Genomic DNA, 57,213 nt, shown 5'->3' with positions numbered 1-57,213 from the left:
CGCGACCGTGACGTAGACCGAGCGCAGGGTCGGCGAGGTCCAGAAGGCGAACCAGTACTTGCCCGGCCCCCGCCCGGCCAGCGCCGCCAGCAGGAGCACGCTGCGCAGCAGCGCGACACCGCCGATGACGGCCCACAGGTGGAACGGGTCGCGGCGGCCGACCACCAGGCGGGCCACGGCCGCGAACAGCAGCCACCCGCCCAGCGTCACCAGCAGGTGCGCCGGGGCGGCGAACCAGGTGTACACGGCCCGGCTCGCCACCAGCACGACCGCGGGCACCAGCCAGACCAGCACCCGGTCCAGCCGCGACGGCGGCGAATCCAGCCGGGCGACCCGCCACGGGCGCACCGCGCCGAGCAGCAGGGCCCGCGCGGCCCGGCCGCCTCGGCCGCGTCCTCGCAGCCCGAGCAGGAACACGAGCAGGATCAGCGCCAGCAAGGCACGGGCGGCCCAGGCCATCGCCGGGTCGCGGTCGGCCCGCACCGCGCCGAGGTCCGCGGCGGTGAAGTTGTACGCGGGCACGTCCAGGTCCCCGCCGTAACGCTGCGCGTGCACGTCGCGCGCGCCGCGGTACACGGTCTCGGCCTGCCGCCAGCCGTCGTAGGCGGCCTGCGCCCCGGTGTCCAGCCACTGCGCGTGGCGCAGCACCATGGTCCGGTACGCGCCCAGCGTCTCGAACAGGTTCACCTGGTAGTCCAGCGTGCTGGTGAAGTGCTCGCGCAACCGCGGATCGCGCCAGGACGCCGGGTCGGTCGCGGCGACCAGGTCGCGCATGCGCCGGGCCAGCACGACGGCCTGCTCGCCCTCGGCGATCGCCTGGTCGACGCGGCCGCCGGTGACGGCGTAGATGCTGTCCAGCGCCGCCGAGTCCCCGGTGGCGATGTCCCACTCGAAGATCCACATCATCGGCGGCGGCTCCAGGCCCAGCGCCTTGACCGTCCGGTCCGCGTACGGCCCGAGGTACAGCCCCTTGGTCAGCGCCTCCCGGGACAGCGCCATGGCCCGCCCGATCGCCGCGACCGTGGCCGGGTCGCCGGAGAAGGTGCGGTACGCCCAGTCCGCGGTGAACTGCGCCGGGTCGGCGTCCGGATCCCAGGCCAGCCGCGCCACGGCGTACGTGTTGAGGTCGTACAGCTGCCAGAAGCCCTCGCGCAGGTAGAGCGACATCGGCCCGGCGCGCAGCGGTCCGCCGTCCTGGGTCCAGTTCCAGACGCCCTCGACCATCGGGTTCGCGGCCAGGAACTCGCGCAGCGCCTGCCGGTGCAGCACACCGAGGTCGTTGGGCAGCGACCCGAAGCCCTCGAACTCCCGCCGCGCCTGGAACTCCACGATCCTGCGGTGCTCGCCCGCCAGCAGCGTCGCGTTGAGCGGCAGGTGGCTGTAGAAGTCGCCGAGGGTGTACTTGGTGGACACGATCAGGTGCGGGTCGTCGAACCCGCCCAGCACCTGCCGGTAGGACTCGGGATTGGTGTGCAGGTCGCCGACCGCGCCGACGCCGACGGTCCAGGTCCGGAAGATGACCTCCCGGTCGGCCTGGCCCGCCGTGTCGAGCAGCGCCCGCAGCATCGCACGCACCGCGGCGTCGGTGGTGACCGCCAGGCGCGACGAGTAGTCCCAGCCGTTCTGCGCGTACACCTCGCCGCCCTCGCCGATGCGCACCATCAGCCCGTCCACGAACGGCAGACTCTCGAACAGCTCGGCCAGGCCCGCCTGGTAGACGGCCCACAGCCGGGGGTCGGCGACGTCGAGGCCACCGACGGTGCGCTGCAGGTACGCCTCCAGCGGCGGCGACACCGCGAGCATGTCGGTGAGCAGGAAGACCTTCATGCCCATGTCCTCGGCGTACCGGAAGACCGGCCCGAACGCGGCGACCATCGCCCTGGCCCGGTCGACGTGGGTGTCCCCGGCCGGGTAGACGGCGCGGCCGTCGCCGACCTTGGCGAACGTGACGTACTCCAGGAAGCCCGGCACGACCACGCCGTTGTAGCCCTGCGCCGCCGAGTGGTCCACGAACTGCCGGAACTGCGAGTCGATGCGCGCCACCGCGGCCGGGTCTACCCACGGCGCCCGCGGCAGCAGGGCCTCGCCGACCACGTCGGTGTTGAGGTTGTAGTCGTCGCCCGCGCCGAACACGGCCGCGTCCGGCTCGCGCCCGACCGACCCGGCGTCGGTCAGCCGCAGCCCCAGGCGCGGCGTGACGACCCGTCCGTCGTCCCCGGCGGGGACGACCGCGACGCCCGACCGGATCCGGTCGGCGATCCGGTACAGCCCGTCGGCGGTCCCGGCGACGTCGGCGCCCTCCACGGCCAGTTCCGCGCCGCGCGTGGTGATCCGGTAGGAGTCCGGCGCGGCGGCCAGCGTCGCCAGCACGCCCACGCGCAGCGTGGTCACGCCGGCGGGCGGGGGCGCGGCGGGAGTCGCGGGCGTGGTGGCGGCGGGCACGGCAGCACCGGGCTGGGTGGGCGTCGTGACCGGCCCGGCGGCGGTGGTGATCACCGGGCGCGGCAGGCCGCGGGCAGCGAGCGCGTCGGCGACCGCGGCAGCCGCCTTGGTCAGGCGCAGGTCAGCGGGCACGGAGATGGCGGTGACCGGCGGCGCGGGCGCGACCTCGCGCTGCGGGGCGGCGACCGGGTCCTCGCGCGGCACGGCGGCCGGGGTGTGGCTCAGGCCGAGCGCGTCGCCGACGCCCCCGGCCACACCCGCGCCGAGCAGCAGCAGGACGATGGCTGCGGCGAGCAGCGGGTACGGCTTTCGGGCGCGGGGAACGTGAAACACGCTCGCATCGTAGTGCCGTCCGGGTCCCCGCTTTGATCACGTTTTCCCAACGGAAACGGCCGCCGGGTTCACCGCTGCGCCGGCTGCGGTGGCCGGGGCGGCCCGCTGACCCGGTCCCGCCCGGCGCGCTTGGCCCGATAGAGCGCGTCGTCGGCGCGTCCGAGCAGCTCGTCTGCGGTTCGACCGTGCCCGGGCCAGCAGACCACGCCGAAGCTCGCGGTCACCTGGATGGTGACTCCCGCGTGCACCACCGGGCAACGGGCGATCGCGACCCGCAGCCGCTCGGCGACCGCGACCGCGTCCCGGTGGCCGATGCCGGGCAGCAGCACCCCGAACTCCTCGCCGCCGAGCCGCGCCGCCACGTCCACCCCCCGCAACTCCCGCACCAGCAGCGCCGCCACCGTACGCAGCACCTGGTCGCCCGCCGGGTGGCCGTGCCGGTCGTTGACCGCCTTGAAGTGGTCCAGGTCCAGCATGAGCAGCGACACCGCGGACTCGGCGCGCCCGGCCTGGGACAGCGCGGCGTTCAGCCGGTCCTCGAAGGAGCGCCGGTTGTGCAGGCCGGTGAGCGGGTCGCGTACCGCCAGCTCGGTGAGCGTGGCCCGCTGCACGGCGAGGCGGTCGGCCATGCTGTTGAAGGCCGCAGCCAGGTCCCCCAGTTCGCCTCGGCCGCCGACCGCGGCTCGCGCGCTGCCGTCCCCGGCGGCCAGCAGGTCCGCGGCTCGGGTGAGGCGGCGCAGGTCCCGGACCAGGCCGTGGGACAGCAGATAGCCCAGCGCCAGCGCGGCGCCCATCCCGGCCAGGCACGCGCCCACGATGATCTGGCGGGTCTCGCCGCCGCCCGCCAGCAGCTGGCGGTAGAGCGGGGTGTACTCCAGCAGCACCGCCCCGACGATCTTGTCCTGGGCGGCGCGCATCGGCACCGCCATCAGCTCGATCCCGGCCGGGTAGTCGACGCTGAGCTCGCGGAACGCGCGCGGTCGCCCGTCGCGCATGGTGGCGGCGACCTCACCGCCACGGTCGTCGGCGAACAACCGGCCCCGGTTGGCCGGGATCGCGTCGGCCAGCACGCGCCGGTTCAGGCCGACTATCTCCAGATCACGGTTGCCGTCGCGGTTGACCCGGCTGACGTACCGCTGCAGACCCGCCGGCTGCTGGTAGAGCAGCGGCCGCCCCGGCGCGGCGGGCTGGGTGACCAGGTGCGCGACCTGCTCGGCGACGTTCTGGGCCTCGATCCGGGCCGCCCGCAGGCTGGACGCGTGCTGTTCCCGAATGGCGACCAGGCCGACCAGTGGCAGCAGCAGCGCGACCCCCAGGAACGCCACGGTCAGGCGCGGACCGACCCGGGCCAGCGGCGCACGCAGCACTGCGGGCAGCGACGACCGGAGCGCCACCACCCGCCCGCGCGTCGGGCGAAACCGTTTGGTCATCTTCGGCCGCTCGAGCGGCCTATCCCGGCGGATTCGGCACGCATCTCAGCTCCCATGACGGGACCCCCAGCTCAGCGGCCTTCCACTCTAGCTCTGGTGACTATCCGTCAAAAGGGCATCTCATTCAGTGATAACAGCGGGTCTGGAGCCGCTCCGCCGCCGTCAGGACTGCTCGGTGAGGCGCTGGGCGATGAGCGCCGCGGGGCGATCGGTCATCAGGATCGTGTAGTGGTTGGTGTCGGCGACCAGCTCCGGACGCAGCGACGGAGCCTGCGCCGCCCAGTGGCCCACCACCGGCTGCGGCAGCATGCCGGGCTCCTGCCCGAACATGCCGCGCGGGGCGTACAGCAGGGTCGCGGGCAGGGTCAGTTTCACCAGGTCGTCGCCGAACGCGGAGCCGTTGACCAGTAGGTCCCGGCCGTCCGCGTAGACGGCCTCGGAGCGGGTGCGGGAGCGGATCGCGCCGGGCTCGCCGACCGCGTCGTAGCGCACGTACCCGGCCATGTCGTCGTTCCAGTCCCCGGCCAGCGCCGGGTGCGCCTGGAAGAAGGCGACGTAGGCGTCCACCGACGGGTAGGTCTCGCGCAGGCGGGCCACGGCGGGGCCGATGGTCAGCTCCAGCAGCTGGTCCGGGTCGAACTCGGCCGGCACCGGCAGCGGCAGCCCCCCGTCGACCAGCACCAGCCGGTCGAACAGCTCGGGCTGCCGCACGGCGGCACGCAGCGCGGCGTACGCCCCCATCGACTGCCCGGTCAGCGCGACCGGCGCGCCCAGGTGCTCGGCGACCGCGGCGAGATCGGCGGCGTGCGCGTCCATGCCGTACGGGCCGGGCAGGCCGGCGCTGCCGCCGCGGCCGCGCAGGTCCACCGCGACCAGGCTCCAGTCCGCCGGAAGATGCCGGGCCACGGTGCGAAACGACATGGCCGAGGCGGTGATGCCGTGCGCGGCGAGCGCAATCTTCGCGCCGTCGCCGAAGCGCAGCGCGTGCAGCGAACCACCGGAAACCGGGATCTCGATCGAGCGCATGGTCAGCCTTCCTTCACGGGGGCGGGGCGGGCGGTCTTACTCGCGGGAACTTCCGCCGGGCGGGCGGCCGTCGTGGGGACGTGCTCGGCCGCTCCGGCGAGCTGGAGGGCGTACCCGGCATAGGTGTCGGCGACCTGGTCTCGGGTGTAGGGCTGGTCGGGGCCGAACCAGTGCGCGACCTGCATGCCCATCGAGCCGATCGCGGTCGCGGCCAGCAGCGGGTCGGCGACGCGGAACACGCCCTGCGCGACGCCCAGCCGCAGCACCCGCAGGCCGAGTTCGCGGGACTGCTCGCGCAGCGCCAGCGCGGGTGCGGCCCGTTCCGGGGACAGCGCGTGCAGCTCGGCGTTGGCGACCAGGGCCAGCAGCGGGAAGTCGGCATGCGCGGCGACCTGCGCCCGCACCAGCGCGGCGAGCTGCGCGGCGGGCCCCGGCGGGGCCTCCACGAGCGCCTGCTGCAGGCGGCGGTGCAGTTCGGTGTGCCCGAGCAGGACCAGTTCGGCGAGCACGTGCTCCTTGGCTGGGAAGTGCGCGTACAGCGTGGCGGAGTTGATCCCGGCCGCCCCGGCGAGGTCGCGGATGGACGTGCCGTGGAAGCCGTACTCGGCGAACAGCCGCAGCGCCGACAGCAGAATGCGCCCGCGGGTGCCCGGCGGGGTGACCCCCTCGGGCAGCTCGACGGCGACGGCGCTCAGCCGCCGCGGCTCCCACCGGGGCGTCGTCACATGCACTCCTCTACCCATCGAACGATTGGTTGACACCGTAACCGACTGAGCGCATAGTCGCTAGCAATCCTGCTACCCAATCAATCGATTGGTTGGCACCGGAATCGAGAGGAGAGCGCGCCATGTCTGTCCCGTCCCCGGACCGCACCGCCGTTCCACCGCTCCGCCGCCTCGCCACCGCACTCGCGCTGCTCCTGGCGCAGCTCGCGGTGGTGCCCGCCCCGGCACACGCCGCGGGCGGGTTCTTCCACGGCGTCTACGCCAGCATCTACGGCACCCGCGACTACCACGGCTACGTGCCGTCGTCGTACCGTCCCGGCACGCCCATGCCCCTGCTGGTCGCCCTGCACGGCTGCACCGAGAACGACGTGGGCTTCGACCTGCTCTCCGGCTGGAGCGCCGAGGCCGAAGCGCGCGGTTTCATCGTCGTCTTCCCCGACCAGAGCAACGTGGTCAACCCCGCCACCTGCTGGAACTGGTTCCTGGAGACCAACCAGCACCGCGGCTTCGGCGAGCCCGCCATCATCGCCGGCATCACCAACCGGATGCGCTCGCAGTACACCGTCGACGCCAGGCGCATTCACGCCACCGGCGTCTCCGCGGGCGGCGTCATGGCCAACATCATGGCGGTGACCTATCCGGACCTGTTCGCGTCCGTCTCCGTGATGGCCGGCTGCGAGTACGACTGCGACGTGCTGCAACTGCAGACCGCGCGGGAGTCCGGCCGCAGGGCGCTGCAGGAGATGGGCAGCCGGGCGCGCCCCGTGCCCGCGATCATCTTCCAGGGCACCGCCGACCTCGTCGTGCCGCCGTCCACGGCATACCGCATCGCCGAGCAGTGGACGACCGTCGCCGGCGCCGACCCGGTCGCCGACACCATGCTGACCGGCCAGGTCCCCGGCGGCCGCACCTTCACCCGCCTGATCTACCGCACCACGTCCGGGCAGCCCCTCGTCGAGCAGTACATGATCGACGGTGCCGGGCACGCCTACCCCGGCGGCTGCCCCTGCAGCCTATACGGCGACCCTGCCGGCCCCGACGCCACCGCCCTCACCTGGGACTTCTTCCTGGCCCACCCCAAACCCTGAGAGAGGAAGGGCACCTTCACAACGCTCTGCGTTGCAGAAGGTGCCCTTCCCATCCAAACCGTTCGGGTATGCGGCCCCGACCTGCCGCGACGCGCTAGCGGCCCTGGCCCGCGAGCGCCGGCTCGGCGGCGGGCACGACCTGGTCCGGCACGGACGGCGCGGACCACAGCTCGTCGACGCGCACCAGCACCACGCCGCCGATGATCAGTGCGCCGCCGAGCAGCTGCACGGGCACCGGCAGCTCGCCCAGGAACAGCCAGGCGATCAGAACCGCGAACAGCACCTCGGTCAGCCCGACGAACGACGACAGCCGCGCACCCAGGATCCGCGCCGCGCCGATGCCGGAGACGTACGCGATCACCGCGGCCACCAGAGACAGCCCGACGATCGGCACCAGCCAGCTCATCCGCTCCCCCGCGAACGTGACGTCGCCGAAGGTGGCCCGCAGCGGCAGCGCGCCGAACGCGCCCAGCGCCAGCAGGACCACCGCGCCGATCGCCATGCCGCTGCTGGCCATGGCCACCGACGGCAGCCGCTCGTCGACCCGCGCGCTGAGCACGAAGTAGGCCGCCAGGCCCACTGCCGCGCCCAGGCCCCACAGCACGCCCACCGGGTCGATGCTGCCGCCGCCGGTCACGTCGAGCACGAAGAACAGCCCCAGCATCGCCGCCGCCGACCCGGCCAGGGTCAGCCGGCGCGGTCGCTGGCCGTGCCGGGCCCACATCCAGAACACGACGAGGATGATGCCCAGGTACTCCAGGAGCAGGGCGATGCCGATGGGCAGGTAGCGGACGGCGTTGAAGAAACCGACCTGCGCGCCGACGACGGCGAGCAGCCCGAAGACACCGATCGAACCCAGGTTGCTGCGCAGCACGTGCCACTTGCCGCGCAGCGCGAGGACGGTCGGCACGGCCAGCATCAGGGCGGCGGCGCCCACTCGTGCGGCCACCGCGGCCTCGGCCGACCAGCCCGCCTCGATCAGGGATCGGGCGAAGGTGCCCGACGTGCCGAACGTTGCGGCCGACAGCAGGGCCAGACCGAGGCCGACACCGGCGGAGCGTTGGGTCTGCATGGAACTCACCTCGGAGACTGCAAGAAGCGTAATGAGCAAAACACCGCTATGCTGATGACATTAGCCCGATGGGTGACAGGAGTCAAGATGCTTTTTGCCCATGACACTGAAGTAGCGCTGGTGGCCGCCGCAGCACTGGTCAACACCACCGGCTCGGACGGCGAGAAGCTGCCCGACCTGGCCGCGCTCGACGACTTCGTCCAGACGTACGAGTGGACCGGCGCCCGCGAGCACACCACCGCCGAGCTGCGCGCGGTGCAGGACCTGCGCCCACGGCTGCGCCGGGTGTGGGAGGCCGACGAGGACGAGGTCGTGCAGATCGTGAACGCGCTGCTACGCGAGTCGAACGCGCTCCCCCAGCTCGTCAAGCACGACCAGTGGGACTACCACCTGCACGCGACACCCTCCGACGCGCCGCTGGCCACCCGCCTGGCGGTCGAGGCCGCGATGGCGCTCGTCGACGTGGTCCGCAGCGGCGAGCTCAGCCGCCTGCGCGTCTGCGAATACCCCGACTGCGGCAACGTGGTCGTCGATCTGTCCAAGAACCGCTCGAAGCGCTTCTGCGACGCCGGCTGCGGCAACCGCGCCGCCGTCACCGCCTACCGCGCCCGCAAAGCCGCCGCCCGCGCCTGACCTCAGGTAAGCAGCTGGATCATGGCGGCTAGGCCGATGACGACGATGAGGATGCGCAGAACGGTCGGGGGTAGGCGGCGACCCCAGCGGCCGCCGACGAGGCCGCCGACGACCGAACCCGCGGCGATCAGCAGCGCGGGCTGCCAGGCGACCATGCCCAGGGCGATGAACAGCACCGCGGCGACCCCGTTCACCAGCGCCGCCAGCAGGTTCTTGATGCCGTTGACCCACTGCAGGTCGGTGGAGAGCAGCACCCCGAGCAGCCCCAGCAGCAGCACGCCTTGGGCCGCGCCGAAGTAGCCGCCGTACACACCCGCGCCGAACACGCCGAGCAGCAGCAACGGCCCCACACGCCGCTCGTTGTCGGGGCGCCGCTGAGCCAGTGACCGGGCCAGCCGGGGCTGCAGGATCACCAGCACCAGAGCCAGGCCGATCAGCACCGGCACGATGGCGTTGAACGCGCCCGGCGGCAGCCACAGCAGCAGCACCGCGCCGAGCAGCGCACCCAGCACCGAGGCGGTGCCCAGGCGCAACAGCAGCGGGCCGTGCCCGGCCAGGCCCTTGCGATAGGCGTACGCCCCCGACAGCGAGCCGGGCACCAGGCCGACAGTATTGGAGACGTTCGCGACGACCGGCGGGTAGCCCAGGGCCAGCAGCACCGGGAAGGTCACCAGCGTGCCCGAGCCCACCACCGCGTTGATCCCGCCCGCGGCCATCCCGGCCAGCAGCACCACCACGGCCTCGCCGACGGTCAGCGTCGTCTGCATCCTTGTCGCGCCTTCCCCGGGCCGGTCGACGCCGACAGGTCGCCGCCACCCGGATCCTCATGATCCGATGACGCGAGCCTAGGCGGCCGCATGCCGGGGTCCGCCACGATGCGGCGAAGGTCACCGCGCCGGGGATCAGCCATCGTGCGCGGCTAGGACAGCTCCACCAGGTCGTCCGGGTCCACCGCATCGCCGAAGTCGCCGGGTCGGTCGGTGGCCAGCAGGCACCCGTAGCGACGAGCCTCCACCACGGCGTGCGCGACGCCCTGGCCGCCCTTCACGAGCGGCATCGTGCGATGCAGGTCGAGCAGCGCGTCTCCGGTCAGCGGCAGCACCACGATGCCGCTGTCGTCCCACGAGAGCATCCGCTCCACGCGCGCCAGGTCGTCGCCGTCCAGGTCCGGCCATACGACCACCACGGCGAGGGCAGGCACGCCGACCAGCTGGTCGGCGTCGATGACCTCGCTGATCAGCTCGCCGATCGACACGCGCTCCAGCCGCAGATGGAGCAGCAGGGCAGAAGGATCCAGGATCAGGCCGATGCTCACGCGGCTCGCTGTCCGGGACCGCCGGGCATCCGCTTGCGCTCCCGGTGCGCCTCCAGGACGGCGCGAGCACGCGCCCGGCCCTCCTCGAGGGTATCCCAGTGTTATCGCCTAGGCCCAATGCGTTCTCGTCAGCGGAAGCCGAACATCTGGGTCCAGTAGTAGCGGTAGGAGCCGCCGGTCGCCCGGCCCACGCCCATCGCCTTGTAGGAGCAGTTCAGGATGTTCGCCTTGTGGCCGGGCGAGTTCATCCACTGGGTCATGGTCGCCTTCGCGGTGGCGTTGCCCGCGGCGATGTTCTCCGCCGACGGCTGGTCGTAGCCGGCCGCCTTGGCCCGGTCCCACGGGCTGACCCCGTCCGGGGTGGTGTGCGAGAAGTAGTTGCGCTTGGCCATGTCTGCGCTGTGCAGCCGGGCGGCATTGTCCAGCTTCGGCTCGGCGCGCAGCGCGCCGCAGCCCGCGCTCTTGCGGGCCTGGTTGACCAGTGCCAGCATCTGCGCCTCCAGCGTCACCGGGGCGGCCTTGGTAGGGCTGGGCCGCGCCGACGCGACGGCGGACGGCGAGGCCGACGGGCTCACCGGAGCAGCCGAGGGCGAGCCCGCCGCCGAGATCGAGGCCGACGGCGACGCGGCCCCCGGGGCGACACCCGCCGCGACGGCGGCCGCGGCGCTACCGGCCCGGTCGACGTCCGGGCCCTCGCCGACCACCGGGACCAGCGCGTACACGCCGGTCGCGGCCAGCACGGTGGCCGCCGAGCCGAGCGCCAGCTTGCCGGGCAGGCGCATCCCGCGCGCGCCCGCGGCGGCGATCGCGGCCGCCGGGCTGGTCTGCGCCGAGCCGCCCGGCACCGGCCCGTCGGTGAGCGCCAGCAGCGCGGCGAGCACGGCGTACGCGCCGTTGCGGGCGGACAGGCGGCGGCACCGGTCGCAGCCGCGCACGTGCCGGTCGACCTGGGAACGTTCCCGGGAGGTCAACCGCCTGCTGCCGTGCACGATGGCGTCGAGCCCGGCGCAGCGGCCGTGCCGGCGGGCGATGAGCACGGTGCGCACCGCGCTGCCCAGCGCCGCGCGCGAGCGGTGCACCAGCACCGCGGCGTGCGCGGTGCCGACACCGAGCACCTCGCCGATCTCGCGGCTGGACAGCTCCCACCGCACGTTCAGCTCCAGCACCGCGCGCTGGCGTGGTTCGAGCCCGTGCGCGGCGGCCCAGACCAGCTCGTACGCCTCCCGCTGCTCGGCGGCCTGCTCAGGGTGGCGGCCGGGGCTGTCGTCGACCAGCAGCGCCGGATCGGGCAGCGGCGCGGGCGCGACCCGGGCCGCCACCGACCTCGCCCGCCGGTACGCGATGGAGAACAGCCAGGTCCGGAACACGTCGGGGTCGCGCAGCTTGGCCAGGTCGCGCCAGGCGACCAGGAACGCCTCCTGCACCACGTCCTCGGCGGTGTGCCGGTCACCGACCTGCCGGAACACGAAGCCGAGCAGGCCCGGCCGGTACAGGCGGTAGAGCCGGTCGAACGCCTCGCGGTCGCCTGCCGCGGCGGCCCTGGCGAGGGACGTGTCTGACCGCATGACTGCCTCCCGAGGTAGCGGTGTCTCGCTGATAAGTCCCGCTACCGGTCGCGCCATTACACCCAACGCGAGAAAATCTGTCCACGCGAGAGCCGTGCCCGCTCGCCTGGCGGAGATCAGCGCCCGCGTCAGTACACCGACAGGTGCACGTGGTCGGTGTGGTCGGCGGACGGCGAGTCACCGCAGCTCGACCCGGTCGGCGAGTATCTGTGCCAGCCGCCGCCGGTGGCGGTCCACACCTGGCAGAACCAGATGACGTACATGACCCCGAGCGCGCTGGCGTTCTTGACGAAGTACGCGGCGAGCTTGTTGCCGTAGGTCCGGTCGGCGCCGCCGGCCGTGCCACCGAAGCCGCCCGCCGCCGCCGAGAAGTCGCAGGCACGTCCCTTGGGGTGCTCATACATGTCGCCGGGGCGCCAGCACGAGGTGTACCGCTTGAACCCGTCCTTCTGGGCCTGCTGGTATGCGTGCAGCGTGCGCGGCGTGATGCAGGCGCCCGCCACCGTCTTGCGGGTGGGGTCGTCGATGCTGCACACCTCCTTGGGCCAGGTGCCGTCCGAGTTGCGCTTGGCCGGAATGGCCAGCGGCGAGTTCGGGTCGACCCAGCCGCGGGTGGCCTCGCCGCCGAGCGCGCTGAGCGCCTTGTCGGCGGCCTTGCGCAGCTTCGCCATCTCGGCGAAGTGCTTGGCCTGCTCCTGCACGGAGGCGTCGACGGCGGCCTTGGCGGCGGAGATCTCCTTCTTGACCTGGACCAGCTCGCTGATGCGGGCCTCGTCGCGGGCGGTCAACTTCTCCAGCGCCGCGGAGCGGGCCAGGAACTCGTCGGACGTGTTCGCGTTCAGCATCACGCCGATGACGCCGAGCCGTCCGGCCTTGTACGCATCGGCGGCGTACTTGGCCACGCTCGCCCGGACCCGCGTGTACCGGTTCTCCGCCGCCAGCAGCGTCTGGTTCATGGTGGTCTGTTCTTTTTTGGCCTTGAGCATCGCCGCCTCGGCCTCTATGTACTGCCCCGCAGCGCTCTCCAGGTTCTGGCGCGCCTGGGCGACCTTGGTCGACGGGATCTCGTTGGGCTCGGCGTTGGCGGGCGTCCCGAAGCCGGCGACCAGCAACACGGCGGCCACGAGCAGGGCGAGCAGGGACGCAGGGCGGGGGCGGCGCACCGGGGCAGGCACGTACAGGATCCTTCCGTCGTCCGCCGCGCAACAGCCGGGCACGCGGCGGCGGCCGCCAGGGGTGAGGGGGAACTCTGCACGGGCGCGGCCGCCTGGCAGATTACCGCGCCGCGGCGGCGCGGGAAAGTCTTCGAGGTCGCCGTGGGTGACCACGGACCCGTCGCGGAGTCTCAGCCGGCTGAGATCAGCAGGTCACGGACGTACCGCATGCCCGGACGGTCACCGAGAGTGATCGGTTCATCGACGATGAAGCCGTTGCGGCGAAGCACCGCGGCGGAGGCGGCATTGTCGAAGGTCGTCACCGCGGTCAGGCCGGTCAGCCCGTACTCGCCCGCGGCCAGCGCGCAGACCTGCGCCACCATCGCCGTGGCCAGACCCGCGCCCGACGCGCTCTCGGCGATCCGGTAGCCGAGCTCGGCGCGGCCGCCGGCGACGTCGACGAGGTTGACCCGGCCCACGATCGTCGCGGCCGGGTCGGTCACGACGTGGAAATGGTGCAGCCCCGCCGCCTGCTCGGCGAGGATCGCCGCGTGCCGCAGGGGGAATTGCGCGAAGTAGTCGTCGCCCCGGTCGGCGATGGTACGCGCGAACCAGGCCCGGTTGGCGGTCTCGAACGCCAGCAGCGCCGGGGCGTGCGCGGGGGTCAGCCGCTGCAGCTCGTACATGCGCCGGGACGCTACCCGACCGGCCCGCCGTGCCGCGCCGCATTGTCGTGGTCCGGATCGGGGAACACGAATGCCGACGCCGGTCCAGGAGACCGGCGCCGGCATCGGCGGTATCGGGGGGTCAGCGACCGCGCTTGGTGCGCACCTCGGCCAGGCGCTCGTTCAGGATCTCCTCGAGCTCCTCGATCGAGCGGCGCTCCAGCAGCATGTCCCAGTGCGTACGCGGGGGCTTGACCTTCTTCTGCTCCGGCTCCGTGCCGTCGACCAGCCGCGCCACTGCGCCGTCGAACTTGCACTCCCACGTCGAGGGCACCTCGGCGTCCACGGCGAACGGCACCTCGAACCGGTGCCCGTTGACGCACGAGAACTCACGGGTCTGCCGGGGCGCGAACTCGGTGTTGCGGTCAGACTCGTAACTGACGGCGCCAAGTCGGCTTCCCCGCAGCACGCGCTCGCCCATACCAGCTCCTCACAGTTGAATTGGCCTCTGGTGACGCAACGACGCGCACACCCGCCGTGTTTCCCCAGCGGCAGACGACAGTACGCGTCCGGCGCCAGCCACGACAACCCGACACGTCATGCCCCGGCGGCATCCAGGCGCGCGACCTGCTCGTCGGAGAGCACGACGTCGAGCGCGGCATGCGCCGTCTCATACTGCTCCAGCGTGCGCGGACCCACCAGTGGAATCATCGTCGGCGACTGGCGCAGCAGCCAGGCCAGCACCACCTGATTCGGCGTGACGCCGATCTCGGCGGCCACCTGCGCGACCGCGGCCAGCCGCACCTGGGCATCGGGGCCTTCGTAGTTCTCCATGGCCCAGTGCCCAGCCCGCTTGGCCGCAGAATCGTAGACCCCCTTGAGGATCGGCGAGTACGCCACCAGCGACAGGTCATCGTGTTCGCGCAGGTAGTCGAACTGCTCGTCGTCCACGATGGAGGCGGAGTCCAGGCCCGCCTTCGGGCGCAGGTAGGTGTGCTGCTGCTGCAGGGCGACCGGGGCGGGCCAGCCGTTGGCCGCGCACAGCTGCCGGATCCGCTCCAGCCGCCAGGTGCGCACGTTCGACCAGCCGATGTGCCGCGCCTTGCCCGCGGCCACGATGCCGGCGAGCGCTTCCAGCGTCTCCTCCAGCGGGGTGGCCCGGTCGTCGACGTGCACGTAGTAGAGGTCGACGTGGTCGGTGCGCAGCCGCCGCAGGCTGTCGTCGATGGCCTTGGTCAGCGTCACCGCGCCGGCGCCCTCGAACCGGGTGCGGGCCAGCGGCCAGTCCGGCTGCCCGTCGTGCCACAGCCCCTGCTGGTCCCCGACCATGGCGCTGCCCTTGGTGGCTAGGAAGACCCGGTCCCGGCGGCCGGTGAGCCAGCGGCCGAGCAGTTCCTCGCTCTCCCCGCCGAGGCTGCCCTCGCGCGACCACCAGCAGTAGCAGTTGGCGGTGTCGACGAAGTTGCCGCCGGCGTCGAGATACCGGTCGAGCATCTCGACGGAGGTGGGCTCGTCGGTGCTGGTACCCATGATCATGGCACCGAGCGCCAGTTGGCTGACCTGCTCGCCGGTGCGCCCGAGTTCTACGGTTTTCATGTCCTGCCTCCTCGATCGCGTACTCCGACCACGTTAGAAGCTGGAGTGCGCTCCAGGTCAACCCTGACAACACGGCGCGGCCCCCTCGCCGGGCACGAGGTGGCCGCGCCGCTGATCGGGGCATGAGCGAGCGCGGCGAGCGAATCGACAGGCTCGGACGTGCCGTTGACGAGCGCAGCGAGGAGACGGTCAGCTGGTCGGGAAGTTGTCCGGGGTGCGGATGCGGCTGCGCATGAAGTTGCCGGACTCGGTCAGCACCGCGGTGCCCGCGTACTGGCCGCCGTTGCAGGTGCCGGGCTTGAACGCGGCACTGCCCTCATCGGCGTCGGAGTAGGTCCAGTTCGCGTAGCCGATCTTCAGCCGGTCGAGCATGTCCAGCCAGGCGGTGCTGCTGGACGTGTCGACCGCGCCGCCGCCGGTGTAGGTGACCGTGCCGAACTCGGTGACGAAGATCGGCAGCGCGGCGGCCGCCCGCTCCACCTCGGCGCGGTAGTTGTCCTTGTGCGAGGCGGCGTAGAAGTGGAACGCGTACATGACGTTGGTCGCGTTGACCTTGTTGTTGATGATCTCGGTGGAGTTGCCGCCCTCCGAGACGCCCAGCGACGACCAGCCGCGGGTGCCGACGATGACCACGGCGTCCGGGTCGTTGGCACGGATCACCGGGATGACCTGCTCGGCGTAGTTCTTGATGGTCGACCAGCTCACGCCGTTCGGCTCATTGGTGATCTCGTAGATCACGTTGTTCTTGGCCGCGTGGCGGGCCGACACCGCGGCGAAGAACGTCTTCGCCCGGTCCAGGTTGTACATCGGGTCGCCGGGGGTCAGCGTGTGGAAGTCGATCAGCGCGTACAGGCCGCGCTCGGTGGCCTCCTCGACGAGGTTGTTCACCTGGTTGGTGAACCCCGTCGGGTTGGTCTCGTAACCCTGCTCCTGCACGTACATCGACACCCGCAGCAGGTCGGCCTGCCAGTCGCTCGCGAGCGCGTTGAGCGAGTTGTCGTTGTAGCAGTTGGCGAACCACTGGATGCCGTGCGTGCTCATACCGCGTAGCTGGATCGGGCGGTTGAACCGGTTGCACAGGTTCACGCCGCACACGCGCAGCTGCCCGTTGATCGCGACGGGCGTCTGCCCGACCGGCTGCGACGGGCTCGGCGAGGCCGACGGCGAGGTGGACGGCCGGGGCGACGCCGACGGCGAGCTGCTCGGCGCGGGCGAGCTCGGCGCGGGCGAGCTGGGCGTCGTCGCGCCGGTGCACACGACGCCATTGAGCGTGAACGTCGTCGGCAGCGGGTTGGCGGTGGTCCAGCTGCCGTTGAAGCCGATGCCGGTGGAGGCGTTGGTGGCCAGCGAACCGTTGTAGCTCATGCTCGCCGCGGTGACGTTCGCACCGCTCTGGGCATAGGTGGCCGACCAGCCCTGGGTCACCTTCTGACCGGAGTTCGGGAAGGTGAAGCCCAGCGTCCAGCCGTTGATCGGGTCGCCGAGGTTCTTGATGGTGATGTTGGCGGTGAAGCCGCCCTGCCACTGGTTGGTGGTGTAGGTGACGGCGCAGCCGCTGGCGGCCATGGCGTTGACCACGGGCAGCGCGACCGTCACACCCATGGCGAGCGCGCCGACCGCGCCGGCCGCGATCAGGGCGCGCCGGGACGCGCGCGGGAGGAGTCTCATGACGAGCCTTTCGTCGGGATCGGGCGTGGGCGCGCGCCGGTGCGACCCTTGTCGGGCAACAAGGGGGCAGCAAACGCCCTGGCCAGAGACCGGGAGCGCTCCCATCGACCAGAGCTTAAGGCTCCGGTAATCCCTTCGCAACATATGCATTCATCGAAGCCCCATATCGCCTCAGAGCCACTGAAACTTTCAGAAATGCGCTCGGTCGTGATCGGATGTACGGTCCCGGCACGACGCGGGGCAACGCCGCACCACGGGAGGAAACGCATGGGCAGGGTGCTGTGGCACATCACGATGTCGCTGGACGGCTTCGTCACCGGACCGGGCGGCGACATGTCGTGGATGGCCGGATACTCCGGTCCCAACCCCGCCGTCGACGAGGTGTTGTCGCGCATCGGCGCGGTCCTGATCGGCCACCGCACCTATTTCGGCCCGAACGGCGACGGACCCGCCGAGCAGGGCCGGGTGTACGGCGGAGCCTGGACCGGACCGCAACTGGTCTACACCCGCGACATCCCCGAGGACCCCGACCCGGCCTACATCTTCGTCGACGACCTGGCCGAGGCCGTCGCCACCGCGAAGGCCGCCGCGGGCGACGGATACGCGGTGCTGATCGGCGCGGCCATCGCCCGCGCCTGCCTGGACGCGGGCCTGCTGGACGAGGTCCTGATCCACGTGGTGCCGATCCTGCTCGGCGACGGCACGCGCCTGTTCGACCGCCCCGGCGGCGACGGCACCCGCCTGGAACAGGTCAGCGTGACCCACACCCCGGTGTGCACCAACATCTGGCTGCGCGTGCCCCGCTGACCCGGCCACGTCGGCCCGACCCGTCCTTGATCATCGGACTTGCCAGGCACATGTGCGTATCTTGAGCACGCATTCGCCCATGTGCCCGGCAAGTCGAGTGATCTAGGTGCGGCCCGCGCCCTGCTCGACCGCATCGCGGGCCGCTTCGGGTGCGGCGTGGCGGGCGGGACGAGGTTGGCGATCTCGCCTCCACGCAGGGCGAACGAGCGCTACATTACGCAAACCAGGGCAATAGGGTGTTCCACCTGAAAGGCCGGCGCTGCGGCGTGATGGGACGGCGAGCAAGATGAGTGAGGTTCCCGGAAGGTTCTCCCGCCGCACGGCGCTGCGGGCACTGGCAGCAGGTTCGTTCGTCGCCCTGCCCGGCCTGGCCGCGTGCAGCCGGTCCGCGCCCACCGCCCCGCCCGCCGACGGCCCCACGCTCAACCGCTACGGCACCAGCCCGAACGACTACGCGCGCCTCAACCTCAAGCCTGACACGTTCTACGCCTGGGAGGACGGCTTCCGCACGGCCGCCGCCAACGAGGACCCTCGGGTGTACGAGTGGTGGCACACCGAACTGACCGGCGACGACGGCATCGTGGTCTCGTTCACGCTGAAGACCCGGCCCGGCGACGGGCTGACCGCCGAGTCCGACCGGCGGCCCGCGGTGAACCTGCTGATCACCACCCCGTGGGGCAACGAGTTCAGCGTGTTCCAGACATACGACTGGCGCGAGTTCGCCAGTGCCACGGACCGCTGCAACGTCAAGGTGGGCCCGTTCACGCTCACCGGCGACCTGAAGAACTACCAGCTGCGCGGCACCGCCAACGACATCACCCTCAACCTGAACCTGACCAGCACCGCCGCGCCGTTCCGGCCGGGCACGGGCTACGTGTACCTGGGCGGGCCCGACCAGTACCAGGCCTGGTTCGCCGCCGTCCCGTCGGGCAAGGCCGAGGGCCACATCGTCTTCTACAACGAGAAGCGCGATTTCATCGGCACCGGCTACCACGACCACACGTGGGGCAACCTGCCGCTGCCGCAGTTCGTCGACCGGTGGCGCACCGGCATGGGCGTGGCCGACCGCTACTCGGTGATCGCCCGGGACATCCACCTGCGCGGCAAGTACGACTCGACGGACCTGACCGTGCTGCTCATCGACGACATCGAGGCGGGCAAGCGCCTGGTGGCGGCGTACAACGACGAGACGCTGAACGCCACCGAGATGCAGACCGGCGAGGACGACGAATTCGCCGAGGTGCAGTGGAACTACACCGGCGACAACTCCGCGATCGTCACCATGTCGGCGACCGAGCGCATGGTGCCCGGACGCCCGTACGTCAACGGGACCGGCTCGATCCTGCCCGCCTCCCGCGGTGAGGCCCCGCGCAAGCGCTGGTACATCCGCAACGAGGCCGAGATCGCGCTCAGCCTGGGCACGATGGGCCCTGGCTACCGGGTCACCGGCAAGGGCACCCTCGACAACGCCCAGTTCGAGCTGCTGTCGGGACAGCCGACCCCGAAGCCCAAGCCCTCCTGAGCGACGGGCTGGGTCGCCACCCGGTTGACCGCCACCTCGGCCATGCTGCCCGGCGCACGTGGAACTTGCGGTGCGGCCAGGGCGGTAAGTAGACACTGTCTACCCACTCTGGTAGACAGTGTCTATGCCGGATCAGGACACCACCCTGCGCGCCCGCCTGATCGAGGTGGGCGTGGACCTGCTCACCCGCGAAGGTCCCGGATCCCTCACGCTGCGCGAGATCGCCCGGCGGGCCGGGGTGTCGCACGGCGCGCCACGCCGCTACTTCCCCAGCCACCTGTCCCTGCTGTCCGCCATCGCCCAGGTCGGCTACCAGGACCTCGGCGGGCGCATCGCCGGGCTGCGCGACGAGGCCGACCCGCGCGCCGGGCTGCTCGCGCTGGGCCGCGGCTACCTCGACTTCGCCCGCACCCAGCGCGGCATGTTCGAGCTGATGTTCCGCCACGAGCTACTGCGCGGCAACCAGATCGGCCTGCGCGACGCCAGCCGTCAGCTGTTCGGCGTGCTCGTCGACCTGGTCACCCGCGCCCGGCACGGGGTCACCGCCCCCGATCCTGTCGTCGTCGCCGGGGCGCTGTGGGCCAACCTGCACGGCATCGCCCAGCTCTGGCTCTGGGGCAGCCTGCAGATGACCGTGCAGACCGACGACGTCGACCCGCTGTTGCGCGCCGCGCTGGACGCCCACCTGGGCCCGGCTTGATCACCGGAGGACACGTGTCGATCCAGTCCATCACCCGGATGCTGCTCACCCCGCTGTCACGGGTGGCGTTCCGGCCGATCGTCGAAGGCCGCGAGCACATCCCGCTGGACGGACCGCTCATCCTGGCCGCGAACCATCTGTCGTTCCTGGACAGCTTCATCATCCCGCTGATGACACCCCGGCCGGTCGCGTTCATGGCCAAGGCGGAGTACTTCACCGGCACCGGCCTGCGGGGCCGGCTGGTCCGTGACCTGATGACCGGCCTCGAAGCGATCCCGGTGCAGCGCGGCGGCCACCGGGCCGCCCAGGAGTCCCTGGAACTGGCACTCGGCGTGCTCGAACGCGGCGGCGCGTTCGGCATCCACCCCGAGGGCAGCCGGTCGCGCGACGGCCGCCTCTATCGCGGCCGCACCGGCGTGGCCTGGCTCGCCCTGGCCTCCGGCGCGCCGGTCGTGCCGGTGGCGGTGCTCGGCACCGACCGCATCCAGCCCGTCGGCGCGAAACTCCCCCGCCCCGGCCGCGTAACCATCCGCTTCGGCACCCCCCTGCGCTTCACCCAGCAGCCCGGCATCAGCGTTGCCCGAGCCCGCCGCCAGGCCACCGACGACATCATGTGCGCCATCCAGACCCTCTCCGGCCAACCCCCCGCCGACACCTTCAACGACCTCTCCGCGACGGCCTGACCCCGACCGCCGCCGTTGCTTGATCACTGCTTGGTGCCATGATCTGCGGTCCGACCACACCTTCGACACGAGACAGCGATCTTCGCCTGGTCGCGGACCGGGGGGCGACGCGGAAACCGGGTCGCGTGGGCGGAGTCGGGCAGGGCATGCTCGGCGGTGTGGTGGTGATTCAGCGGATCAGGGTGCGGTGGTCGACGGACGCGCGCAGGGCGGGCGACGCCGACCTGCGGCGCGGGTTGTCCGATGCGCGCCGCCTGCCCGAGTCGCTGCCCGACGCGCCGGTTGTCGTGCACGACGTGCTCGCCGACCACGCGGACGGGTACCGGATCACCGAGCAGGTCCGGTCCGGCGGCGACGCCGCAACTTCGACATCGCTGCAGTTCAGCGTGACTGACCACGGCGTGACGGTGCACGCTTGCGCCCGTGGGGCGGTCTACCCGCTGCAGGATCGGCCGACCCGGCTGTTCACCCTGGCCCCTGGCAAGGTCGGGCTGTACCGGGCGAACTTCCGGTTCCGTGGACAGTGTTGCTGCTCGGCGTCGTGGTGGTACGAGGACTGGACGGTACGCGTCGCGAACGCCCCCGGCCGGCCCGAGCTGTTCCTGCACCGGGCACCGCAGCACGTGACCGACCGCCGGGTGCAGCTCTACGGCGGCCGTGCCCGCCTCAGCGCCGCCTGACCACGCGGCTCAGCCTTCCTCACACCAGAGGATCGCGCCAGGGCACCCCTTGTACGAGTGGGCGATGAACTTGCGCGCATTGGTGTCGACGACGGCCGCGGTGCGGAACGGCCGGCCGTGGTCGTCGATGACCAGCGTGTCGCTGCGCCCGGCGCTCGTCCACCGCAGGCGCAGCCGCCAGCTGCAGTCACAGCGACCGGGCTCGGCGGTGATGGTGAAGATCTCCGGGTCGGACGCGGAGACACTGAACGGGAAAGCCACCGCCGGGATCGCGTTGCCCGCCAGGTCCACGCCCGCCTCGGGAACCGGCCGCGGGTTGGCGGCGTCCAGGCCCACCCTGAACAACCGCGGCGATTCACCGGCCCCGCATCCGGCATCGGGATAGAACAGTGTGGCCGCCTCGATCGGCGGCCCTTTCGGTTCGACGACCTCCACGGTCAGGTCCTGCAGCACCACGGTCTTGTCGCCGGTCCCCTGCACCGTGAGCAGCAGGAGCCCCTCGGAGGGGACCGCGTCGACCCGCTGCATCCATTCGGCGACCTCGTCGTCGGCGGGCCGCACCCGCGAGTCCGGGTCGACGACGCGGTGCGGGCTGGACAGCTCACCCGGAGCGGCGTTCACCACGTACGGATCGCAGAAGTTCCCGCGGTACAGCACGTCCACGCTGAACGGCAGGTCGTCGGCGGCGGCCGAGGTCGGCGTGCCGCCTCCGGGGGTGTCCCCACCCGGGGTGAGGTACGCGAGCGCGACACCGCTGATCACCGACACGACCACGGCCGAGGCGACGCCGCCGAGCCAGTTACGCAGCACCCGGTGCCGCCGCCACCAGCCCATGGGCGGGCGCACGACCGGACTCGGCGGCCCCGGCACGGGACGCCGTTCGTAGGGATCGATCGGCAGCGTCACGGCGCTCCCCTGTCCGGTGTGGAGGCAGTACCGGACGATGACCCTACTGAGGGTCAGGGGTCGGTCGCAGCGCCGCCATGGCCAGAGTTGCCCGGCCGATCGACCAACTCCGACCGGGTGACGGCCTGAGCGGCGTGACCCATCGGGGCCACGCCGCTCGTGCCGTACGCCGGTCAGCTCAGTGCCGTGTCCCTGGCGGACAGGCCCTACGGAACCGGCGGGGACGTGAACGGGTTCGGCGGCAGCTCGGGTCGCGGCGGCCGCTGCATGTCGCTGTCGACGATCGCCACCTCGATGCGGGCCTGCCCCTGACCGACCAGCCAGCCGAGGTAACCGGCCACCACGTACGCGGCAGCGAGCAGTGCCGCCACCGCCGCCAGCTGAACGGCCAGTCTCCAGCCGCGCTGCCACTCCCACCATGCCGAGATCGTCTTCACAGCTGCGAGAGCACCTCCTGCCCGATCGCGACGAGCACCTGCCGCCGGGCCTCGGGTGCGACGGTTGCCTCCGGGGCGTACTCGATCCACACCAGGTAGGAGCCGTGACGGATCTGCAGGAGCTGATCGTCTACCAGCAGGGCGTCGTCACCGAGCCGCACCTGACGCAACTCGCCGATCCACCCGCGCCGCAGCTCCAGGATCTCCCACGGACTGTCGCCGCCGGCCCGGCCCACCCGTGTCACGCCGATCCACAACTCCCCGGAGGCTCCCCGCACGGTGCAGGTCGCGCCCAGGAAGCCGGACTCGGTGCGCTCGCTGCCATCCCTGGCCGGGTCGCGATCGGGCAGGGCAACGTCCAGCAGTTCCGGGCGCAGCATGGGGCAGACGGCCTTCGGGCCGGGCTCCGGGGTGTAGGTCACGTGCAGCGCCGTCCAGCCGCCCTGCCCCAGCAGGACGGCGCCGAGCAGCAGGAACAGATATCTGCGACCGTTGCGGCGACGGCGGGCGACGGCTCCCGGGTGCTCGGCGAACGGATCGTCGTCGAGCACGGGGACCGCCGGTGCGAGGGGCCCCAGACCGAGATTCACGCGGGCCAAGGTAGCAGCCCGCCACCCCTACCCTGCACCGCTGGCCGTGCAGCTCGGAGGGTGCGCGGACGCAGCTGCGCCCACACTGCCGGAACAGCGTGGGCGCAGTCTCGAGGCGAGTGATGGGAAGGGCACCTTCCACAACGCATAGCGATGTGAAGGTGCCCTTCCTTCGCTCAGACGCCGAACGTCTCGCAGCGGGTGCCGGAGTTGACGTTGTTGCCGCGTCCGGCGTGGGCGGTGTCCGTGCCCGCGCCGCAGTCGACGACGTCGTTGCCGCTGCCCGTGATGACGGTGTCGTCGCCCGCGGCGGTGTTGACGGTGTTGTTGCCGTCGCCCGCCTCGACCCGGTCGTTGCCACCGGTGGTGGTGACGACGTCGTTGCCGGAGCCGGTGCGTACGAGGTCGTCGCCCTCACCCGTGTTGACCACGTTGTTGCCGTTGCCGGCGTCGACCCGGTCGTCGCCGCCCGTGGTGGTGACGACGTCATTGCCCGCGCCGGTGACGACGCAGTCGCCGCCGCCGTTGCCGGTCACGACGTCGTTGCCGCCCTTGCCGAGGATGAGGTCCGCACCCGTGGTCCCGGCGATCGTCTCGTTGCGGGTGGAGCCGATGAGCACGTTCTGCACAGCGGCGCAGAAGTCCTGCGGCACACCTGCCGCGCCGACCGTGACACCGCCGCTCGACCGGATGCCGAGCAGGCTCGCCAGCGTGTCCTTGACGGTCGCCTCGGGGTAGCTGGCCCAGCCGCCCGCGGTGACGGTGACCGTGACCGCGCTGCCCTGCACGGTGACCGTGGCGACCGCGGGCACGCCGGTGAGGACCGTGACGGAGCCGGTGCCACCGAGCTCGTACACACCCTCGCCGAGGGTGATCACGGCGGCGCCGCCGTCGAGCTGGACCCGGGCCGGGGCGGTGCCCGCGCCGACAGTCACCAGTACGCCACCTGCGGTGTCGGCGATCGACACGGCCCGCGCAGCCCGGTCGATGATCCGGCCGGAGGTGCCGTCGTCGTCGGAGAACGTCTCGTTGGCCGGGTCGGCGGGCAGCGGGTCGGCGTCGTCGGCGATGCCGTCGTCGTCGGCGTCGAGGTCGGTGCAGGGCAGCGTGCCGCCGCGCAGCGCGTGACCGGCGTCGTTGCTGTCGTCGGACCAGTACACCGGCTTGCGTCCGGCGACACATGCCGACTGCGGGGCGATGGCGAAGCCCTCGTTGTTGAAGTTGGGCATACCGGCGGGGCGCTCGTACACCGCGCCGACCGCGAAGCGGCCCGACGCGTCGACGCCAAGGGTCGCGGTGCGGCCCTGGCAGGTGTCGTCGCAGACCGCCCACAGGTGGCCGGTCTCCGGCTCGAACACCAGGTCCATCACCGCCGGGAAGCCACTGGCGAAGGCCGCGACCCGCGTGTACGCGCTGCTGCCCTGGTCCAGGGCGTACGCGTACACCTGGCCGTTGGCCTCCAGGCCCACCAGGAACAGACCGTCACCGTGGCCCGGGTAGGCGGCCGGGTCGTAGGCCGCGCCGGTGCGCTCGTCGGCGAACCCGTGCGCGGTGAGGTAGGAGTCCGGGATCCAGGTGATGCCCTCGATACCGCTGTTCGCGGCCACCGCGGGCAGGTCTGCCGTGAGATCCCACGCCATCGTGGCGTTGAGGGCCGTCCCGGCGGCGGCCGGGTCGAACCGGACGATGCGCGGGCGGCTGACGCCGCTGTCGGCGTTGTCGCGCTCGGTCGACACGAACACGCCGCCGGACGGCCCGGCCGCGGTCAGTGTGACGCCCTCGGCGTCGAGGTCGCCGGTGCCGTCGGCGTAGTGCAGCGCCTTGCCCGCGGCCCAGCCGCCGGCCGGATCCGGAGTCCAGGCCGCGCCGTCACGCACCAGGCGGTAGAGCGTGCCCGGCCCGTTCTTGACCGCCCACAGCACACCCGAGTTCTGGTACGCCAACCCGCTCATGTTGCCGCCGAACAGGTTCGCCGCGTCGGCCGCGGCCACCTCGGCCCCGCCCGGCCACACGGCCGCGGGAACCTGCCCCGGGCAGGCGTTGCGCGCACCCTTGCTCGGCGCGGTCGTCGCCGCGAAGTCACCGGTGCCGTCCGGGCAGCGCCCGTACGTGTTCGCCGCGTGCGCGGTCCAGCTGTAGGTGTCGACGAGCGTCGTCCCGTCGGCCTGGAACAGCCGCGCCGAGTCCGCGCCGCCCAGCCCGAACGCCGTCTCGACATCGAGTGCCAGGAACGCGCCCGAGGCCACGGTCGTGCCGGCCGGGACCGCGTACACGTGGGTGTCGTCGTTGTCCTTCACGATCCAGTCCGACACGTCGACCGTGCTCGCGCCGTTGTTGACGATCTCCACCCAGTCGCCGGGCGTGCCGCCGTTGGACTCGACCTCGTTGATCCGCACCGGCGCGCCGCAGTCGTTGGCCGCGCCGCGCGTCGAGGACGTGGTCGTGACGAACGCCCCGGTCCCGTTCGGGCACCGCCCGTATGTGGTGGCCGCGTGCGCGGTCCAGCTGTAGGTGTCGACCAGCGTGGTGCCGTCGGCGAGGTACAGGCGCGCCGAGTCGGCGCTGCCCAGCCCGAACGCGGGCTCGGTGTCCAGGGCCAGGAACGCGCCCGGGGCGAGGGTGCTGCCCGCCGCGACGGTGACCAGGTGGGTGTCGTCGTTGTCCCGGAAGACCCAGCCGGACACGTCCACCGCCGTCGCGCCGGTGTTCACCAGCTCCACCCAGTCGCCCGGGGTGCCGCCGTTGGACTCGACCTCGTTGACCCGCACCGCGGCCGCGGCGCTCCCGCAGTCGTTGGCCGCGGCCCGCGTCGCGGCGTTGGTCGCGACGAACGCGCCACTGCCGTCGGGGCAGCGCCCGTACGTCGTGGCGGCGTGCGCGGTCCAGCTGTAGGTGTCGACCAGGGTCGTCCCGTCGGCCTGGAACAGCCGCGCCGAGTCCGCGCCACCGAGGCCGAAGGACACCTCGACGTCGACGGCGACGAACGCGTGACCGGCGATGACGGTGCCGGCCGGGATCGCGTACACATGCGTGTCGTCGTTGTCCTTCACCACCCAGCCGGAGACGTCCACGGCCGCGGAACCGGTGTTGACCAGCTCCATCCAGTCACCGGGCGAGCCGCCGTTCGACTCCACCTCGTTGATCTTCACGACGGCCGCGTTCGGGGCCGTGCAGTCGTTGGCCGCGCCCCGCGTCGAGGACGTCGTGGTCACGAACGCCCCGCTGCCGTCCGGGCACCGGCCGTAGGTCGTGCTCGCGTGGCTCGTCCAGGAATGGGTGTCGACCAGTGTCGACCCGTCGGCCGCGAACAGCCTGGCCGAGTCCGCCGCGCCGAGGCCGAACGCCGGATCGACGTCGAGGGCCAGGTAGGCGCCCGCCGCGAGCACCGTGCCCGCGGGCACGATGAAGGCGTGCGTGTCGTCATTGTCCTTGACGGTCCAGCCGGACACGTCGACGTCTGCGGAACCGGTGTTGACCAGCTCCACCCAGTCTCCGGGCGAGCCGCCGTTGGACTCGATCTCGTTGATCCGCACCGTCGCCGGCTCCTGCGCCGACACCGGCGAGCCGGGGATCAGGAGGGCGGCGGCGCAGAGCGCGGCCAGCACCAGCCGCGTTCTTGTTTGCCGAGGTGTACGCACGATGGGTCCTTGTCGCGGGAGGCGGTCAGGGGACGCGGAGCGGGGCTCCTGGCCGCAGCCTCCGGCACACCGGCGACCGGCAGTTGAACACGCGGCGAACACCAGCAGCGGCCACCCGAGGACTGACCCTCCGGTTGATGCTCGGCCACGTTCAGCTGATCGTCCGCGATGCACTTGTGGATTCGTGGGTCATACTCGTAAGTGCCGGGCTCGAATCGAGGGACAGGAGCCTGCCGTGACCGTCGCCGCCGACCGCGAGAAGATAGCCGCCCTGCTCTCCTCCGTCGAGGAGCTGGAGGACATCGCCCGCACCCTCGACGACGAGCGCCGGGCGCGACTGCTGCGCGTCGCCCGGCAGTGGCTGGCCACCTGCGAACCCATCCGGCCGGTGATCGCGGCCGAGCTGCTCGACCTCAGCGAACCGACGATCCGGGAATGGGCCCGCACGGGCATCTTCGTGATCGTGCAGGTCAACGGGCAGCCCCGGCTCGAACCTCGCCGCTTCCACGAGGTCTGGCACCTGGTCCGGGAACTGCGCCAGGCCGGGCAGACCCGTGGGCTGCTCGACGCCGTCTGGCGCTACCTGGAGGACACCGCGCTGCTGGAACGCGACGACGTCCGGGAAAGCCTTGCCCAGATGCGGCGCGGCGAAGGCAAAGCCATCGACACCGGCGAGCTGCTCGCGCGTACGCGGCAGAGCGGTTCCTAGGTAGGCTGCCGACGTGCCCGTCGCCCTCGACTGGACCCCCCGCGCCGAGCAGCAGTTCGACGGCCTGCGCAGCCGCCAGCAGCAGCAGGTCGCCCAGTTCCTGCGCCACCTCGAAGCCGAGGGTTGCGCGGCTCTCGGCTACCGCCTCACCGGCGGGGCCCCGCTCGACCGGCTGTGCGTGAAGCACGTCGGCGACCTGCGCATCGTCGTCGCGTTCCGGTCCGGCAGCCGCGCCTGCGTGGTCCTGGTCGGACGCCACGACGAGGTCGACCCGGGCCTCGACGTGTACTCGGCGCTGTATGAACTGGCCGGGGTCAAGCCGCCGACGGATCCGCGCACCAAGCCGCCGTGCTGCGACGACGGAGGCCTGCCGCCGGAGATCGGCGCGGCCGTCGACGAGCTCGCCGACCGGGCGGTCCGGATCCGCCGGACCCGGCGCGGCGAGGGCCGCGAGTCGCCCCGCGGTTAGGTTCGGTCTCGCGGACCGGGCCGGCCCGCCGCGGCGACACCGTGCCCATCCGCATGATCGGATCGGTCCGCCACGATCGGGCGCGGCCGGGGGTCCCTCGGCCAGGCTTGACGTCGAAGGGAGGCCACATGATCTCGGCACTCAACCGGCTCGTCGACGTCGTCGAGCAGCACCTCACCGAGGAGATCGACCTCGGCGGGCTGGCCGCGTCGCTCGGCACCACCGAGTACCACCTGCGCCGGATGTTCTCGTCGCTGTCGGGCATGCCGCTGTCGGAGTACGTACGCCGCCGCCGCATGACCGTCGCCGCCGCAGACGTGGTCCGCGGCGAGGACGACCTGCTGAGCATCGCGGTCCGGCACGGCTACGGCTCGACCGAGGCGTTCGGCCGGGCGTTTCGGGCCGTGCACGGGGTCAGCCCCGGCGACGTCCGCCGCGACGGAGGCCCCCTTCGCACACAACCGCAGGTCAGGTTCCGCCTGACCGTCGAAGGGAGCATCCCCATGGACACCCGCATCGTCGACCGCCCCGCGTTCCGCCTCATCGGGCACGCGGCTCGGGTGCCGCTGATCCACCACGGCGTCAACCCGCACATCCAGCAGCACATCGCCGCCCTGCCGGTGGCGGAGCACAGTCGGCTCAAGGCCCTGAGCGCCGCCGAGCCGGCCGGCCTGCTGCAGGTCACCGACGGCATCGACCCCGACGCCGTCGAAGGCACCGAGTTGACCTACCTGCACGGAGTCGCGGTGGCCGCGGACACCCCGGCCCCCGGCGACCTCGACGCCATCGAGGTGCCGGCCGGGCGCTGGGCGGTCTTCAGCACCTCCGGACCGTACCCCCAGGCGCTCCAGACGACCTGGGCCGCGACGGCGACCGAGTGGTTCCCGTCCAACCCGTGGCGGCTGCGGCCGGGTCCGTCGATCGTCGCGATCCTCGACCGCGCCGCCGATTTCAGCACCGCGACCTGCGAGCTGTGGCTGCCCGTCGAGGCGGCGTGACCGACGCCGCGACCTGAGAGGACGGCCCGGTGGGCGGCACGGCAGGGCGCCCGCCGGGCTAGTCCACCGGACGGGCGCGGTCGGTCAGGCGCTCGTAGCGCTGCCGGGCGGCCTGCGGGGTGCCGAGGCCGAGGCCGAAGGCGATCGCCTGCCAGGTCAGGCCGCGGGCACGGGCCAGCTCGAGCAGACCGATCTCCAGGGCGTCGAGGTCGGCGCGTACGCGGGGAAGCAGGGTGAGTGCGGCGGTCAGGTCGGCCTCGTCAAGTGGAGCCTCGTCCGGCTCGGGCAGCGCGGAGCCTGCCGCGAGCGACACCGCCAGGCAGACCGCCTCGTACGGGTCGAGCACCGCCGCGTTGCGCCAGCGGTCACGCTGTCCGCCCGTCGCGGCGTGCCGCTCGGCGATCCGGGTGAGCGCGGCGAAGTCACGCATTGCGCGGGCACGCCCGGCATCCGGCGGAACGAACAGGTCATCGGTCTCGTGCACGTCAGCCATGCCCGCCAGTCAACCTTTACAACGTCTCGTTGTCAACTTTCCGTGTTGAACGAGTCGTTCAACTACTTGATGTGGCGGGCCGACGGCTACCGTCGGCCCGCCACACGACATCAGACGGGCCAGCGCGGGCGGGTAGCCATAACGTCGAGCTGCGCGAGGGTCAGCACCGGTACTTTGCGCGTGGGCGTGTTGCCCTTCGGCTTCACGGCGTTGTACGCGGTGACGGCGACCCGCACCCCGTCCGGCCGCAGGATGTCGACCGTCCGCTGGACGATCCGGTCATGCCCCGTGGTCTCGGGACCCTCGGTGACCACGATCCAGGTTCCGTCATCCAGCACCTTCTCGGTGCACGTGGTGCCCCGCTGAGCCCAGTCACTGCGGCCCTGGCAGGTGAAGATCTCGCGCATGTCCCCTCCCCCGGGCTTGCCGCCCTGCCCGAAGGCCGGCTGAACGTTCGCCATCACCTTCGTCCTGCCGAGCCGGTCGGTGATCACCACCTCGGCGTACCCGTTCTGGGATACCGGCTGGGAGACGGCCGAACCGGCAGGTAGTAGCGCTTTCAGCGCCGCGAGGACCTTGGCGGCGGCGGGTTCGCCCGTCGGGCACGGGCAACCGCCCGCCGTCGACGGCGAGGGGGACGGGCTCGCCGACGCGAGCGCGACCTGCGGCACCGGCACGGCCGGCTGGGCGCCGTCGGTCCGGCCCAGGCCGAGCACGCTCACGGCGCCCGCGAGCAGTCCGAGCGTGGCGACCCCGGCGGCGACCGTCACCAGCCGCTGCCGGGTCCGGATGCGCCTGGCCGTGGTGAACACCGTGGCCGGGCCGTCGGTGATCGGCGGTTCGTCGGTCTCGATCGCGGTGCGGAGCGCCTCGCGCATGTCGTCGAGCTGCATCACTCGATACCTCCAAGATTGAGCATCAGTTCCTGCGGGGCATCCGCCAGCACGTCACGCAGCGCGGCCAGCCCCTTGGCGCACTGGCTCTTCACGGTGCCCTCGGTCACGCCCAGCGTTTCGGCGGTCTCCTCGACGCTGCGGTCCTCCCAGTAGCGAAGGACGATCGTGGCGCGCTGGCGGGGCGGCAGAGTGCGCAGCGCGGCGAGGACGGTGAGCGCCTCCGCCCGGTCGCCCGGCGGGGCGGGCCGGTCGGCCAGCTCGTCCGACAGCCGTTCGCGGCGTCGCGAGCCGCGCTGGCTGTCGTCGAGATACACCCGCAGCAGCACGCGGCGGGAGTAGGCGTCCAGGCTGTCGATCCGCCGCCGTCGCGCCGCCACGACCATCCGGGCCAGGGCGGTCTGGACCAGGTCCTCGGCCCGGTGCCAGTCACCGCACAGCAGGTACGCGGTGCGGCGCAGGTGCAGGTAGCGGGCTTCGACGAACGTGTGCAGGTCGGCTTCGACATCAGGTTTCATCGGCAAGACCCCTCGTTGGCTGCCTCTGTCACCGGTCCTAGACCGATGCGGCGGCACGGGAGGTTGCCTGAGGTCGGCGACTTGGCAAAATCATCGCGGAACCGTTCTACACGAACGCGGGCTGCCGGCAGGATTTCGTCGTGGACAACGTTCCCGATGGGCGGGGTGTCTACCTGATGGAAATCGGGCGCTGGCGGCACACCGTGTCGGAGGCGCAGCTCCGCACGAATACGGTGGAATTCATGCTGATCTAGCAGGCCTGCCGCGACTGGACCTCGTTCAGTGTCTGGGATATCGACCTTCCGTTCTGACAGGACTTCTCCAGGTCGACCCGGCACGGATGCGGGAATCTCGGGAATCTTCGGTGATCTTCGCGGGTTCTGCACTTCGGGCGCGGACCCGCGCCCGGGCGGTCCGCCTGCGGCCACGGACGCCGTATGCGCACCGCACGAGGCCGTCGAGGCGACGGGCAGCACCAGACAGGGAGAACACTGTGATCGACATGACGCCCGTCGGCATCGTCCACAACGGACGACTGGACCCGCAGAACTCCGACCACTGGGGCGGCGAGGAGAGCACCATCGTGGTCGACGTGCGCTTCGGTGACGCCGGCCTGACCGGCCTGGCCGACTTCTCCCACGTCGAGGTCCTGTTCTTCTTCGACCGGCTGGCCGAACGCGACGACTACGGCAAGCCGCTGCACCCCCGCGGCCGGACCGATCTGCCCGCGGTTGGCGTGTTCTCCGAACGCGGACCGCGGCGGCCCAACCGCATCGGCACCACCATCGCCGAGATCATCTCGGTGAACGGCCGGGAGCTGCGCGTACGCGGGCTCGACGCGATCGACGGCACTCCGGTCCTGGACATCAAACCCGTCATGCGCCAGTTCGTCCCCAGCGATGTCCGGCAGCCCGCGTGGGTGGACCAGATGATGTCCGAGTACTTCAGTTAGCCATGCAGGTAGCGGATACCTCGAAACAGGCCGAGTCACTCGGAGTCGGTGCCTAGACTTCGATGTTGATTACGCTTTCGTCGGCCTGCATCCAGGCCCGGTGCGTTCCAGGAATAACGCACAAGGATGTATGCATTTGGTGCATACATTGCGTTTTCGACATCCAAGGCGGATTGTTTCCCATTACCGTGCTCAAGTGAAGGCGAGATTCCCATGGGGAAGGTTCTCTTTGTGCTGAGCGGTGCGCAGTACTGGACCATGAAAGACGGGCACCGGCACCCCACCGGGTACTGGGCCGAGGAGTTCGTGGCCCCCTACACCGTGTTCACGCAAGCCGGTCACCAGGTCACGGTGGCCACTCCGGGCGGCGTGATCCCCACCGTGGACACGATGAGTCTGCGGCCCAGCATGACAGGCGGCGAGGAAACGTCCCTCCAGGAGGAGTCCGTCATCGAGGCGGCCGAAGAACTCCGCTACCCCGTCGCCATCAAGGACGTGCGCTTCGAGGACTACGACACCGTGTTCTACCCCGGCGGCCACGGGCCCATGGAGGACCTCGCCTACGACGCCGACTCCGCCAAGCTTCTCCGCGAGGCGTTGGCTTCGGGCAAGCACTTCGGCATCGTCTGCCACGCACCGTCCGCGATTCTTGCCACCCGTGACGAACACGGCGACACGCCGTTCGCGAACTACAGCCTCACCGGTTTCACCAACGACGAAGAAGCCGGCGTCGGCCTCGCCGACAAGGCCAAATGGCTGCTGGAGGACGAGCTGAGGAAGCTGCCCACCAACTACTCGCGCGGCCCGATGTGGGAGCCGTACCTGGTCACGGACCGCACCCTGCACACCGGCCAGAACCCGGCATCCGCCGGCCCGCTCGCGAAAGAGCTCGTCTCGGTGATCTGACCCGGGGTGAGTGGGCGTCGACATCGATCCGCACGAAATGCGAGCCCGCCTTTGAAAGAGATGGATGTTGCAGCGGCTTAGTCCCTCGCGCTGCAGATGCGGACCCTGCGCCGCAGCCGCAGATGACGGCAAGGCCGGGGCCCGTCGGCGTTGGTCGCCGACGGGCCCCGGTGGTGCGGTATCGCGAGCGGCGTCAGCTGCCCGAGAAGGTGAACGTCGAACCCGGCTGGGTCACGATGTTGCCGGTGCCCGAGTTCGTGATGGTGACGTTCGACAGCGTCGCGCTACCGCGGGCCTGGGCCATGGCCAGCATGCCCGCGCCGTTGTTCGACTTGTCGATCTTCACGTTGGTGATGACCACCCCCGGAAGCTCACCGGCCTTGAACTGGATGCCGTCGTACGTCGAGTCGTAGATCTCCGTGTCACGGATCGTGACGCCGGGGATCGCGACGGTCGCCGCGAACAGCGTGATCGCGCCGAACTCCTGGTCTTCGTTCCAGAAGGCGCCACCCGTGCGGTAGAGCGCGTTGTTGGCGATGAGCGTCTGACCCGTGAAGGGGATCGGGTCGTGGTCGGTCGCCAGCATGATGCCCGGGTAGTTCATGGTGTCGTAGATCAGGTTGTTCTCGATCTTGTTGCCGTAGCCGCCGTAGACCGCGATGCCGTTCGCCCGCCACGGCAGCTGCACCGTGTTGTTGACGAAGCGGTTGTCGTGGCCGATGTCGACCGAGGTGTCCTTCACGTACTTGCTGGCCCAGACCGCGAGCGCGTCGTCGCCGTTGTTGCGGAACGACGAGTTGAACACGGTCGAGTTGCGGGTGCCGTTGGTGAAGTTGATGCCGTCGGCGTACGTGTTGCGGATCCGCATGCCGCTGAACTCCAGCCCGTCACCGGGTCCCCACAGCTCGGTGATGTTGGAGTAGTCGCGGCCGACCCAGGCGCCGACGTTGGCGTGCTCGATCCACACGTTGGTGATCTTCGTGCCGACGCCGAGCCGGCCGTTGATGCCGACGCCGCCCTCGGCGTTGCCGTCACCGCCACGGATCCGGCCGGAGCCGAAGATGGCCAGGTCGGAGATGATGGTGTTCTTGTCGATGTCGAAGCCGAAGTTGCCCTCGTGCGGGTGGTTGATGCCCCCCGCGTTCTGGGGCTGGGTCAGCGTGTAGAGGCGGGAGTGCCACATGCCCGCGCCGCGGATGGTGACGTTGCTGATGCCCACCTGGTTGTGCGTCCCGCGGTTCAGCGGGTCGTCGGTGAGGATCTTCTGCTCCTGCCGCCACTGGCCGGCCGGGATCCAGACGCAGCTGATCTGCCCGTTCTGGTCGGCGGTCACCGCGGCCTGGATGGCCGCCGTGTCGTCGAGGCCGTCGTTGGGCACCGCGCCGTAGTTGGTGATCGAGGTGCACTCGGCCGGCTTGCTCAGCGCGGGCGCCACCTGCTCCAGGTCGACGAGATCGATGATGTAGAAGGAGGCGTTGTCGCCCGAGTCGCGCTGCAGCTTGAACTTCGTGCCCGGCGGGTACGACGTCGGCAGCAGGGCGTTGGACTCGTCGAACAGCCGCCGCGCGTTGGTCTGCGGGGTGTTGGACAGGCCCTCGGGGTCGTCGGTGGTGCCGTAGAGCCAGCTGTGCACCGAGGACAGGGTGAGCTTCCGATCGAAGACACCGTTGATGTAGAGGCTGATCGTGTAGTCCTGGCCTCCGCCGCCGGCGGCGTCGGGGACCGAGTTGCGGACGACGATCGAGTTGGCCTGGTTGGTCGAGGTGAACTCGACGTACTGGCCCTGGGTGTTGAGGCGCACCGACTTGCGGCCCGAGGACTCGGTGGCGAAGTTGGTGTGCCCGAAGGTGCGCAGCGCGTCCGTCTCCAGCAGGGTGCCCTGGTAGGCGGCGGACTCGGCCTCGTACGAGGTGTACGGGACGGCGGCACCGCGGCCGACGACGATCGACTGAGTCAGCGAGTTGTTGGTCTCGTTGGTCTCGGCCACGACGTTGGTCGCGTCGGCGCTGGCCGTGATGGTCGCGCCGCCGCTGGTGGCGGTCCAGGTGCCATTGACGGCCACGTTGACGGTGGCGCCCGCGGCGACCGAGGCGGTGTTGGTGTTGAGGGTGGTGGAGCCGACCGTCACCCGGGTGACCGTGGTGACGCCGGTGGCCGTGGTGCCGCGGTTGTTGAGGGTCACGGTGAAGCTGACCGCCGCGCCGACGGCCGGGTTGGCCGGGTTGGTGGAGATCCCGGTGACCTGCAGGTCGGGGCCGGGGGCCTGGGCCACGACGAGGTTGCTCGCGGCGTTGGCGGTGTTGTTGTTCTCGTTCTTCTCGGTCACCGTGCTGGCGTTGTCGGCGCGGGCGCTGATCGCGTACGAGCCCTGGCCCAGCGTGCCGATCGGCAGGCTGACCGACTGCGAGCCGCCCGCCGCGATGGCCGCGACGTCGACGGTGCCCTTGAGCGCGCCGTCGAGGTACAGGCCGACCTTGGAGGCGGGGGCGGACAGGTCGCCGATGTTGTTGACGGTGGCGGTCAGCGAGATGCTGGACGCCTCGTTCGGCGAGGACGGGGTCCACGACACGTTGCTGACGGTGAGGTCAGGGTTCGGCGCGGGGGTGCCGCACACCTCGAACTCCGCGACCTGGCCCGAGGGGGCGCCGGTGTTGGAGTTGAAGGACAGCCGCACGTCGGCGGTGGTCGCCGAGACGGGGACGTTCACCACGTTGTTGCCCTGGGTGAACTGGTAGCTCGCCGCCGACACCAGGTTGGTGTAGGTGGAGGAGGACTGCTCGCGGCCCAGGATCTGGAAGTTCTGGGTACGCGTGCCCCACGAGGCGTCCGGGTTCAGCTTGACGTTGACCTGGGTGATCGTGTGGTTGCCGCCCAGCGCCACGGTCAGGGTCGCCGGGTAGCCGCCGCCCTCCCAGTAGGTGGCGAGCTGCCCGTCGTTGGCCTTGTCCGGGGTGAACGTGAACGTGGAGCCGTTCGCGGTCATGGTCTTGCCGGACGCGACGTTGACGCAGCCGGGGGGCTGGGTGCCGGTGCGGGTGACGGTGTTGCTGTTGCCGGACAGGTTGCCCGCGTTGTCGCGCGCCCGCACGAAGTAGGACACGGTCGCCGTGGCCGGCTGCGAGTCCTGGTAGGTGAGCACGGTGCCGAGGGTGGCGATCAGGCCGCCGTCGCGGTACACGTTGTAGCCGGCCAGGCCGCTGCCGGAGCCGTCGTTCGACGCGCCCCAGTTCAGGGTGATCGTGGTGCCCGAGGTGCTCTGGGTCAGGTTCGACGGCACGGTCGGCGCGGTGACGTCGCCGCCGGGGCGGGTCACGGTGTTGCTGTTGCCGGAGGTGTTGCCGGCATTGTCACGGGCCCGCACGTAGTACGACACGGTGGCCGAGGCGGCCTGGGTGTCGTTCCAGGTGGTGACGGTGCCGACCTGCGCGGCCAGGGCGCCGTTGCGGAACACGTCGTAGCCCGCCAGGCCGCTGCCGCCCGCGTTGTCGGTCGACGCGCCCCAGTTGAGCGTGATCGTCGTGCCGGACGTGGTGTGGCTCAGCGTGCCGGGCACGCTCGGCGGGGTGGTGTCGGGCGTGGTCCCGTTGCGGGTGACCGTGTTGCTGTTGGCGGAGACGTTGCCCGCGTTGTCGCGCGCCCGTACGTAGTAGGACACGGTCGCCGTGGTCGGTTGGGTGTCCTGCCAGGTGGTGACGGCGCCGACCTGCGCGGCCAGCGCGCCGTTGCGGTAGACGTCGTAGCCCGCGAGGCCGCTGCCGTCGGAGTTGTCGGTCGACGCGCCCCAGTTCAGGGTGATCGTCGTGCCGGACGCGCCGAGGGTCAGGTTCGACGGCACGCTGGGGGCGGTGGTGTCGGGGGTGCCGCCGCCGGGGCCGTACACCTCGATCTCGGAGAGCTGGCCCGCCGGCCACGCGGAGTTGGCGGTGATGTTGATCCGCACGTACCGGGTGGTGGTCTGGGTGAAGTTGATCGTCACCGAGTTTCCGGCCACGGCCGGGTTGAAGGTGTACGACGCCGAGCCGACGACGTCGGTGAACGTCGAGCCGTTGGTGCTGCCCTGGACCGCGAGGGTCTGCGAGCGGGTGCCCCAGCCGGAGGTCGGCAGCTTCAGCACGACGCGGTTGACCGCGACGGCCGAGCCGAGGTCGACGGTCGTCCACTCCGGGAAGGAGTTGTTGACGCTCTCCCAGTAGGTGCCCTGGTTGCCGTCGACGGTGCGGCCCGAGTCGTAGACGTCGGCGTGACCGCTCTCGGTCGTCGGGCGGCCCTGGGCGAGGTTGGTCGACGAGCTGGCGGTGCCGTAGATCTCCAGCTCGGACAGCTGCGCGGCGGCCCAGCCGGTGTTGGCGCTGACGTTGACGCGCACGTAGCGCGGCGAGGTCGCCGGGAAGTTGATGGTCACCGAGTTGTTGGCGACCGACGGGTTGAAGCTGTAGCCCTGCGAGGCGACGATGTCGCTGAAGCTGGAGCCGTTGGTGCTGCCCTGGATGGACAGGGTCTGGGTGCGGGTGCCCCAGCCGGCGGGCAGCTTCAGCACCACCTGGTCGATGGCGGTGGCGGCGCCGAGGTCGAGCTGCGCCCACTGCGGCAGGGAGCCGGAGCTCTCCCAGTAGCTGCCCTGGTTGCCGTCGTTGAGGTTGCCGGTCACGTAGGGGCCGTTGACCGAGCTGGCGGAGGTGGACTTGCCGAGGCTGAGGTTGGGCCCGCCGGCCGCTTGCGCGACGGCTGCCCACCCGGCCGTGGCGATCATGGCAGCGGCGACCGCGGTCGCCACCGCCCTGATCGGATTCCTGGTTCTCATGGTTGTCCTTTGTCACGGAGGGACGTTCCGCGTGTGGAGGGGGTCCACAGGCGTGCGGTGAAACGGGGTGCCCGAACAGCCGCGACGGCGAGCGGGACCGCGCGGTTGATGTTTTGCAGGCGTGGTGTAACCGGTGACGTGGCGCGGGCGTGAACTCAGCCCGGGCCGCGTGGGGGTGATCGACCAGTGCGTACGAAAGCCGACGTCATACCGGGCCTCTCCCGAAACGGATGGAGAACACCGGCAGGTGAGCGGCCTGCAGGGAACTTGCACAAGCTCTCGACAAAACTAAACATCGGTTTGTCGAAATCTTGCACTGCGTTGGGAGCAACGTTACCGACACGTCACGAACACGTCAACACTTCGACAGTCGTGAGCAGACGAACGGATGAGAAGCGCCTACGACGACATGGCCATCCGGATGGAATCCGGATGGCCATGTGTCCATTGTCGACGCTCCGCTCAGCTCGCGGCCAGCACCTCACGCAGTCGCACGGCGAATGCCGCCGGGTCGTCGGCGAAGCCGAAGTGATCGCCGGGGAACATCGTCGGCTCGATGTCCAACTGCGCGGCGAGCGCCCGCGAGGTGCGATCACAGAGCTGGCCGGTGGAGTCCTCGCCGATGCCGACCACGACCCGGGTGCCGTTCGCGCGCAGCGCCGCCGTGTCCGGGATGAAGCTGACGGTGGGCAGCAGCATGTGCGCGTACTGGAAGTGCTCGTCGGCGACCGACTGCTCGTCGCGCTCGCCGCCGACGATGGCCTCGAACACCGGCGGGGGCAGCTCGATGTTCGCGATCTTCAGGAACTTCGCGAACGCGCCCCTCGGGTCCCCACCGAGGTACGTGGCGATCATGTCGTCGGTCTGCTCGCGCAGCTGAACCCGGTCCTCGACCAGCTCGTCCAGCGGCGGCTCGTGCGCGATGACCGTGCCCACCAGCTCGGGACGGGTCTCGGCGAGGGCCAGCGCGCTGACCGCCCCGCCGCTGGAGCCCAGCACCACGGCCGGGCCGGCGTCGAGGTGGGCGATCAGCCTGGCCAGGTCGTCGCCGCGTTGCCGGGGCGTCGAATCCTGGTCGCGGTCGTCGACCGAGCTGCGGAAGATGCCCCGCGGGTCGGTGGTCAGCACCAGGTGGTCGGCGGCCCCTAGCTCGGCCAGCGGGGTGAAGGCCCGGCCGTCCATGGGTGCCCCGATGAGCACCACCAGCGGCCCCGCGCCCCGCACCTCGTAGTGCAGCGCAGCGCCGGGCACCTCCAGGGTGCCGGTCGTGACGGGGACGGTCGAAGTGTCGTTCATCAGGTCTCCTAGCAGGTGATATGGCACTCGTACCTGATAAAGACCGACAGCGTGCGGCAGAATCGTCGCTTGTGAGCGAACTTTCGTCCGCCGTGGCCGGGGACGCCGACCTGGCCCTGGCGCGGGGCGGGGACGACGCCGCGTTCACCCGGCTCGTCGAGCCGCTGCGGCCTCAGCTGCACGCGCACTGCTACCGGATGCTCGGCTCGACCCACGACGCCGACGACGCGCTGCAGGACGCACTGCTGCGGGCCTGGCGCGGGCTGGCGGGCTTCGCCGGGCGCGGCTCGCTGCGGGCCTGGCTCTACACCGTCGCCACCCGCACCTGCCTGGACCTCGTCGAGGCCCGCGGCCGCCGGGCGCTGCCGATGGACCTCGGCCCGTCCAGCGCCCACGCCGTGGTCGGCGACACCCCGCTGACCGAGGTCGCCTGGCTCGGCCCGTACCCCGACGCGGGTCTGGGCGCCGCGCCGGCCGGGCCGGGCGCGCGCTACGAGCAGCGCGAGGCGGTCGAGCTGGCGTTCGTCGCCGCGCTGCAGCACCTGCCCGGCAACCAGCGGGCGGCGCTGCTGCTGTTCGAGGTGCTGGGCTTCTCCGTCGCCGAGATCGCCGCGATCATGGACACCTCGACCACCTCGGTGAACTCCGCGCTGGCCCGGGCCCGCCGGATCGTCGCGGAGAAGGCGCCCTCCCCCAGCCAGCAGCAGACCCTGCGCAAGATCGGCGACGCGCGGGTGCGCGACGTCGTGCACCGGTTCGCCCAGGCGCTGGAGCGCGGCGACGCCGACGCCCTGATCACGCTGCTGGTCGAGGACGTCACCTGGTCCATGCCGCCGCTGCCGCACTGGTATCACGGCCTGGCCGCGGTCACCGACTTCGCGGTGCGGATCCCGCTGACCGCGTGCGGCTCCTGGCGGCACCTGCCGGTCAGCGCCAATGGCCAGCCCGCAGTGGCCTGCTACCTGCGCCCCGCCGCCACGGGCGAGCACGTGGCCTGGTCGGTCAACGTGCTGACCCTGCGCGACGACCGCATCGCCGAGGTCACCGCGTTCATCGGGACCGAGCATTTCGCCGTGTTCGGCCTGCCCGCCGCCCTGCCCTGAGCCGATCGGGCGCCGCGTGTGCGCTCACGCGGTCGCGGGAACCACTTCCTCGTCGGCGTGGGCGATGCGGGTCATCTCGCGCCACAGCAGCACCACGAAGGCCGCCGAACCGGCGAAGGCGAACCAGAACGGCGCGGTGACTCCGTAGTAGGTGGCCAGCACGCCGCCGATCACCGAGCCGACGACCAGGCCGCCGAAGACGGCGATGGTGTTGAGGCTGTTCACCCGGCCCTGCAGCTGCTCGGGCACGGCCCGCTGGCGCACCGTGACCGAGGTGGTGCCCCAGACGAACGCGTGCGCCCCGAACACGAAGAAGATCGCCGAGGCCAGCACCGGTGAGGTGGTCACGGCGAGACCGAGGTGGGTCAGGGTCTCGATGATCAGCCCGACGCGCATCACGTTGCCCAGGCTCACCCGGCGTGTGATCGCGCCGTAGAGCGCGGTGCCGAGCAGGCCGCCGACCGCCGAGACCGTGGTGAGCAGGCCGAACCCGATGGCGCCGAGGCCGAGCTGCTCCTGGGCGTAGAGCACGAGCACCGACCAGGCCGCCCCGAAGGTCACGTTGAAGATCAGAATCGTGAGCACGAGGGTACGCACGGCCGCGTGGTTCACCGTCCAGCGGAACCCCTCGGCGACGTCACGCCGCAGGCTGCGCCGCGCACCGTCCGGTCGCTCGCGGGCCGGCAGCCGCACCCGCGACACCAGCACCACGCCCGCGGCTACGAGCACGACCTCGGCCGCGAACGGCCACGCGGTGCCCGCGGCGAACAGCGCCGCCCCGATCGGCGGGCCGATCAGCTGATTGAGCGTGATGAACCCGGTCTGCAGCCGGGCGTTGGCGATCGCCAGGTCGTCGCGGTGCACCAGCATCGGCGTCAGCGTGCCGGCGGTGTTGTCGGCGAACACCTCGGCGACGGTCAGCAGGCCCAGCGCCGCCAGCGCGCCGAGCGCCGTCAGCGTCCCGGTGAGCATCATGGCCACCAGGACGGCCAGCACCAGGACCCGGGCTGCGTTCGCCGCGATCATGATGCGGCGGCGGTCGAGCCGGTCCGACAGCACGCCGGCGTACAGGCCGAACATCAGCGGCGGGGCCCATCGCAGCAGCGCAGCCAGCGAGATCAGGAACGGGTCGTCGGTCAGCGAGGTGACCAGCAGCGGCCCGGCCGCGAGCGCCACCCCGTCGCCGAGGTTGCTCGACCAGGACGAGGCCAGCAGCCAGCGATAGCCCGCGCCGAGCCGGGCGGGCACGACGGAGTCGACTACCTTGCGCACAAGGTCGAGACCCTACGGGGACACGTCGCCCGGCCGCAACGCGTATTCATCGGCTCGCGAAGCCGATCACTTGTGCCCGACGCCGTCAGGGCCGCCGCACCGATTCCGGTGCGGCGGCCCTGACGGTCGTCGGCTGCTAGCGGGTGGACAGCCGCTCGTCCGACTCGGCGTCGGCGGCGTCTCGGGTGAGCTTGGCCTCCCGGGCCGCCCGGGCGGCCTCGGCCTCCCGCTCGGCGTCGGCGGCACCGGCCTCGGCGGCGCGCTGCGCGGCCAGTTCCGTGGCGATGCTTTCGTGCCTGCGCTTCAGGTCGAGGTTCTCGGCCCGCTGCGCCTGCAGCTCGCGGCGCGCCGTGAGGCGGCGACGGGCGCGCCGCCCGGCTCCGCCGAACAGCATGGACAGCCCGACGAGGATCAGGGCGCCGGCGGCCGCACCGATGAGGAAGACCTCGCCGACCGTGAGCGCGGCCTGGTAGCCGAACAGCTCGACCGTGCCCACCGACGTGGTGAACAGGCCGTCATTGTCCATGAAGGCCACGAGCGCCAGTCCGGCCAGGCCGAATACCAGCAGCAATCCGAGCAGAATCATGGTTATGCCTCCTGCGTGCCGACAGCGGTGTTGGTTGGTGATGTCGGCACGCAGATACCCGGCGGGCGCGGTCGTAAACGGCTGCGCAAACGAACGTTCCCCGCCGACCACGGGGGAAGTCGGCGGGGAACATCCATGACGATACTCCTCCGAGCCCGAGCGTGAAAGTCCCGGTGCGAAGCCGTTCGTTCAGATTTCTGATCCGCATCGGAGCTGCCCGGGCACCCTCCGTCGTGATCGGATGCCGGTTCAGCGACCCGCGAACAGCCGGTTCACCAGGTCGGCGGCCAGGTCGGCCTGGTCGAGGCTCCAGGGCCGGAACAGCACGCGGTACACGATGGGTGCGATGACGTGGTCGATCACGTCGTCGACGGGCACCCCGCCGCCGGCCCGCTCGACCAGCAGGGTGGCCTCGGCCCGGCGGTTGCGCAGGCAGTCCGAGTCGCCGGCGCCGGCCGCGGCCGCTCCGCCGCGCAGCATCGCCGCCGCCGCCGGCTGCCGGAAGTGCTCGATGATCTCCTGCGCCCAGTCGATCAGGTCCGCCCGCAGGTCGCCGGTGTCCGGCAGGGGTCGGTCCGGCGACATCCGGTACGTCGCCAGGTCGTTGATCATGGAGGCGGCGTCACCCCAGCGACGGTAGACGCTGGTCGGGTTGACCCCGGCGCGTTCGGCCACCATCGGGATGGTCACCTGCGCGGCGCCGCGCTCCTGCACCAGTTCCTCGACCGCCGAGCGCACCGCGGCCAGCACGGCGGCGCTGCGGCCGCCGGTGCGCCGGGCGGGGCTGGATGTGGCAGACATGACTCCCATCCTAACGCAGAAATATTTGCTTTAACTCCGGCGCTGTAGGTACGGTCGCCTACGACTTAAACGCAATGATCTTTGCTTTAGGGAGCGCCATTTCATGACCATCGCCGACCGGGCCCTCTATCGGCCCCGCCACGCCACGCAGACCGCCCGCCGGTCATTGTCGCCGACCGTGGCCTTCCTCGGCACGGCGCTCGCCTTCGCCTCGCTGTACCTCGCCGCGGGCGCGCCGACCCCACTGTTCGTGCTGTACCAGCGGCAGTGGGGCTTCGCGCCGTCCATGCTCACCGTGGCCTTCGCCGCGTACGCCTTCGCGCTGCTCGTCGCCCTGCTGGTGGCCGGCTCGCTGTCCGACCACGTCGGCCGGCGTCCGGTGCTCGTCGGAGCCCTGCTGGTCGAGCTGGTCTCGATGCTGATGTTCGTGTTCGCGCCGAACCTCGGCTGGATCATCGCTGCCCGCGTCGTGCAGGGCCTGGCCACCGGCGCGGCCAGCAGCGCCTTCACCGCCGCGCTGCTGGAGGTGGCCCCGCCGCGCTACCGCCGGTGGGGTTCGCTGATCGGCAGCGTCGCCCCGGCGGGCGGCCTCGGCCTGGGCGCGCTGCTCACCGGCGCCGCGGTCCAGTTCACCCACTCCGCCAGCCTGATCGTGTTCGGCACGCTCACCGTGATCATGGCGGCGGGCACGGTCGTGCTCTTCCTGTCCGCCGAGACGTCCGCGCCCCGGCCCGGTGCGCTGGGCTCGCTCGTGCCCCGGGTGACCGTGCCGCACCCGGCCCGGCGCGAGTTCACCGCCGCCGTCCCCGTGCACCTGGCGTCCTGGATGATGGCCGGCCTGTTCATGGGCCTGGGGCCGACCATCGTGCGCGGCGTCTTCCACCTCGACAGCGGACTGCTCAACGGCGCGACGGCGTTCGTCGCCCCGGGCGCGGCGGCCGTCGCGGGCGTCCTGACCGGGCGGCTGCACGGCCGCCGGGCGACCCTGCTCGGCACCGCCGGGGTGCTCGTCGGCACGGTGATCGTCGCAGCCGGGATCGCCGCGGGCCTGCTGCCCGTGGTCTGGCTCGGCGCGGCGGTCAGCGGGCTCGGCTTCGGCTCGGCGTTCGGCGGCGCGCTGCGCCTGGTCGGCCCGCACGCCCAGCCGCACCAGCGCGGCGGGCTGTTCGCCGCGGTGTTCCTGGTGGCATACCTGTCGTTCGGGCTGCCGCTGATCGTCGCCGGTCAGGGTGTCGCGTTGCTCGGTCTGCAGCCCACCGTGCTGACCTACAGCGCGGTCGCCGTGCTCGTCGCCGCGGCGGGCCTGCTCACCCAGCTGCGACTGCGCCGCCGGGAGGCCCTGCTGCCGGCTACCGCGTGACCCTGGCGCCCCGCGCTGACGTAGCGCGGGGCGCTTGGTGGTCAGCGCGGCGGGCAGGCGGCTCAGCGTGGTCTGGCGGTCAGCAGGAAACGGTGGCTGTGCACGCGCAGCGTTTCGCCCGTGGCGAGCCGTTCGTGCAGCGCGCGCAGCCGGGTCTCGTACGACGTGGGGTCGAAGTCCGGGATCTGCCAAGGCGTGAGCCGCAGCAGCAGCACGACCGCGCCGATGTCGTGCAGCACCCCGCCGGCCAGCTCCTCCCGCCGGTCGGCCACGGCGAATCCCGCCTGCTCCAGCTCGCGGGCCGCGGTGTCGAGGTCCCAGGTCCGATAGGTGTGCGGCGGGGCGCCGAGAGCGGCGTTCAGCTCCGCCAGGTCCCGGCCGCCGACCTGCTGGGTGACGAACAGCCTGCCCGGGGCGAGCACGCGGCGGACCTCCGCCGGCACGTACGCCCCGTGCCTGCTGAGCACCAGGTCGAACGCGCCGTCGTCGAACGGCAGCCGGCCCGGGCCCGCCGAGACGTCGGCGACCCGGACGCCGAGCGGCCCCAGCCGCCGCCGCGCGACCGCGACGTTGGGCGGGTAGGCCTCGGTGGCCGCCGTCACCGGCGGCAGCGGCGCGAGCGAGGACAGGAACTCGCCGCCACCGGTGCACAGGTCGAGCAGCGACGCCGCGGACCGCAGCGGCTGCCCGACGACCTCGCGGTAGTCCCACGACGGCGCACCCTGCGTGTAGCGTCCATCCAGGACACCGAAGTCCCAGCCCTCGAATGCGGCGTCGGCCGCGGCGTCGACCAGCTCCCGAAACATCACGGCCGACAGGCTAGATGCGGCCCCGTTGCCGTCGCGCGCCATATATGGCCGCGCATGCCGTCGTCACCGCGCGACACGGGCCGCGAGCGTCTACAGTAGGCGGCCATGACCTCCCAGGCGGATGCGGCAGCGGGTGCCGAGCGGGTACGCCGCTACTACGACAACAACGCCGCCGCGTTCGAGCGGCTCGGGCAAGGCGGCGCATCCATCCACCGTGCCGTATGGGGTCCCGGGGTGGCCACCCGGGCGCAGGCCTTCCACCACGTGGACGAACTCCTGCTCGACACCCTGCCGCCCGACCTGGCGCGACCGTCGGTAGTGGACCTCGGCTGCGGGCTCGGTGCGAGCCTGCTCTACCTCGCGGCCCGGACCGACCTGACCGGCGAGGGCATCACCATCAGCCCGCTGCAGGCCGCACGGGCGGCCGAACTGATCGCCGAAGCGGGGCTGGACTCCCGCGTACGCTGCCGCGAGGGCAACTACCTGGCCGTGCCCGAAGACCTGGCCGGCACCGCCGACCTGACGTTCTCCATCGAGGCGTTCATCCACAGCCCCGACGCCGACGGCTACTTCCGCGAAGCCGCCCGCACCCTGCGGCCCGGCGGTCGGCTCGTGATCTGCGACGACTTCCTCACCTCCGCCGCCACGCACGATTCGCCGCGGGCCGCCCGCCGGATGGCGGAGTTCCGCACCGGCTGGCACGTCGGCTCGCTGCTGACCGTCGGCCAGGTGCGCACCATGGCTGCCGGGCACGGCCTGGAGCTGGTGCGCGACCTGGACCTGACACCGTTTCTGGAGCTGCGCCGCCCGCGGGACCGCTGGATCAGCGCGCTGCTGTCGGTGGGCCGCGTGTTCCGCCCGACCGGGCTCTACTGGCAGTCGCTGGTCGGCGGCGACGCGTTGCAGTGGGCGCTGATCCACGACCTGCTCAGCTACCGCTTCCTCGAACTGCGCCGCCGCGGCTGACCGGGGCGCGGCCCCGTCACGCGGGGCCGCGCCGGTCCCCGGTCACTCGACCTCCATGGAGCCGTACTCGGGGACCCCGGCGAGTTCGAGGGTCTGCATCGTCACGCCGGTCGGGGTCGACGTGACGTCGGCCAGCCGGAACCGCGACGGCGTACGCCCCTCGGCGAACAGCCGTTTGCCCGAGCCGAGCACGACCGGGAAGACGATGAGCCGGACCAGGTCGATCAGACCGGCGTCGAACAGGGTCTGGGCGAGCGCGCCGCTGCCGTGGATCTGCAGTTCCCGGCCGGGCTGCTCCTTGAGCTTGGCGACCTCGGCCACCACGTCCCCGCCGAGCACGGTGCTGTGGTGCCAGTCGGCGCCGGTCAACGTGCGCGAGGCGACGTACTTGGGCAGCGTGTTGAGGGCGGCCGCGATCGGGTCGTCCGGGTCGGTGGACCTCGGCCAGGCCTCGGCGAAGATGTCGTAGGTGCGCCGGCCCAGCAGGAACGCGTCGACCTCGCCGAAGACGCCGGTGACGTAGCCGCCCAGGACGTCGTCGAAGAAGGGCACCACCCAGCCGCCGTGCACGAAGCCGTCGGTGGTGTCCTCGGCCGGGCCGCCGGGGCCCTGGTACACGCCGTCGAGGGTCACGAACTCGGTGAGTGTCAGTCTCATACCGGGTATGACGAAGCGGCCGCCCGGAAGTCATCGGTCCGGGCGGGATTCATGCGTCGACGTCCAGCCGGACCGTCACCATGTCACCGGCGTCGAGCCCCTCGGCTCGGCGCACCACGGCCTTGACCGGCACGAGGTAGCGCCCGTCCTTGGGGAACAGTGAGGTCGTCCAGCCTGTCGCGCCGATCCGGGCGGTCACCGGGATCATGCCCCAGCCGTAGCTGACCTGCGACGACGCGTCCTGCAGCGCCTGGCACTGCGCTTCGGGCACGGTCACGAAATACCAGGGCGCGGGGCCTCTCCAGAACCAGATCTCGCCGCTGAACTCCATGTCCATGGGGCCAGGATAACGAGACCTACCGACATGCCCGTCCGCTGCGGACCCGGGTGCCTGGCCGTCGTGGCGCTGCCCGGCCGGGGCTCGTCAACCGGTGCTCGGACGGCGTCTGGCGTGAACGCCTGGCAGGCGGGTGCGCCTGCCAGGCGTCCATGGTCACGACGACGATCCGCGGGGGACCTTGCTGCGGCCGCGCGAGCGTTTCGGGTCGGGCGGCTCGTGCCGGATGGGTGGCTGCGGGTGATCGCTGGCCGCGGGAGCCGGAGCGCCCTTCTTGCGCGAGCCGCGCCCCCGACCGGCGGGCTTCGCCGCCCGCTCGACGCTCGGCACCGCCTCGACCCCGTCAGGCGACGGCGGCATGGTGCCGACCCCGTTGAGCGACGCCGACGGCACGGGCTCGGATCCGTTGCCCGACACCGACGGCACGGGTTCGGACCGGTCCGGCGACGCCGACGGCACGGGCTTGGACCCGTTGGGCGACACCGACGGCACAGGCTTGGACCCGTTGGGCGACGCCGACGGCACAGGCTGGGGTGAGGGTTTGGGCTGCTCTGGCGGCTCCACCGGCTCGACGGCAGGCATCGGTCCGCGATTGATCCGGCCGTCCACGTCGATGATCCACTGCTCGGAGGGGAAGGCTTCGCCACGCACCCGGGCCGCGAGCCAGTCGGCCACCAGGCCCGACGCCGACGGGCCCAGGCGCGCCGACGGCACGCCGCCGATGTGATGGGGCGAGTCCTGATAGATCACCAGCTGCCGTGGACCCTGCACCGCGTCGAGCAGGTCACGGGTCCAGTCGACCGGGCTGAGCTCGTCGTCCTCCCCCGCGACCGCCAGGTACGGCATGCGGATGCGTTCGGCGTGCCCTCCGCAGGTCAGCGTCCGGGTGAACCGGTCGAACTCCGCCTCGTCGGTGTGCCCGGTCATGTACATGAAGCGCATCTTGTAGGTAGGCGACGCCTCCTCGAACGCGGTCGTCCAGCCTGGCTCGTGGCAGACCTCCACGACGGCGCAGGCGCGGATCCGGGGTTCGTTCGCGGCCACGATGGTCGCGGCGAACGAGCCGAAGCCGCTGCCGGTCAGCACGACCTGCGCCGGGTCGACCTCGGCCCGGCCGGCCAGCCAGTCCAGGACCGCCGGGCCGACCTGCACCCAGGCGGGCACGCTGAAGTGGGTGCCGAGCATCGCGCACTCGTACTGGCCCGGTCCCTCCATCGCGAGCACGGCGAAGCCGCGGCTGAGGAACCGGTCGCCGTGCAGGGCCACCGTGGCCTCTTTGCAGCTGTCCAGGTCGGGCACCACGACGGCCACCGGGATCCGGCCGCCGGTGTATCCGGGCGGCAGGTGCAGCCAGGCCGGCAGCGAGCCGCGGTGGGCGCCGGGGAACGGGATCGACACCGCTTCGACGTGGTGGTCGGCGAGTTCGGCATAGCGGCTGTAGCAGGCGCGTTTGCGCTCGTGGCGATCCCGGTCGGCGTCGTCCTCGGCGTGGCCGGGCCACTGCGCCGCGCTCCAGTGCACGGCGGCGATGAAGTAGTTCTCGCGAGCGGTGACCAGGTCGCCCATGGCCTCGGCGGTGCGGGCGCGGGCCTCCCGGTGGCGGGCGGCCGCTGCGAACGCGGGCGCGATGGCGGCGTAGGTGCGCGCTTGGCGGCGGATGTCGGCGAAGTCGGCGGCGGCCTCGGTGCCGCAGGCCGCGTTCCAGTGCACCGTGCGGGGGTGGTCCCAGTCGACGCCGCGTTCGGCGATGGCGGACGCCCACCGCTGCCGTTCCGCGATCCAGCGTCTGACCGGCGGCAGCGTGCTCCCGGACTGGTCGTGCTGATCCACGGTGTTGCCGGCCGCCCTGGTCTGGTCGGCGAGAATCCTGTCCATCCCGGCTCCTCTCCTTGCGACCAATCTGCCCTGGTTCAGCCACCGAAGTGACTGATTCAGGCAGATCAGGCGTAAATCGGCACGCGGGGCGGCGCGTTCCGGTCCCCCTCGGCGCGGTGCCGGGCCTCGATCAGGCGGGCGTGCCGGACGGCTCGTGGAAGTCCTTGAAGGTGAACGCGTCCGGCCCGGGACCGTGCTCGGCGAGCCGGGCGAGCCGCGCCAGGCCCTGCGCCGCGGTCGGCAGGTGCCCGTCCGGCACCCACCACATCACGCTGTGCACCTCGACCGTCCGCGCAAACCACTCCCTGCGCCGCTGCAACACGGCGAGGTGGCGGGTCCGGTAGACGTAGTTCCACAGGTCCTGCCGGGTACGCCAGACCGACATGTTGATCAGCAGGTCGTCACCGGAGTCGTGCCGGTAGGCCACCGCGGAGTCGGTGTCCGACGCCGTGAACCGCCACACGAATCCGGGCGCGTCGTCGGCCAGCGCGTTGATCGGTTCGAGGAGGGCGACGAATTCGGCCACCTCCGGGGCGTCGAGCGGGGCGACCAGCCGCCCGACGTTCAGCTGCGCGAGATGCATGGATCGAGGGGACCATCCGCCCGGTGTCTATGTCAACGGGATTTGTTTTTAGAAAACGAGACGCAGCACTCGTCCGGCCGCGGATCCAGTTCCGCGGTCGCGTCCCCACCCGCGATCCCCTGGCACAGCGCCAGGTTCATCGAGCACACGAGCAGCGGCTGCGCCTGCGCGACCTGCCGGAAGGGACAGTTGCGCAGACGCACCCGGTCACCGTCGGGATAGGGCTCGTAGCCGCGCGCCCGCAGCGTCGACAGCCACGCGCCGGGCTCGTGCAGGCGCGCGCCGGCCGCGCCGGCCGCCGCCACCGCGCGGTCGTCCGCGGCCGTGTCGTGCACCGCCTCGGCCAGCAGCGCCGCGAGCTGCTCGTAGTCGCGATGGGGCAGGGTGACCGTCCGCGCGATGCTCCCCCGGCGGTAGACCTTCGCCGGACGCCCGCCGCCCGGCCCGGGCCTGGCCTCGGTCAGCCGCATGAAGTCGACCTCCAGCAGGCCGGCCTCGGCGAGCTTGTCCAGGTGAAAGGCGGCGAGGGTACGCGAGATCCCCGTCTGCTGGGCGGCCTCGTTGCGCCCGACCGCCCGGCCCTGGGCCGCGACGTAGTCGTAGAGCGCCCGGCGCACCGGGTCGTGCAGCGCGGCCACCGCGGCGAGATCGTCGGTCACCCCCGAAGTGTGCCTGCTGACCAGGCGGGGGGCTAACCGCGGGTGCTCCCGCCGGCTGACCGGGTGACACGGGAGACCGCCGGGCCAGGCTCGCGACGGGCCGGTGTGACGGGCGTCCGATGTGGATGACGTGCTTGGCGCATCGTTGCCCGCACATGTGAAACTCCAGTGGTGACGCTGCCTCCACCGCCGAATCCCCCCGGCTACCCGGGCGCCGCCCCCTGGGAACCGGGCGTGGGCGCCCCGCCGCCACCGCCGAAGAAGAACAACACGCCTCTCATCATCGGCCTGATCGCGGGCGTGGTGGTGCTGTGCCTGGTCGGCCTCTGCGGGGGCGGCTTGGCCTACAACTACCTCAACGACGACGAGAGCCCCGCTGCGGGCGGGCCGTCGCTGTCGACACAGCAGACCGGCCGCCCTGCCCCGTCCGACCTGTACTCCCCGCCCGAGGTGGTCCCGACGACCGAGGCCGCGCTGCCCGCGCCGGCCGCCGTCGGGGACTGCATCTCCGTGGACGTGAAGGGCGCCTTCCTCGGGCTCGGCAACTGCAACGGCTCGAGCGGGACCTACCGGGTCCTGTCCATCGACCGGGCGCAGGGCACCTGCTCCGACCCGGACGGGGCCTGGATCACCACCGGCGGCTACCGGCTCTGCCTGGAGCTGTACCTGGTGCGCAACTACTGCTACAAGCTGCCGACGGAGACCGACTTCGCCGTCGCCGCGACCAAGTGCAAGGACAAGGGCACCGTGCACATCGTCGACATCGTGCCCGGCGGTGCGAACGGCGACAAGTGCACCAAGGACTACAAGTGGAACCACTGGTACCGGTTCACCCACCCGACGGTCGTGTACTGCGTCATGAAGTACTGACGTCCGCTCCGGCACGACGAAGCCCGCCGACGTCGATCGTCGGCGGGCTTCGTCGTCGTCAGGATCAGGCGAGGTCGTAGCGGTCCAGGTTCATGACCTTGACCCACGCCGCGACGAAGTCGCGCACGAACTTCGCCTTCGCGTCGTCGCTGGCGTAGACCTCGGCGAGCGCCCGCAGCTCCGAGTTGGAGCCGAAGACCAGGTCGGCCCGGCTGCCGGTCCACTTGACCTTGCCGGTGGCGAGGTCGACACCCTCGAAGGTGTCCTCCCCCGGCACGGCCTTCCACGCGGTGCCCAGGTCGAGCAGGTTCGCGAAGAAGTCGTTGGTCAGCGTGCCCGGCGTGTCGGTGAGCACGCCGACCGTGGACTGCTTGGTGTTCGCGCCGAGCACCCGCAGGCCGCCGACGAGCACCGTCAGCTCCGGCGCGCTCAGCGTGAGCAGGTTGGCCCGGTCGATCAGCAGGTACTCGGCCGGCAGGCGGTTGCCCTTGCCCAGGTGGTTGCGGAAGCCGTCGGCGGTCGGTTCGAGCGCGGCGAACGACTCCGCGTCGGTCTGCTCCTGCGAGGCGTCGGTGCGACCCGGCGTGAAGGGGACCTCGACGGCGTGGCCGGCGTTCGCGGCGGCCTGCTCGACGGCGGCGGACCCGCCCAGCACGATCAGGTCGGCCAGCGAGACCTTCTTGCCGCCGGTCTGGGCGGCGTTGAACGCCTGCTGGACGCCCGCCAGCGCGTGCAGCACGCGGGCCAGCTGGTCCGGGTCGTTGACCTCCCAGCCGCTCTGCGGCTCGAGGCGGACGCGCGCGCCGTTGGCGCCGCCGCGCTTGTCACTGCCACGGAACGTCGACGCCGACGCCCACGCGGCCGAGACCAGCTCGGACACCGACAGCCCGGTGCCCAGGAGCTGGGCCTTGAGTGCCGCGACGTCGGCCGCGTCGACGAGCTCGTGGTCGACCGCCGGGAGCGGGTCCTGCCAGATCAGCGTCTCGGCCGGGACCTCGGGGCCGAGGTAGCGGGCGATCGGGCCCATGTCGCGGTGGGTCAGCTTGAACCACGCCCGGGCGAACGCGTCGGCCAGCTCGGCCGGGTTGGCCAGGAAGCGGCGCGAGATCTGCTCGTAGACCGGGTCGAAGCGCAGCGCCAGGTCGGTGGTCAGCATCGTCGGGGCGTGAGTCTTGGACGAGTCGTGCGCGTCGGGCACGGTGCCCGCGCCCGCGCCGCCCTTCGGCTTCCACTGGTGCGCGCCGGCCGGGCTCTTGGACAGCTCCCACTCGTACCCGAAAAGGATCTCGAAGAAGCTGTTGTCCCACGCCGTCGGCGTGTTGGTCCACGCGCCCTCGAGTCCGCTGGTGATCGCGTCGCCGCCCACGCCGGTGCCGAAGGTGCTCTTCCAGCCCAGGCCCTGCGCCTCGATCGGCGCACCCTCGGGCTCGGGGCCGACGTGGTCGGTGGTGCCCGCGCCGTGGGTCTTGCCGAAGGTGTGGCCGCCGGCGATCAGCGCGACGGTCTCCTCGTCGTTCATCGCCATCCGGCCGAACGTCTCGCGGATGTCGCGGGCCGAGGCGATCGGGTCCGGGTTGCCGTTCGGGCCCTCCGGGTTGACGTAGATGAGGCCCATCTGCACGGCGGCGAGCGGGTTCTCCAGCTCGCGGTCGCCGGTGTAGCGCTCGTCGCCGAGCCAGGTGGTCTCCGGGCCCCAGTAGACGTCGGTGTCGGGCTCCCAGACGTCCGGGCGGCCGCCGGCGAAGCCGAAGGTCTGGAAGCCCATCGACTCCAGCGCCACGTTGCCGGTGAGGATCATCAGGTCGGCCCACGAGATGGCCTGGCCGTACTTCTTCTTGACCGGCCACAGCAGGCGGCGGGCCTTGTCCAGGTTGCCGTTGTCCGGCCAGCTGTTGAGCGGCGCGAAACGCTGCATGCCGGCTCCGGCGCCGCCGCGGCCGTCGCTGATCCGGTAGGTGCCGGCGCTGTGCCACGCCATGCGGACCATGAACGGACCGTAGTGGCCGTAGTCGGCCGGCCACCAGTCCTGGGACGTGGTCAGCACCTCCGCGATGTCCCGCTTCACGGCCGCGAGGTCGAGGCCTCCGAAGGCCTCCGCGTAGTCGAAGTCGGCACCCAGCGGGTTGGCCACGGCCGGGTTCTTCGCCAGGATCTTCAGGTTGAGCTGGTTCGGCCACCAGCCGCGATTGCCGTCACCCTGGGTCGGGTGGGGCGCGCGTCCGTGCGCCACCGGGCAGCGCGACTCGGCCCCGGCCTCGGCGTCGTGGACGACGGCTTCGTGGTTCTCAGACATCGGATTCCTTCCGTGACTTGCGGATCAGGTGGATCGGGAACTGCCTGCGGTGGAACAGCCGGGACACCGGCCCCAGAAGACGACCTCGGCCTCGTCGACCGAGAAGCCGTTGCCGTCCGACGCGGTCAGGCAGGGCGCGTCGCCGACGGCGCAGTCGACGTCGGCGATGAGCCCGCACTCCCGGCAGACCATGTGGTGGTGGTTGTCACCGACCCGGGACTCGTAGCGGGCCACGGAGCCGGCCGGCTGGATGCGTCGCACCAGGCCCGCGGCCGTCAGCGCCTGCAGTGAGTCGTACACGGCCTGGTGGGACACCTCGGGCAGGCCGCGGCGCACCGCGCCGATGATCGAGTCGGTGTCGGCGTGCGGGTGCGCGAGGACCGCGCCCAGCACCGCGACCCGTGGCCGGGTCACGCGCAACGCGACTCCGCGCAGCATCTGCTCGAAGTCCAGAGTCGCGGGCACGTCCCGTAGTCTGGTCGGCTTTCTGGAATGAGTCAAGAATAAGCGGCTGATCTTGTCTCGTGTCGACCGGCGAACGCCGTTCCCGGCACGTCAGAACGGTCCAGATGCCGTGAAAGCATAATAAAGCGCCCGGCACGCGGTCGGGTCGAGCGACTCGGGGCGCTCCCCGATGCCCGGCGTGGCGCGCCAGGCGCGGCCCAGTCCGTTTCCGCGCAGCGGGCAACACAGCCCTCGCAGGCGATCAGCAGTTCCATGGGCCGGCCTTCGTCGCGCGCCAGACCGTGGAACGTCGCCACCACGCATTCCGAGCAGCAGTCGGCACGCATCCCGGTGGCAGGTGGGGACGGTCGTAGGGAGAGATGTCGGGCGGTAGGTCGTAGGGAAGGGCTGGGGCGGGACGGCTCGGCAGACGAGGGAGCGGGGCGACGCGACCTCGAAAACTTTGATCGATATCAGCCTATATCTGTCACTCCTGTCATACCGCGGCACGCACTTCGTGAATCCACAGGCGGCTCGGCGAAATCCGGCCACCGACCGGCAGGGACCGGTCCTATCGATATTCGACGAGATTGCCAGAATGTTTCGCCGCTATCAAGAGGCACTCGTCAACTCGGCCCGGCGCCACCATTCTCCCGCCACCTCATCACCCGCAAACCTGGAGTATGAGCAGCGAGCGGCCCTCATGGAAGCCATTCGAAACCGCATGAGAACTTCTTCAGCGACTTTCCATACAGGATCTGCATAACACTTTCCCGCACTCGACTTCCGAGCACATCCCAGGGAAAAGTTGTCGCGAAGAAGTGTTATGCGACGCATGGCTCGGTGGTCGCATACCGCGATGGGCCGGAACTCGAACTTCCACAGCCGGTCACCGGCATCTTGACGCGATGCCCGGAACTCCGTCAGAGTCAACCACCCGATCCACCGACGACAGCGATGCGGAGAATGCCACCCAACGACTCGAACGAGGCGGCGCTCGTCGTCGCAGCGCAGGCCGGTGACCGCCGGGCGCTCGACACCCTGATCGAGGCGTATCTCCCGTTCGTCTACACCATCGCGCGCAGAGCCCTCGACGCCGAGGACGACGCCGACGACGTCGTGCAGGACTCCATGCTGCGCGCGGTGCGAGAACTGCGCGGACTGCGCACGCCGGAGAGCTTCCGCGCATGGCTGGGCGCGATCGCCGTCCGGCAGGTCAGCACCCATCTACACCGAAGGCGCACCGCCGACCGGCACGCCGCCGACCTGGCCGACCTGGTCGGCACGCCTGACGCGGACGCGCCCTTCGAAGGGCTGACGATGCTGCGGCTGGGCGTCTCCCAGCAACGACGCCAGGCGGCACGCGCCGCGCACTGGCTCGACCACGACGACCGGCTGCTGCTGTCACTGTGGTGGCTGGAGGTGGCCGGCCAGCTGACGCGCACCGAACTGGCGAGCGCGATCGGGGTCAGCGTCGCCCACGCCGGGGTGCGCGTCCAGCGCATGCGCCGGCAGTTCGACGGCTGTCGCGCCCTGATGGCGGCGCTCGACGCCCGACCCCGCTGCCTCGATCTCGACGGTCTCGTGGCGAGCTGGGACGGCGTGCCGGGCGCGACCTGGCGCAAGCGGCTGACCCGGCACGTCCAGGCGTGCCGCACCTGCACCCCGGCCGCCGACGAGTTGCCGGCCGCCGAGCAGTTGCTCATCGGACTCGCGCTGCTACCCGTCCCCATCGCGCTCAGCGCGGCCGTGCTCGGCAAGGGCGGGCTGGCGACGGCGGCCTCGGCGACCGCGCTGACCGGGGCCGCCAAAGCGGGCATGCTCGGGCACCTGACGAAGGCGCTGGCAGCTCATCCGATCGCGACGCTCGCCGTGACGGGTTCCGTGATCGCGGGCAGCACACTGGGCGTGATGACCTGGCCTACAGCCGCGCCGCCGCCACCCCCGCCGGTCGCGGCTCCGCAATCCTCGGCCGCCGCGAACCCGCCGAGTCCCTCCCCCCGGCGCCCCAGCCCGAGCCCGGCTGCACCGAGCCCCGCCCGGAGCCCGGCGCGGGTGCTGGCGGTCGGGCCGACCTCGCTGGAGGCCGGTGACGGGACCGGGCTCTTCGTCACGACCACCGCCGCCCTCGGCGTGCTGACCCCGCTGTCGAGCGCCAGCGGCATCTCGGCCCGTCAGCAGGCCACGTTCCTGGTCGTGGCGGGCCTGGCCGATCCGAAGTGCTTCTCCTTCCGCAGCCCGGACGGCCGCTACCTGCGCCACGCGTCCTGGCGGCTGCGGCTGAACCCGAACGAGGGCACCGCGCTCTTCGAGGGGGACGCCACGTTCTGCGTACGCCCCGGGTCGTCGGTCACGACGGTCCTGCTCGAATCCTCGAACTATCCCGGCTGGTTCCTGCACCGACGGGGCAGCGAGCTGTGGGTCGACCAATCCGACGGCACCGCCGCCTTCCGCGCCGCCAGTTCCTTCCGGATCCGGCCACCGCTGGCGGGTTAGCTCGCCGCAGCAGCCCGACCGGGTCGTGTCCGGTCGGGCGGCACGAAAGTGCGTTGACGTCGGCCGATGTTCCGTCAGGCGCGCCGCGCATTCCGAAACATTTTCGCCGGTATTGACGGCAGCGTTGTTATCGTTCACATTCGACTGACGGGACGGCTGGACACACGAGCGTCACAGCGTCATCAGCACCATCCGGAGCAGGGCGACGTCTTTCATGACGTGCTCCATGGTGCGTTTGTGACCGATAACTGAGTCCCCCCGTGATCTTCCTCGCAACCGCATCCGTGGACGGCCGCACTCATCGGCCGGCCCACGGCGCTGCGCCGCGTCCTCGACCGGCCGACTGGCCGCACCGACAACGAAGGAGGATGCCGTGACCGGCATCAGCACCATCACGCCACCCGTCTCCCGGCGACAAGCCTGGCGCGCGGCATTGATCACCGTAGTGGTCACCGCCCTGGTCAGCGCGGGCATGATCGCCCTGGCAGGCAACCGTGCCCAGGCCGCCACCGTGGACACCGGCGCGTGGTACATCCTGGTCAACCGCAACAGCGGCAAAGCCCTCGACGTGTACAACTTCTCCACCGCCGACGGCGGCCGCATCACCCAATGGACCCGAGGCACCGCCAACAACCAGCAATGGCAGTTCGTCGACTCCGGCAGCGGCTACTACCGCCTCAAGTCCCGCCACTCCGGCAAGGTCCTCGACGTCTACAACTTCTCCACCGCCAACGGCGGCGCGATCGTCCAGTGGGCCGACAACAACAGCAACAACCAGCAGTGGCGCCTGGCCGACTCCGCCGGCGGCTACGTCCGCCTGATCAGCCGCCACAGCAACAAGGCCCTCGAAGTCCAGGGCGCATCCACCGCCGACGGCGCCAACATCGTCCAGTACGACGACTGGGGCGGCAACAACCAGCAATGGCAGCTCGTCCAGGTCGGCAGCACCCCGCCGTCGAGCCCGCCGCCCTCCAGCCCACCGCCCAGCGGCTCGTGCACGCTTCCCTCGAGCTACCGCTGGACGTCGACGGGTGTGCTGGCGACCCCGAAGTCGGGCTGGGTCTCGCTCAAGGACTTCACCACCGCCCCCTACAACGGCAGGCAACTCGTCTACGCCACCACCCACGACAACGGATCGACCTGGGGCTCGATGAACTTCAGCCTGCTCACCAACTGGTCCGACATGGCCTCGGCCAGCCAGAACACCATGTCGTCGGCCACCGTCGCACCGTCGCTGTTCTACTTCGCGCCCCGCAACATCTGGGTCCTCGCATACCAGTGGGGCGGACCCGCCTTCTCCTACCGCACCTCCAGCGACCCCACCAACCCCAACGGCTGGTCCTCCCCGCAGACCCTGTTCTCCGGCACCATCTCCGGCTCCGGCACCGGACC

51 protein-coding genes (1 of these 51 only partly in view) are annotated in these 57,213 nt (G+C 71.4%); 18 read left to right on the top strand and 33 right to left on the bottom strand.

Going from position 1 to position 57,213, the window contains the following annotated elements; all coding sequences use genetic code 11:
• The 4 genes from F9C41_RS34195 to F9C41_RS34180 form a co-directional block, all read right to left on the bottom strand.
• On the bottom strand, positions 1–2,775 hold the 5' portion of the coding sequence (locus tag F9C41_RS34195; protein WP_155390987.1) for a hypothetical protein. Its footprint begins 336 nt before the window's first position; only the first 2,775 of its 3,111 coding nucleotides appear in the window; its start codon is at positions 2,773–2,775; its stop codon lies beyond the left edge, outside the window.
• Between the two features lie 68 nt (positions 2,776–2,843).
• Positions 2,844–4,205: a GGDEF domain-containing protein gene (locus F9C41_RS34190; RefSeq protein WP_155390986.1), complete on the bottom strand. Its 1,362-nt coding sequence runs from the start codon at positions 4,203–4,205 to the stop codon at positions 2,844–2,846.
• 162 nt (positions 4,206–4,367) lie between these two features.
• Positions 4,368–5,231, bottom strand: a complete 864-nt coding sequence (locus F9C41_RS34185) for an alpha/beta hydrolase (protein WP_155390985.1) — start codon at positions 5,229–5,231, stop codon at positions 4,368–4,370.
• Between the two features lie 2 nt (positions 5,232–5,233).
• A complete protein-coding gene (locus tag F9C41_RS34180) occupies positions 5,234–5,956 on the bottom strand; it encodes a TetR/AcrR family transcriptional regulator (protein ID WP_230690219.1) in 723 nt (240 codons plus the stop codon).
• A gap of 122 nt (positions 5,957–6,078) precedes the next feature.
• Here F9C41_RS34180 and F9C41_RS34175 point away from each other — a divergent pair, with 122 nt between their 5' ends.
• Positions 6,079–7,044: an extracellular catalytic domain type 1 short-chain-length polyhydroxyalkanoate depolymerase gene (locus tag F9C41_RS34175; RefSeq protein ID WP_155390983.1), complete on the top strand. Its 966-nt coding sequence runs from the start codon at positions 6,079–6,081 to the stop codon at positions 7,042–7,044.
• A gap of 94 nt (positions 7,045–7,138) precedes the next feature.
• On the opposite strand, the gene F9C41_RS34170 is transcribed toward F9C41_RS34175, so the two are convergent.
• On the bottom strand, positions 7,139–8,116 hold the full coding sequence (locus F9C41_RS34170) for an EamA family transporter (RefSeq protein WP_155390982.1): 978 nt from the start codon (positions 8,114–8,116) through the stop codon (positions 7,139–7,141).
• Between the two features lie 87 nt (positions 8,117–8,203).
• On the opposite strand from F9C41_RS34170, the gene F9C41_RS34165 reads away from it, so the two are divergent.
• On the top strand, positions 8,204–8,749 hold the full coding sequence (locus F9C41_RS34165; RefSeq protein ID WP_155390981.1) for a CGNR zinc finger domain-containing protein: 546 nt from the start codon (positions 8,204–8,206) through the stop codon (positions 8,747–8,749).
• A 2-nt stretch (positions 8,750–8,751) separates the two neighbouring features.
• Here the strand turns inward: F9C41_RS34165 and F9C41_RS34160 are convergent, their stop codons facing one another.
• The 8 genes from F9C41_RS34160 to F9C41_RS34125 all read right to left on the bottom strand — a co-directional run bounded on the left by F9C41_RS34160 (position 8,752) and on the right by F9C41_RS34125 (position 16,712).
• On the bottom strand, positions 8,752–9,516 hold the full coding sequence (locus F9C41_RS34160) for a sulfite exporter TauE/SafE family protein (protein ID WP_155390980.1): 765 nt from the start codon (positions 9,514–9,516) through the stop codon (positions 8,752–8,754).
• Between the two features lie 152 nt (positions 9,517–9,668).
• Complete coding sequence (locus F9C41_RS34155; protein WP_155390979.1) at positions 9,669–10,064, bottom strand: hypothetical protein; 396 nt, start codon at positions 10,062–10,064, stop codon at positions 9,669–9,671.
• A 128-nt stretch (positions 10,065–10,192) separates the two neighbouring features.
• Positions 10,193–11,629, bottom strand: coding sequence for a sigma-70 family RNA polymerase sigma factor (locus tag F9C41_RS34150; RefSeq protein WP_155390978.1), 1,437 nt, complete (start codon positions 11,627–11,629; stop codon positions 10,193–10,195).
• Positions 11,630–11,757: 128 nt separating this feature from the next.
• Complete coding sequence (locus F9C41_RS34145; protein WP_230690218.1) at positions 11,758–12,804, bottom strand: coiled-coil domain-containing protein; 1,047 nt, start codon at positions 12,802–12,804, stop codon at positions 11,758–11,760.
• A gap of 170 nt (positions 12,805–12,974) precedes the next feature.
• On the bottom strand, positions 12,975–13,469 hold the full coding sequence (locus F9C41_RS34140; protein WP_155390977.1) for a GNAT family N-acetyltransferase: 495 nt from the start codon (positions 13,467–13,469) through the stop codon (positions 12,975–12,977).
• A gap of 121 nt (positions 13,470–13,590) precedes the next feature.
• Complete coding sequence (locus tag F9C41_RS34135; protein ID WP_120319291.1) at positions 13,591–13,929, bottom strand: RNA polymerase-binding protein RbpA; 339 nt, start codon at positions 13,927–13,929, stop codon at positions 13,591–13,593.
• 116 nt (positions 13,930–14,045) lie between these two features.
• On the bottom strand, positions 14,046–15,044 hold the full coding sequence (locus tag F9C41_RS34130) for an aldo/keto reductase (protein ID WP_155390976.1): 999 nt from the start codon (positions 15,042–15,044) through the stop codon (positions 14,046–14,048).
• A gap of 189 nt (positions 15,045–15,233) precedes the next feature.
• Entirely contained in the window at positions 15,234–16,712 is a 1,479-nt protein-coding gene (locus tag F9C41_RS34125) for a cellulase family glycosylhydrolase (protein ID WP_155390975.1), read from the bottom strand.
• A gap of 267 nt (positions 16,713–16,979) precedes the next feature.
• Here F9C41_RS34125 and F9C41_RS34120 point away from each other — a divergent pair, with 267 nt between their 5' ends.
• The 5 genes from F9C41_RS34120 to F9C41_RS34100 all read left to right on the top strand — a co-directional run bounded on the left by F9C41_RS34120 (position 16,980) and on the right by F9C41_RS34100 (position 21,104).
• Positions 16,980–17,519, top strand: coding sequence for a dihydrofolate reductase family protein (locus F9C41_RS34120; protein ID WP_155390974.1), 540 nt, complete (start codon positions 16,980–16,982; stop codon positions 17,517–17,519).
• A 286-nt stretch (positions 17,520–17,805) separates the two neighbouring features.
• The gene (locus tag F9C41_RS34115; RefSeq protein WP_155390973.1) at positions 17,806–19,041 is read left to right on the top strand and encodes a lipocalin-like domain-containing protein; all 1,236 of its coding nucleotides are present in this window, start codon (positions 17,806–17,808) and stop codon (positions 19,039–19,041) included.
• 124 nt (positions 19,042–19,165) lie between these two features.
• Entirely contained in the window at positions 19,166–19,741 is a 576-nt protein-coding gene (locus F9C41_RS34110; protein ID WP_155390972.1) for a TetR/AcrR family transcriptional regulator, read from the top strand.
• A gap of 14 nt (positions 19,742–19,755) precedes the next feature.
• A complete protein-coding gene (locus F9C41_RS34105) occupies positions 19,756–20,424 on the top strand; it encodes a lysophospholipid acyltransferase family protein (protein ID WP_230690217.1) in 669 nt (222 codons plus the stop codon).
• A 158-nt stretch (positions 20,425–20,582) separates the two neighbouring features.
• Positions 20,583–21,104: a hypothetical protein gene (locus F9C41_RS34100; protein ID WP_230690216.1), complete on the top strand. Its 522-nt coding sequence runs from the start codon at positions 20,583–20,585 to the stop codon at positions 21,102–21,104.
• 9 nt (positions 21,105–21,113) lie between these two features.
• Here the strand turns inward: F9C41_RS34100 and F9C41_RS34095 are convergent, their stop codons facing one another.
• From F9C41_RS34095 to F9C41_RS41645, 4 genes are all read right to left on the bottom strand, one after another.
• Positions 21,114–22,010 carry a hypothetical protein gene (locus F9C41_RS34095; RefSeq protein ID WP_155390971.1) on the bottom strand — a complete coding sequence of 299 codons (897 nt, stop codon included), beginning with the start codon at positions 22,008–22,010 and terminating at the stop codon, positions 21,114–21,116.
• Positions 22,011–22,216: 206 nt separating this feature from the next.
• A complete protein-coding gene (locus tag F9C41_RS34090; protein ID WP_155390970.1) occupies positions 22,217–22,447 on the bottom strand; it encodes a hypothetical protein in 231 nt (76 codons plus the stop codon).
• A complete protein-coding gene (locus tag F9C41_RS34085; protein WP_155390969.1) occupies positions 22,444–23,037 on the bottom strand; it encodes a hypothetical protein in 594 nt (197 codons plus the stop codon). The genes F9C41_RS34090 and F9C41_RS34085 overlap by 4 nt, the downstream gene beginning before the upstream one ends.
• A gap of 176 nt (positions 23,038–23,213) precedes the next feature.
• Entirely contained in the window at positions 23,214–26,675 is a 3,462-nt protein-coding gene (locus F9C41_RS41645) for a lamin tail domain-containing protein (protein WP_230690215.1), read from the bottom strand.
• A gap of 235 nt (positions 26,676–26,910) precedes the next feature.
• On the opposite strand from F9C41_RS41645, the gene F9C41_RS34065 reads away from it, so the two are divergent.
• The 3 genes from F9C41_RS34065 to F9C41_RS34055 all read left to right on the top strand — a co-directional run bounded on the left by F9C41_RS34065 (position 26,911) and on the right by F9C41_RS34055 (position 28,851).
• On the top strand, positions 26,911–27,384 hold the full coding sequence (locus F9C41_RS34065) for a hypothetical protein (RefSeq protein WP_155390968.1): 474 nt from the start codon (positions 26,911–26,913) through the stop codon (positions 27,382–27,384).
• A 13-nt stretch (positions 27,385–27,397) separates the two neighbouring features.
• Positions 27,398–27,853, top strand: a complete 456-nt coding sequence (locus F9C41_RS34060; protein ID WP_155390967.1) for a hypothetical protein — start codon at positions 27,398–27,400, stop codon at positions 27,851–27,853.
• Between the two features lie 128 nt (positions 27,854–27,981).
• Positions 27,982–28,851 (top strand): AraC family transcriptional regulator, encoded by an 870-nt coding sequence (locus F9C41_RS34055; protein WP_155390966.1) that lies wholly within the window; start codon positions 27,982–27,984, stop codon positions 28,849–28,851.
• A 58-nt stretch (positions 28,852–28,909) separates the two neighbouring features.
• Here the strand turns inward: F9C41_RS34055 and F9C41_RS34050 are convergent, their stop codons facing one another.
• From F9C41_RS34050 to F9C41_RS34040, 3 genes are all read right to left on the bottom strand, one after another.
• On the bottom strand, positions 28,910–29,344 hold the full coding sequence (locus F9C41_RS34050) for a DNA-binding protein (protein WP_155390965.1): 435 nt from the start codon (positions 29,342–29,344) through the stop codon (positions 28,910–28,912).
• A gap of 110 nt (positions 29,345–29,454) precedes the next feature.
• Positions 29,455–30,237, bottom strand: a complete 783-nt coding sequence (locus F9C41_RS34045) for a hypothetical protein (protein WP_155390964.1) — start codon at positions 30,235–30,237, stop codon at positions 29,455–29,457.
• On the bottom strand, positions 30,237–30,755 hold the full coding sequence (locus F9C41_RS34040; protein ID WP_155390963.1) for a SigE family RNA polymerase sigma factor: 519 nt from the start codon (positions 30,753–30,755) through the stop codon (positions 30,237–30,239). The genes F9C41_RS34045 and F9C41_RS34040 overlap by 1 nt, the downstream gene beginning before the upstream one ends.
• Positions 30,756–31,257: 502 nt before the next feature.
• Here F9C41_RS34040 and F9C41_RS34035 point away from each other — a divergent pair.
• Positions 31,258–31,707, top strand: coding sequence for an SAM-dependent methyltransferase (locus tag F9C41_RS34035; RefSeq protein WP_155391192.1), 450 nt, complete (start codon positions 31,258–31,260; stop codon positions 31,705–31,707).
• Positions 31,708–31,920: 213 nt separating this feature from the next.
• Complete coding sequence (locus F9C41_RS34030) at positions 31,921–32,613, top strand: type 1 glutamine amidotransferase domain-containing protein (protein ID WP_155390962.1); 693 nt, start codon at positions 31,921–31,923, stop codon at positions 32,611–32,613.
• Positions 32,614–32,806: 193 nt separating this feature from the next.
• Here F9C41_RS34030 and F9C41_RS34025 read toward each other — a convergent pair whose 3' ends face one another.
• Positions 32,807–37,414 (bottom strand): galactose-binding domain-containing protein, encoded by a 4,608-nt coding sequence (locus tag F9C41_RS34025; RefSeq protein ID WP_155390961.1) that lies wholly within the window; start codon positions 37,412–37,414, stop codon positions 32,807–32,809.
• A 462-nt stretch (positions 37,415–37,876) separates the two neighbouring features.
• Entirely contained in the window at positions 37,877–38,710 is an 834-nt protein-coding gene (locus tag F9C41_RS34020; protein ID WP_155390960.1) for an alpha/beta fold hydrolase, read from the bottom strand.
• 20 nt (positions 38,711–38,730) lie between these two features.
• Here F9C41_RS34020 and F9C41_RS34015 point away from each other — a divergent pair, with 20 nt between their 5' ends.
• The gene (locus F9C41_RS34015) at positions 38,731–39,813 is read left to right on the top strand and encodes a sigma-70 family RNA polymerase sigma factor (protein ID WP_155390959.1); all 1,083 of its coding nucleotides are present in this window, start codon (positions 38,731–38,733) and stop codon (positions 39,811–39,813) included.
• Positions 39,814–39,837: 24 nt separating this feature from the next.
• Here F9C41_RS34015 and F9C41_RS34010 read toward each other — a convergent pair whose 3' ends face one another.
• The 3 genes from F9C41_RS34010 to F9C41_RS34000 form a co-directional block, all read right to left on the bottom strand.
• Positions 39,838–41,085, bottom strand: a complete 1,248-nt coding sequence (locus tag F9C41_RS34010; protein WP_155390958.1) for an MFS transporter — start codon at positions 41,083–41,085, stop codon at positions 39,838–39,840.
• 136 nt (positions 41,086–41,221) lie between these two features.
• Positions 41,222–41,671, bottom strand: a complete 450-nt coding sequence (locus F9C41_RS34005; RefSeq protein WP_155390957.1) for a hypothetical protein — start codon at positions 41,669–41,671, stop codon at positions 41,222–41,224.
• Positions 41,672–41,920: 249 nt separating this feature from the next.
• Complete coding sequence (locus F9C41_RS34000; protein ID WP_155390956.1) at positions 41,921–42,472, bottom strand: TetR/AcrR family transcriptional regulator; 552 nt, start codon at positions 42,470–42,472, stop codon at positions 41,921–41,923.
• 103 nt (positions 42,473–42,575) lie between these two features.
• Between F9C41_RS34000 and F9C41_RS33995 the strand changes: the two genes are divergently transcribed.
• Positions 42,576–43,832, top strand: coding sequence for an MFS transporter (locus tag F9C41_RS33995; protein ID WP_155390955.1), 1,257 nt, complete (start codon positions 42,576–42,578; stop codon positions 43,830–43,832).
• Between the two features lie 62 nt (positions 43,833–43,894).
• On the opposite strand, the gene F9C41_RS33990 is transcribed toward F9C41_RS33995, so the two are convergent.
• Positions 43,895–44,638: a class I SAM-dependent methyltransferase gene (locus F9C41_RS33990; protein WP_230690244.1), complete on the bottom strand. Its 744-nt coding sequence runs from the start codon at positions 44,636–44,638 to the stop codon at positions 43,895–43,897.
• 108 nt (positions 44,639–44,746) lie between these two features.
• On the opposite strand from F9C41_RS33990, the gene F9C41_RS33985 reads away from it, so the two are divergent.
• Positions 44,747–45,607 carry an SAM-dependent methyltransferase gene (locus F9C41_RS33985; protein WP_155390953.1) on the top strand — a complete coding sequence of 287 codons (861 nt, stop codon included), beginning with the start codon at positions 44,747–44,749 and terminating at the stop codon, positions 45,605–45,607.
• A gap of 42 nt (positions 45,608–45,649) precedes the next feature.
• Here F9C41_RS33985 and F9C41_RS33980 read toward each other — a convergent pair whose 3' ends face one another.
• The 5 genes from F9C41_RS33980 to F9C41_RS33960 all read right to left on the bottom strand — a co-directional run bounded on the left by F9C41_RS33980 (position 45,650) and on the right by F9C41_RS33960 (position 49,718).
• The gene (locus F9C41_RS33980) at positions 45,650–46,264 is read right to left on the bottom strand and encodes a dihydrofolate reductase family protein (RefSeq protein ID WP_155390952.1); all 615 of its coding nucleotides are present in this window, start codon (positions 46,262–46,264) and stop codon (positions 45,650–45,652) included.
• Positions 46,265–46,313: 49 nt separating this feature from the next.
• Positions 46,314–46,601, bottom strand: a complete 288-nt coding sequence (locus F9C41_RS33975; protein WP_155390951.1) for a DUF1905 domain-containing protein — start codon at positions 46,599–46,601, stop codon at positions 46,314–46,316.
• A gap of 156 nt (positions 46,602–46,757) precedes the next feature.
• Positions 46,758–48,476: an alpha/beta hydrolase gene (locus tag F9C41_RS33970; RefSeq protein ID WP_155390950.1), complete on the bottom strand. Its 1,719-nt coding sequence runs from the start codon at positions 48,474–48,476 to the stop codon at positions 46,758–46,760.
• Positions 48,477–48,606: 130 nt separating this feature from the next.
• A complete protein-coding gene (locus tag F9C41_RS33965; protein WP_155390949.1) occupies positions 48,607–49,059 on the bottom strand; it encodes a DUF3291 domain-containing protein in 453 nt (150 codons plus the stop codon).
• Positions 49,060–49,091: 32 nt separating this feature from the next.
• Complete coding sequence (locus F9C41_RS33960) at positions 49,092–49,718, bottom strand: helix-turn-helix transcriptional regulator (protein WP_155390948.1); 627 nt, start codon at positions 49,716–49,718, stop codon at positions 49,092–49,094.
• Between the two features lie 171 nt (positions 49,719–49,889).
• Here F9C41_RS33960 and F9C41_RS33955 point away from each other — a divergent pair, with 171 nt between their 5' ends.
• On the top strand, positions 49,890–50,588 hold the full coding sequence (locus F9C41_RS33955) for a hypothetical protein (RefSeq protein WP_155390947.1): 699 nt from the start codon (positions 49,890–49,892) through the stop codon (positions 50,586–50,588).
• Between the two features lie 64 nt (positions 50,589–50,652).
• Here the strand turns inward: F9C41_RS33955 and katG are convergent, their stop codons facing one another.
• Together katG and F9C41_RS33945 are read right to left on the bottom strand one after the other, a co-directional pair.
• The gene (katG, locus tag F9C41_RS33950) at positions 50,653–52,881 is read right to left on the bottom strand and encodes a catalase/peroxidase HPI (RefSeq protein ID WP_155390946.1); all 2,229 of its coding nucleotides are present in this window, start codon (positions 52,879–52,881) and stop codon (positions 50,653–50,655) included.
• A gap of 24 nt (positions 52,882–52,905) precedes the next feature.
• Positions 52,906–53,319, bottom strand: coding sequence for a Fur family transcriptional regulator (locus F9C41_RS33945; RefSeq protein WP_155391191.1), 414 nt, complete (start codon positions 53,317–53,319; stop codon positions 52,906–52,908).
• A gap of 972 nt (positions 53,320–54,291) precedes the next feature.
• On the opposite strand from F9C41_RS33945, the gene F9C41_RS33940 reads away from it, so the two are divergent.
• Both F9C41_RS33940 and F9C41_RS33935 read left to right on the top strand, forming a co-directional pair.
• Positions 54,292–55,821 carry a sigma-70 family RNA polymerase sigma factor gene (locus F9C41_RS33940; RefSeq protein ID WP_155390945.1) on the top strand — a complete coding sequence of 510 codons (1,530 nt, stop codon included), beginning with the start codon at positions 54,292–54,294 and terminating at the stop codon, positions 55,819–55,821.
• 472 nt (positions 55,822–56,293) lie between these two features.
• The coding region (locus F9C41_RS33935; protein ID WP_196280086.1) for a non-reducing end alpha-L-arabinofuranosidase family hydrolase at positions 56,294–57,213 on the top strand (920 nt) is incomplete at its 3' end.

It is taken from the genome of Catellatospora paridis (genome assembly GCF_009720365.1).
In the GTDB taxonomy this organism is placed as follows: Bacteria; Actinomycetota; Actinomycetes; order Mycobacteriales; family Micromonosporaceae; genus Catellatospora; species Catellatospora paridis.
This window is presented reverse-complemented; position numbering and strand designations above follow the sequence as displayed.

Coding starts and splice junctions, on each gene's coding strand:
- F9C41_RS34040 (WP_155390963.1), bottom strand. CDS start 30,755: ATGAAACCTGATGTCGAAGCCGACCTGCACACGTTCGTCGAAGCCCGC.
- F9C41_RS34130 (WP_155390976.1), bottom strand. CDS start 15,044: ATGAAAACCGTAGAACTCGGGCGCACCGGCGAGCAGGTCAGCCAACTG.
- F9C41_RS33990 (WP_230690244.1), bottom strand. CDS start 44,638: ATGTTTCGGGAGCTGGTCGACGCCGCGGCCGACGCCGCATTCGAGGGC.
- F9C41_RS33940 (WP_155390945.1), top strand. CDS start 54,292: ATGCCACCCAACGACTCGAACGAGGCGGCGCTCGTCGTCGCAGCGCAG.
- F9C41_RS34125 (WP_155390975.1), bottom strand. CDS start 16,712: ATGAGACTCCTCCCGCGCGCGTCCCGGCGCGCCCTGATCGCGGCCGGC.
- F9C41_RS33985 (WP_155390953.1), top strand. CDS start 44,747: ATGACCTCCCAGGCGGATGCGGCAGCGGGTGCCGAGCGGGTACGCCGC.
- F9C41_RS34120 (WP_155390974.1), top strand. CDS start 16,980: ATGGGCAGGGTGCTGTGGCACATCACGATGTCGCTGGACGGCTTCGTC.
- katG (WP_155390946.1), bottom strand. CDS start 52,881: ATGTCTGAGAACCACGAAGCCGTCGTCCACGACGCCGAGGCCGGGGCC.
- F9C41_RS34135 (WP_120319291.1), bottom strand. CDS start 13,929: ATGGGCGAGCGCGTGCTGCGGGGAAGCCGACTTGGCGCCGTCAGTTAC.
- F9C41_RS34005 (WP_155390957.1), bottom strand. CDS start 41,671: ATGATTCTGCTCGGATTGCTGCTGGTATTCGGCCTGGCCGGACTGGCG.
- F9C41_RS33945 (WP_155391191.1), bottom strand. CDS start 53,319: ATGCTGCGCGGAGTCGCGTTGCGCGTGACCCGGCCACGGGTCGCGGTG.
- F9C41_RS34160 (WP_155390980.1), bottom strand. CDS start 9,516: ATGCAGACGACGCTGACCGTCGGCGAGGCCGTGGTGGTGCTGCTGGCC.
- F9C41_RS34165 (WP_155390981.1), top strand. CDS start 8,204: ATGCTTTTTGCCCATGACACTGAAGTAGCGCTGGTGGCCGCCGCAGCA.
- F9C41_RS34115 (WP_155390973.1), top strand. CDS start 17,806: ATGAGTGAGGTTCCCGGAAGGTTCTCCCGCCGCACGGCGCTGCGGGCA.
- F9C41_RS34000 (WP_155390956.1), bottom strand. CDS start 42,472: ATGTCTGCCACATCCAGCCCCGCCCGGCGCACCGGCGGCCGCAGCGCC.
- F9C41_RS34190 (WP_155390986.1), bottom strand. CDS start 4,205: ATGACCAAACGGTTTCGCCCGACGCGCGGGCGGGTGGTGGCGCTCCGG.
- F9C41_RS33980 (WP_155390952.1), bottom strand. CDS start 46,264: ATGAGACTGACACTCACCGAGTTCGTGACCCTCGACGGCGTGTACCAG.
- F9C41_RS33995 (WP_155390955.1), top strand. CDS start 42,576: ATGACCATCGCCGACCGGGCCCTCTATCGGCCCCGCCACGCCACGCAG.
- F9C41_RS34025 (WP_155390961.1), bottom strand. CDS start 37,414: ATGAGAACCAGGAATCCGATCAGGGCGGTGGCGACCGCGGTCGCCGCT.
- F9C41_RS34045 (WP_155390964.1), bottom strand. CDS start 30,237: ATGCAGCTCGACGACATGCGCGAGGCGCTCCGCACCGCGATCGAGACC.
- F9C41_RS33965 (WP_155390949.1), bottom strand. CDS start 49,059: ATGCATCTCGCGCAGCTGAACGTCGGGCGGCTGGTCGCCCCGCTCGAC.
- F9C41_RS34140 (WP_155390977.1), bottom strand. CDS start 13,469: ATGTACGAGCTGCAGCGGCTGACCCCCGCGCACGCCCCGGCGCTGCTG.
- F9C41_RS34170 (WP_155390982.1), bottom strand. CDS start 8,116: ATGCAGACCCAACGCTCCGCCGGTGTCGGCCTCGGTCTGGCCCTGCTG.
- F9C41_RS34150 (WP_155390978.1), bottom strand. CDS start 11,629: ATGCGGTCAGACACGTCCCTCGCCAGGGCCGCCGCGGCAGGCGACCGC.
- F9C41_RS34175 (WP_155390983.1), top strand. CDS start 6,079: ATGTCTGTCCCGTCCCCGGACCGCACCGCCGTTCCACCGCTCCGCCGC.
- F9C41_RS34185 (WP_155390985.1), bottom strand. CDS start 5,231: ATGCGCTCGATCGAGATCCCGGTTTCCGGTGGTTCGCTGCACGCGCTG.
- F9C41_RS34050 (WP_155390965.1), bottom strand. CDS start 29,344: ATGGCTGACGTGCACGAGACCGATGACCTGTTCGTTCCGCCGGATGCC.
- F9C41_RS33970 (WP_155390950.1), bottom strand. CDS start 48,476: ATGGACAGGATTCTCGCCGACCAGACCAGGGCGGCCGGCAACACCGTG.
- F9C41_RS33975 (WP_155390951.1), bottom strand. CDS start 46,601: ATGGACATGGAGTTCAGCGGCGAGATCTGGTTCTGGAGAGGCCCCGCG.
- F9C41_RS34035 (WP_155391192.1), top strand. CDS start 31,258: ATGACGCCCGTCGGCATCGTCCACAACGGACGACTGGACCCGCAGAAC.
- F9C41_RS34110 (WP_155390972.1), top strand. CDS start 19,166: ATGCCGGATCAGGACACCACCCTGCGCGCCCGCCTGATCGAGGTGGGC.
- F9C41_RS34030 (WP_155390962.1), top strand. CDS start 31,921: ATGGGGAAGGTTCTCTTTGTGCTGAGCGGTGCGCAGTACTGGACCATG.
- F9C41_RS34015 (WP_155390959.1), top strand. CDS start 38,731: ATGGCACTCGTACCTGATAAAGACCGACAGCGTGCGGCAGAATCGTCG.
- F9C41_RS34055 (WP_155390966.1), top strand. CDS start 27,982: ATGATCTCGGCACTCAACCGGCTCGTCGACGTCGTCGAGCAGCACCTC.
- F9C41_RS34020 (WP_155390960.1), bottom strand. CDS start 38,710: ATGAACGACACTTCGACCGTCCCCGTCACGACCGGCACCCTGGAGGTG.